Below are 57,424 nucleotides of genomic sequence, written 5' to 3'. Positions count from 1 at the left end.
GCCTCGGAGAAGGACATCCGCGACCACACGGGACGGTTCTCACCGACGAGGAATTCGGCCAGGCCGTAGTAGAAGGCCGCATCGGCGACCATGTCGACCGGGGTCGGTCCGGCCGGCAGCAGCCGGTTCTCGACGCGGATGTGGGCGCCGCCGTCACCGGAGTTGTAGATGGGGCGGTTCCAGCGCCATACGGTGCCGTTGTGCAGATTGAGCTCGAAGAGCTTCGGGGCGTCGGCGGCACGGAATTCGACGAAGTCCTTGATCTCGGGCAGCAGCGGCGGGAAGTAGCGGACGTTCTCCTCGAAGAGGTCGAAGACGCTGGTGATCCACCGTTCGCCGAACCACACGCGGGGACGCACACCCTGGTTGACCAGTTCGGGTGTGCGGGTGTCGATGGACTGCGCGAAGATCGGGATCCGGGATTCGTGCCACAGCTTGCGGCCGACGAACAGCGGTGAGTTCGCTGCCATCGCCACCTGCGCCCCGGCGATCGCCTGCGAGGCGTTCCAGGCGTCGGCGAATCGGTTCGGCGCCACCTGCAGGTGCAGCTGCATCGACGTGCAGGAGGACTCCGGAGCGATATCGGAGAACTCCGCCTTGTACCGCTCTTCACGGCCGAGTTCGATGCGGACGTACTCGCCGCGGGCGTCGATGACCGAGTTGCTCAGCGCCTCGTACCGGTTCTCCTCGGTCATCCACTTCTCGTCGGTGAGGAACTCGGTGGTCAGGGTCGGCAGGGTGCCGATCGACACCGCCTTGAGTCCGTCCTCCTCGGCGGCCTTCTGCGCTTCCTCCAAGCGGTGGGCGACACCGGCCTCGAGGGTCTTCAGCCCGCGCCCGGCCACCTGGAGCACCGGATGATTGAGTTCGAGGTTGAAGGCGCCGATCTCCGATTGGTACTCGTCATCGAGTCGAGCGAGCACCTCCTTGTTGCGCAGGCTCGGCTGGTTGCCCTCGCCGACGAGGTTGAGCTCGAGTTCGAGCCCGATCGTCCCCGCCGATTTGAAATCCGCATGACGAAGGTAGGTATCGAAGAGCTCGAGGTTCTCCGCGAGCTTCTCCCGATACAGTGTGCGTTCCTCTGGCGTGTACCGCTTCGAGCTGACTGCCTCACCCATAGGACTAGCAAACCACAGACGGCTGGGTTTGTGCGCGGCCGTTGTGCGGGCGGGGCGTGCATCGCCTCCGTCCTGCACCATCCGGACACCTGCGGTGTCGGCAACCGCCCTTCCGTAGACTCGCATCATGACTTCGACCACATCACCCGCACCCCAGCCCGCTGACTTCGTCGAACAGGCGAAGCGACGCCTGCCCGGCATGCTCGCCGACATCGAACGCGTCATCTCCCTCGAGACTCCCTCACATGACAAGGCGGCCGTGGCCGCAGGTGCACGGGACTTCGCCGCGCTCCTGAAGGACCGCCTCGGCGTCGAGGCGGAGCTGCTCGATATCGACGGCACGGCCCACCTGCGCCTGCGCTTCGGCACGGGTCCCGCCCGCGTCGTCCTGCTCAACCATCAGGACACGGTGTGGCCGCACGGCACGCTCGAGCGCATCCCCTTCTCCACCGCGGACGGCATCCTCCGTGGTCCCGGCAGCTTCGACATGCTCACCGGGGCGATCATGAGCGTGCACGCCACCGCGATCGTGGCCGACCACCTCGGCGAGGGCGGGCTGGACGGACTGTCGATCCTCGTCACCGGTGATGAAGAGGTCGGGTCGCTGTCCTCGTCGGATCTCATCCGCGCCGAGGCGGCCGAGGCGAAGGCCGTGTTCGTCATGGAGGCGAGCGCCGACGGCGCGCTCAAACTCGAGCGCAAGGGCACGAGCAACTACGTCCTCAAGTTCACCGGCAGGGCCTCGCATGCCGGCCTCGAACCGGAGAAGGGCATCAACGCGGGCATGGCCCTGGCCCTGGCGCTGCCGTTGGTGGCCGACCTGGCCGACGCCGAGGCGGGGACGACGGTGGTGCCGACCGTGATCAGCGCCGGGACGACGTCGAACACCGTGCCGGCCGAAGCGCGGGTGGACATCGATGTGCGCGCCCGCACCGCTGCCGAACTCGAACGCGTGGATGCGCAGATCCGCGAACTCGCGGCGAACCCGCAGGTGGAGGGCTCGGCGACGGAGGTCCTCGGCGGGATCAACCGGCCCCCGTTCGAGAAGAAGCAGTCGGCTGCGCTCTTCGACCGGGCGACGGCTCTTGCGGGCGAACTCGGGCTTCCCGAACCGCAGGGAGTGTCGGTGGGTGGCGCCTCGGACGGGAACTTCACCGCCGGTGACGGCATCGCCACCCTCGATGGGCTGGGAGCCGTCGGCGATGGGGCGCACGCCGAACACGAACACGCCGTCATCGACGAGATCGCTCCGCGCACTGCTCTGCTCGCCGCTCTCATCGCCGATCAGCTGCAGGCCTGAGCCGGCGGGGGCCGCGGCTCCTCCCCTACCGCAGTTAACTGTGCGCAGATTGCCGGTTTCGAGCCGAAAATGTGCAATCTGCGCACACTTACCTGGCGGTAACAGCAGTCGCGCCGGCCGTAACCTCGATCGGCCCGGCAGTTAGTCGACCGGGTAACCGGCGGCGCGCATCTCGTCGGGCGACTTCAGCGTGAACAGCCAGTCGCGCAGGTGCGCATCGGGCCTGATCGTCGTCCGCGCGTGCAGCCGATCTTCGCCGACGAGGTAGTAGTGGTAGCCGTGCTCGCCGAGGTGGCCCATGAGTTCTCGTGGCTTCGCGCGGTCTTCGAGGACTTCGCACAGAATGTCCGGGTGCACTGCGGCGAGGAATTCCTGCCCGTGCGCGAAGACGTCGTTCTCCCCGCCTTCGACGTCGATCTTCACCGTCACGCGCGGCACCTTGCCCTGACTCCGCGCCTCAGTCTGCCCCGGCGCTTCGGCCAGCACCTCGGGCAGGAGAGCGTCGAGGGAGGTGAAGCGCACCTCGGCGTCGGAATCGAAGTGCATATCGGAGGAGTAGAACGACGGCAGCGCCGATCCTCCATCCCCGATGGGCACCTTCATCCAGGTGTCGGGGCTGCCCACCCCGGTCGGGTGGACCGTGGCGCGCCTGTTGAAGCCGTTGCGGTCGATGTTCTTCTCCACGCCCGCGACCACTGCGGGAATGATCTCGAAGACGTGGGCGCCCACGTTCTCATTTGCAGCGAGAACGGCCATGGTGAAGACCCCGGTGTAGGCACCGATGTCGAGGAAGACGTCCGCGTCGGCGCTGAGTGCGACCATGAGGTCGAGGGCGAACGCGTCTTCGGGCTCGGTGCGTCGCCCCCTCCCCCAGTAGAACTCCTTGGCGATTTCGCAGCGGAAAGGCTCGACGAGGATGAAGTCCGCTGCGCCCGCCCTGCCGCGGATCTCGGTGAGTTCGATGGGGGCTGGCAGGCGGCCGATCTTCAGCCCCCTGATCCGCGGCGCGATCGTTCGCAGCAGAGGGTGGAGCGTCGGCTGCGCGAGGGCCTTCTTGACCGGCAGCTTGAGGCCGAACCAGGACTGTCTGCGCGCGGTGAAAGTGCGCAGGTGATCGTTCACAACGGTGGCCCCCTTGCTGACAGGAAGACTTTTCCTCACACTATCAATGCCCGGCCCGTCGCTCCAGGGTTCTTCCGGACCTGATTCGCGATACTCGCCGTCTCTTTGCGGACCGCTGGCATAAGGTGGATGCGAAGTCCCATCCGCCCCGTTGCAAAGCAGGAGCCCGGCATATGAAGCTCAAGTCAGTCACCCTCCACCAAGTCTCGATTCCTCTCGTCACCCCGTTCGAGACCTCGTTCATGCGGGAGACGGAGAAAGACTGCTACCTCGTCGAGGCGGTCTTCGACACCGCGCAGGGTGAGATCACGGGGTGGGGAGAGTCCGTGGCGATGATCTCGCCGCTGTATTCGGCCGAGTATGTGGCCTCCGGCATCGATGTCACTCGCCGCTGGCTGGCTCCGCTGCTCTTCGATGTCGAGGACCTCACTGCAGAGACCGTCGGTTGGCATCTCCGCCATGTCATCGGCCACCCGATGGCGAAGTCGGCGCTGGAGATGGCTGTCATCGAGGCTCAGCTCAAGCTCAACAATCAGTCCTTCAAGGACTACCTGGGCGGAGTCGTCGACTCCGTACCCTCGGGAGTGTCGGTGGGCATCCAGGACTCCGTCGAGGAGACCGTCAGGGTCATCGGCGGCTACCTCGAAGAGGGCTACGCCCGGATCAAGCTGAAGATCAAACCCGGCAAGGACATCGCCCCGGTGGCCGCCGTGCGCAAGGCCTTCGGCGACGATTTCGGCTTCCAGGTCGACGCGAACGCCGCCTACACCCTCGTCGATGCCGCACACCTGCGTCGCCTCGACGACTATGGTCTCCTGCTCATCGAGCAGCCTCTCGGCGAAGCCGATATCCGCCAGCACGCCGAGCTCGCCAAACTCATGGACACCCCGATGTGCCTCGACGAGTCGATCGTCTCCGCCGAGGCGGCCGCTGACGCGATCATGTTGGGAGCTACCTCGGTGATCAACATCAAACCCGGACGCGTCGGCGGGTTCATCGAGGCGAAGAAGATCCATGATCTCGCCGCCGCCCACGGCGTCGCCGTCTGGCACGGCGGAATGGTCGAAACCGGCCTGGGGCGGGCGGCGAATGCGGCGCTGGCGTCACTGCCGGGCTTCACGCTTCCCGGCGATATCTCCGGATCGAATCGGTTCTTCCACGAGGACATCACCGAGGAGATCGTCATGTACGACGGCAAAGTCGATGTGCCCACCGGCGTCGGCTTCGGCGTTTCGATCGACCCGGAGAAGCTGGAGCGCTTCCGCACGGATTCCGTGGAGATCCTGCCGGCGCACTGATCCTCCATCGCCGAGGCAGCCCACCCTTAGCCGGTCACTGACCGGCAGGGGTGGGCCGCTTTCCGTTTCGAATCCGCCGTGGCGGCCTCACTGTCCGAGACCGACGACTCCGATCATCACCGGCACAAGTGCCACGATGAGGATGGCTCCGGCGATGTCGAAGGAGAATCCGGTGCGGATCATCTTCGTGATAGGCACGGCTCCGGTGCCGTAGACGATCGCGTTCTGCGGCGTCGAGACCGGGAGCATGAATCCGAATGACGCGGCGAAGGTCGCGGCCATCGCCGGCACGAACGGATCGATGCCTGCCGCTTGGCACAGTGGGATGACGATCGGCACGATCACCGCAGCAGAGGCGGTGTTCGACGTCGTCTCGGAGATCATGATTGCAAGCACGACGGATACGGCGGTGATGGCGAGCAGACTCGTCACACCCAGCCCGTCAGCGAATCCGGTCCCGATCGTCTCTGCGAGGCCGGTGTCGGCCAGCAGGGCTCCGAAGATGATGCCGCAGCCGAAGAGAATGATCGTGCCCCAGTCGATCTTCGCCGCCTGCGTCCAAGTCAGCGTGGGCTCGCGACGCTTCCAGTCAACGGGGAGGATGAAGAGGAGCGAGGCACCGATGACGGCGACGATCCCCTCGTCGAGGCGCGAGTCGAGGAATTCATAGATCGCCGAATCGGTGCCTGCGAAGAGCGCGGCGAACGCCGGCAGCAGCCACAGCACCACAGTGAGACCGAAAGCGAAGAGAGTGTTCTTCTCGGCGCGGGACACGGGGCCGAGCTCGGCGAGCTCCTTCTTCACGAACTCTTCGACGCCTTCGATCTTGCGGATCTCCGGCTTGTTGAGCAGGAACAGCACGACGGCGAGGATGATGAACATCGCCACGCAGATCGGCAGAGCCACGGCCATCCACTGACCGAAGGAGATCTTCGTGCCCGTCGCCTCTTCGATGAGGCCGCGCCCGATGAGGTTCGGAGGCGAACCGACCGGGGTCAGCAGTCCGCCGACGCTCGCACCATAGGCGAGCATGAGCAGCAGCGCCGCACCGACGCGCAGCCGCAGCGGATCGAAATCCTTCTTCACGATGCCGCGTTCCTGCATGAGTTCCGCGATCACCGCGAAGATTCCCAGCGCCGTGGGCATGAGCATTGCGACCGTCGCCGTGTTCGAGACGAAAGCCGAAAGCACACAGGTGATCAGGCCGAAGGCGAGGATCACGCGATAGACCGACTTGCCGACTCCGGGCAGAGACAGCACCGTCAGCGCCAGCCTTTGCGCGATTCCGTGGTGGAGCATCGCTTGAGCCAGGATGAAGGCGCCGATGAACGTGAAGATCGTCGACGAGCCGAATGGCGCAACAGCATCTTTGGCCGGCACGATCCCGAGAACCACCACGGCACCGACGCCGATGAGGCCCCCGATGGGGATCGGCACGGGCTCGGTGATCCACAGGACGATGACGCCGAGGAGGATCGCGGCCAACATCTGCTGCTGATATTCCAACCCCATCGGGATGAGAGCGAAGACGATCGCCACGAGGGGTGCGAGGACAAAGCCCGAGGTCATACGTGCCCGTTCGAACTTCTCCTCCCGCGGAGAGAGCTTCTGTTCGCTCAGACTTCGGAAGGTCTTGCCGCCCAGCAGGGCCTCTCGCACATCGGTCATCAGCCCTGACGAACCGTTGCTGCCATCTTTCTGCGAAATACTCACCGTCATTGGTCCTTTCATCGCCGTCGTTTCAGCCTGACCGAATGAGCTCGAATAGTCCAAGGCTATTTTTCGATGCAATCGATAGTCTTGGACTATGGATATTCGCCAGATCCGCCATTTCCTCGCTGTCGTCGACACCGGCAGCTTCACGAAGGCTGCAGAGTCGCTCCTCGTCGCGCAGCCGTCCCTGTCGCAGACGATCAAAGGCCTCGAACGGGAACTCGGCGTGACTCTCTTTCACCGAGTCGGTCGTCGCATCACACTCAGCGAAGCCGGACGGGAACTCGAAGGGCCCGCCAGGCTCGTCATCCGCGACCTCGAGACCGCAGAGGCGCACGTTCGAGGTCTGCGTGGACTCCGTTCGGGTCGGATCCAGATCGCAGCTATGCCCACCCCGAGCATCGAGCCGCTCACATCGCTGCTGTCGACCTTCACTCGCGAGCACCCACAGATCTCCTTCGACCTCAACGGCACCTTCACCGTCGACGAGACCGTCGAAGCCGTCCGCTACGGTCGCGCCGAGATCGGATTCCTCGGCGGCCGCGGACCCCTGCTGGTCAGTGACCTTCAGGTCGTCCCGCTGGCGGACCAGCCGCTGATGCTCGCCACCGGCCCTTCCCTCGTCGCATCCTTCGACGCCGAGGCACCCACCCCCGAATCCCTCGCCGGCGCACGCCTCATCGTCTCCCACAAAGGCTCGCTCATGCGCGCGTACGTGGACGAACTCATCGGGCGCGGCATCGACATCGACATCGTCGCCGAGGTCACTCACCGCAATTCGATCCTCCCGCTCGTGAAAGCCGGCATCGGCCAAGCCGTGCTGCCCGCGTCCTGGCAGAGCTTTGCCGACGAGGGCCAGGTGCGTATGGTCCCGATCACCGGCGCTCCGTCTCTGCACGTCTCAGCCGTTGCACGTCAAGAGGGCCTGACCCCAGCAGCGGCTCGCCTGCTGCAGCTGGCCGTCGATCTTCGCTTATAAGCATCACCTATCTGAATCATCACAATCCGATCTTGGACTTATCGATGAATCACGTGCTCAATGGAGACAGAGCGACTCTCCCTGATGCCGGCGACGCTCCGAACCCTCCATTCCCCTCGACCAAGGACGCATGAATCATGACCGAACCACAGACCTTCTCGATCGCCTCGATCCCCGGCGACGGCATCGGCGGCGAAGTCGTCGCAGCCGGACTGCGCGTGCTCGACACCGTTGCCAAGCATTCCGAAGGAGCGATCGAGTTCGACGTCACGGAATTCCCCTGGAGCTCCGAGTACTACCTGAAGAACGGGTACTACATCCCCGAAGGCGGTCTTGAGGAGCTCGCGAAGCACGACGCCATCTACTTCGGTGCGGTCGGTTCCGCTGACGTCCCCGACCACACCAGCCTGTGGGGTCTGCGACTGGCGATCACCCAGCCCTTCGACCAGTGGGCAAACATCCGTCCGGTCACCTTCCTGCCCGGCGTCGAGTCGCCCCTGCGTAAGGCCGCTGACACCGACCTCGACTGGATCGTCGTTCGCGAGAACAGCGAAGGCGAATATGCAGGGATGGGCGGGCGCAACCTCAGCGGGCGCGGCCCCGGCAACGAAGTCGCACTGCAGACGAGCCTGCACACGGAGAAGGGCTGCGAGCGGATCATCCGGTTCGCCTTCGATCTTGCGCGCACTCGGACCGTGAAGAAGGTGTCCAGCGTGACGAAGTCGAACGCCCAGCAGTACGGAATGGTACTGTGGGACGAGGTGTTCGCCCGCGTCGCCCAGGACTACCCCGACGTCGAGACCGAAAGCGTGCTCGTCGATGCCATGAGCGCGAAGTTCGTCCTGCACCCGGAACAGCTGTCCGTTGTGGTCGCATCCAATCTCCACGCAGATATCCTCTCGGACCTGGGTTCGGCGCTGGCAGGCAGCCTCGGCCTGGCTGCGAGCGCGAACCTCAACCCCGAACGGCGCTTCCCGTCGATGTTCGAACCCGTGCACGGCTCTGCCCCAGACATCGCCGGACAGGGCATCTCGAACCCGATCGGCGCGATCTCCTCGGCCGCGCTCATGCTCGACCAGTTCGGACTCACAGCACAGGCCGACCGAGTGCGACAGGCCATCGAGAACGTCACGGGAGCGGGGATCCTTCCGCGAGACCTGGGCGGCGAGTCGAATACCGTCGAAATGACCGAGGCGATCGTCGCTCAGCTCGAAGCCATCCACGCCGAGGAGCTCGCAGCTGTCTAAGGCGGCACCCCGACAACGACACGAAACTCACCGAGGCGGCCCACCCTTAGCCGGTCACTGACCGGCAGGTTGGGCCGCCTCAGTCGTGGGTGTGGGTCTCCTCGGCGGCGTCCTTCGCCCGGTCGAACTGGAACGTCGAGTGTTCGATCGCGATCTTGTGGTGCTCTGTCAGGCATTCCTGCAGAGCCTGGAGGATGCGCGGAGCATGCCCGTCATAGAAGCATTCGTCGGCGAGCACCACATGGGCGGTGAGGACCGGCAGGTTCGAGTCGATGCGAGTGATGTGGAGATCGTGGACTTCCTGCACATGCTCGACCGCCTCAAGATGTTCGCGCACCTTGTCGAGGTCGAGCTCCTTCGGTGCCTCTTCGAGCAGGATCGACCCGGTCTCACGCAGGATGGCGAACGCCCTCGGAACGATGAGTGCCGCAATGATCAGGGCGGCCACGGCGTCGGCACGGTCCCAACCGAAGAGCCAGATCGCCAGGGCAGCGAGAATCACGGCCACCGAGCCGAGCGCGTCGGCGATGACTTCGAGGAACGCCGCTTTGAGATTGAGGGAGTCTTCCTTCGACGAGCTGAGGATGACGATGGAGACGAGGTTTCCGACGAGGCCGATGGCGCCGAAGATCAACAGGCCCGGACCGGGCACCTCCGGCGGGAGGAAGAACCGACGGATCCCTTCGATGAGGCTGTAGACGCCGAGGCCCAACAGCAGAGTCGCCTGCGCTCCGGCCGCGAGCACTTCTGCCCGGCGGAATCCCCAGGTCTTCTGTCCGCCCGTCGGCCTGCTGACCAGGCTCGCCGCGAAGAGTGCGATGCCGATGCCGATGAGATCGACGGCGTTGTGACCGGTGTCGATGAGCAGCGCAAGACTGCCCGTGACGACGGAGCCGATGAGCTGGAAGACGAAGATCGTCGCGACGATGCCGAAGACGATCCTCAGCTGCCGCTTCGAACCCGAGCCATGCGCATGATCGTGTGCCATTAGTACCTCCTCCACTCAACACATTAACATATGCACATTTATTTATGCATCCATTCGACCTCAACGCAAGAAGCGGCCGCCAAGGGAATCCTCGGCGGCCACTGTCTGCGTGATGTGGGCGCTCCAACTCGAGCACCCGGACTGTCAGCCTTGGGAGTCTTTGCCGTCGTCGTCCTGATCGTCGCGCGGCTCGTCGTCCTCAGGGAGGTCGGCAGCATCCGTTCCCCCCGCGTCCGTACCGCGCTCGTCGAGGCGACGCTTCGCTTCATCGATATAGGCCTGCACATCGAAGCCGGTGGCCTTCTTCACCTCGTCGCCGATCCGGTCGAGGTCGACGCCGCTGTCGTCGAGGAATGCCTTCGTGTCGAAGTTAGAACGGTTCGACCGCGGACCGGCAGACCTGCCGTCCGAGACGACCCCGTCTACGACGTCGTCGGAACCTCCCCCCGTAGAAGACTTCTCCCCCGCAGAAGGCTTCTCCCCACCAGAGAAGGAAGCGTCCGCTGCTCCACCGGAGCTCTTCGCCTTGGCCACGAGGTCGGTGAGGTCGACACCGGTCGTTCCGCGCACGACCTCGAGGACCTGCGAGAGGTTGTTGACACGGAGTTCGCGAGCTTCGACTCGCCATCGGTGGACACAATGGAGAGGTCCTTGATGTTCGCGTACGGCGCGACGAGCTCGCCGGCCACGGTCGGCAGAACCTCGAGCACCTTCGACAGCACGGCCGCGTCGTTGAACTGCTTGTACGCCTCGGCCTGAGCCCTCAGCGCCTCGGCTTCGGCTTCACCGCGGGCACGGATCGCATCAGCTTCGGCTTCGCCTTCGAGGCGGATCGCTTCGGCGTCCTTCGAGCGGCGATGCAGTTCTGCGGCCGCCTCGGCCCGACCCTGCGCCTCGATCTCGTACGCACGGGCGTCGGCGGCGGCCTGCTGCCGGTAGCGTTCGGCGTCGGCCGGTCGGCGCACCTCGGCGTCGAGCTGTTCGGCACGCAGCTCCGCAGCTTCCTTCGCCACGATCCGGTCCTTCTCGAGCAGCTTCTGCTTCTCGGCCGCGGCGGCCAGCGGGCCGGCGTTGTCGGCAGTCGCCTGCCGCTGATCGGCCTCTTCCTTGAGCGCAGCGCGGCGCAGAGCCAGCTGCTGCTGTTGTTCGGCGATCGCCTGATCGGTCAGCGCCTGCTGCTTCTGCGTCTCCTCGTTCTGCTGCGCCTGCTCGACGGCCGACGCACGGCCGGCGTTCGCCTCGGCGATGGCGGCGTTCTTCGCCACCTCGGCGGCCTGCGGGCGACCCCAGTCGCGCAGGTAACTGCCTTCGTCCTCGACCGCCGAGATCTGGAACGTGTCGATGATGAGGCCCTGGTTGTTCATCGAGTGCGCGGATTCCTCCTGCACCTGCGCGGCGAAGGAGGCGCGGTCCTGGATGATCTGCTCGACGGTGAGCGTGCCGACCACGGCGCGCAGGGTACCCGAGAGGATCTCCTTCGAGTAGTGGTCGATCTGGTCCTGCTGGTCGAGGAAGCGCTGTGCGGCCTTGCGCACATCATCCTCGGTGCCGCCGACTTTGACCTGGGCGACTCCGCGCAGACGCAGGGCGATGCCGTTGATGGAGATGCCGTCGATCTCGACGGAGATCTGCCGCGAGGACAGCGACAGGATGAACGCCTTCTGCACGATCGGATAGACGACCGAGCGGCCACCGATGACGATGCGGCCGGTCCCCGAGGCGCCCGAGGCGTTCCGGCCGGTGATGATGAGCGCCTCGGACGGTGAGGCGATCTTGTACGAGCGCAAGATCACGAACAGCGCGATCAGGATGATGAGCACGAGGACGCCGATTCCTCCGGCGCCGAAGAGCAGGTCCATCAGTGGGCCTTTCATCGCAGTGGGATGTGCCGACCGACCGATCGCCGGCCAGCCCCTTTCATCCTAGGCCAGCCCACTGCGTCGCAACAGGGCAGAAACTCGCCGAGGCGGCCGGCCCGATCGACTATCGCGCGGCGATCGTCAGCCCTCGCCCCACCGGCGCAGTGATCAAGTTCACTTGCCCCATTCGCCGGGAGGGCCAGCCAGCAGCAGACCCGAGAAGACGAGGATGACGAAGATGATGCCCAGCCCGATGGCCAGCCAGGGGTTACGGATGCACCACGAGGTGAGCTTCTCGAACCAGGTCTGCGGGGTACGACCGTTACGGCCCAGACCCCAGTCGCCTTCAAGGGATCCAGTCTTCTCCACCGACCGCTCGAAGGGAATCGTGGCGTAGGGAATGATCGCCGACCCGAGGCCCGTGGCGATGCGCCGTTTGCTCCACTGCTGCGAGGCGCCGACGCCGATGACGGCGATGACGAAGCAGATGAAGATGAAGCCGTGGATGCCTCCGCCGATCCGCACTCCCAACTCGGTGGTTTGGGTGACGTATTTGAGGAACATGCCGATCAGCAGCAGAGTCCAGGTGACGGTCTCGGAGATGGCGAAGAAGGTGAAGAAACGTTTGGGAGTCACAGAAGACCATTGTCCCTTGACGGGTTGGGCGTCAGCTGAAGACCGCCGCCGACTGAGCGGAATCGTCTCAGTCCGGAGTTCCACCAAGTCGGAGTCCACTCCCCCGGTCCAGTCAGGTCACGGACACAACTGCGCGGGCCGGCTGACCTCCTCGGTCACCGGCCCGCGCAGTTCGTGCCCCTCACCGAGACGGCGCGTCATCGTCGATCAGATCTCGACGAAGCTCCGCCTCGGTGACGGTGTGATTCCTCTGCTCAGCCGCGACGGCGGCGCGAACCCAGCGTCATCGCCAGACCGAGCGCGATGAGCGCTCCGGCCGACAGGATCAGCGGCAGGGCTTCGTTGCCGGTGCGCGGCAGGTCTCCTCCGCCGCCACCGTTGCCGCCGTCACCGGCTCCGGGCCCGTCGCCCTCGGCGACAACTTCGAAGGATCCGGTCAGCGGGTCTCCGCCTTCGCAGTCGACGGTGACATCGTAGGTTCCGATGTAGCTGTCGACCATCGACTCGTCGAGTCCGCGGACTCCGAATCGAGCGGTGCCGTCGTCTCCGACCTCGGCGGTCTGTTCGAACGTCTCGATCTTCCCGTTGTTCGGGGTCACCGTCATCGTCGCCGTGGTGTCAGCAGTGCAGCCGGTGGCCGCGACCTGGACGCCCTTCTCACTGACGAAGTCCGGTGCTTCGATCGTCTTCGGATCGATGCTCAGTGCTCGTTCGTCAGGAGCCTCGGTCGGCGTCTCCGTGGGCGGGTCTGTGGGATCCGTGGGCGGAGTCGTCGGCTCGGTCGGAGGATCCGTCGGCGCGTCGGTGAGGTCATAGGCCAGCGTGTGGACGGCGAAGCCGATGGCGGGAGCGAAGATGTCGATGGACTCCTTGCTCACGTTCTCGACCGTGTCCGTGGCCTGGTGGTAGTTCGTGTCGTGCTTCGCACCGACGGTGCCGCCGAACATCTCGGCTTCCTCGGCGGTCTTCGTGCCGTCGGCGCCGGAGAACAGACCGCTGGCCGGAATGCCGTTGTCGATGAACGCCTGGTAGTCCGAGCGCCCGGAGAAGTCGGTGCCGACATTGGGCTGGTCGATATCAGCGAAGTAGTCGGTGAAGACCTTCTCGAGTTCGGCCGAGCCTTCGGGGACGTTGACGCCGTCGGGGATCGGCACATCGGAGCCGTCCGAGTCGAGCGTGCCGACGATGTAGTTGTCGGAGCCGATCATGTCGAAGTTCATGTACGACTTGATCTTGCCCAGCTCGGCATCGTCGAGGCTCGCGACATACTCCGTCGAACCGACGAGTCCGACCTCTTCTGCGCCCCACCAGCCGAAGCGGATGGCGTTGTCGACCTCGGTCGGCTGCTCGGCGAGCGCTTCGGCCGAAGCGAGGAGTGCTGCAGATCCCGAGCCGTTGTCGTTGACGCCGGGACCTTCTTCGACGCCGTCGAGGTGGGCACCGAACATCTGGACGTTGTCGTGGTCGCCGGCCTTGGTCTCGGCAATGACGTTCCAGGTCGTCTCGGTGACGAACTCGGTCTCGAGCGTGAAGTCGGCAGTCAGGGCCGCGGCGTCCTGTGCCTCTGCCTGACCTCCTTCGGCCTCATCGGCTTCGTCGGCACCTTGCCCGAGTCCTGCCTCGGCGTCCGTCTGACTGCCGGTCTCTGCGCCGGCCTCCGCGCCTGCGTCTTCGACCTTCTTCAGGAGGTCGGAGCCGACGTTGTAGGTGACCGTCACGGTCGGCGCACTGCCCTCCATGCGTTCGCCGAGAGTGGCGTTGAGCTCCTCGTCGGGGTTCTCTTTGTCATTGTTGTAGATGATGACGGCGGCGGCACCGGCTTCGGTGGCGGCCTTGGTCTTGTCGCCGAAGGCGCATTCGCCGCGGGACACGAGCACGAGGGCGCCCTCGGCGCTGTCATCGAAGTCGCTCGCCTGGCAGCCGAGCTGTCCGCCGGCAAGGTCGCTGTTGTCGTCATCGACCGGCAGCACCACCGGCAAGTCGGTCAGCGGCTCGGTCGTTCCCTCTGTATATGAGGCGGTCGCCACCTCGACCGTTTCTCCGTCGACTTTGACGTCGACGGTGCCGAAGTCCTGGCTCTCGACGTCGAATGCATGACGCTTCACATCGAATGCGCCAGTCGCCTCGAGGGTGGATTCGACGTATTCCACGGCTTCTTCGTAGCCGGGCGTGCCCAGCGCACGGAATCCTTCATCCGCGTGCGAGGTGGAGATATCGGAGATCTTCTGCAGATGCTCCATCACGGCGTCCCCGTTGACGCCCATATCGGTGTGTTCAGTCGGTCCCGCGGTGCCCGCCGCCAGTGTCGGGCTCACCCCGCCGAGGACCAGTCCGGCCGTGGCGGTGACCGCCAGCCAGCTCTTCGTGCGCAACTTCATGGAGTTCCTTTCGCTCCTTTGTCTGTGTCCAGAGGAATCGCACATGACGGCGCACCGGAAGCGACCGCCACGGCATGACTGCTCGTCCATACCGGTGTCGGCCTCTTTACAGCTGCGCTTGCGGGGAAGCTCGATTCTGACGCTTCGCTATGACTCGTCATTGGTAACGAATCACATGCTTCTATAACGAAACGGTGACACAACTCACATTGGTTATTAATCTAACGCACCACAGCCGGCTTTAAGGTTACGAATTGATAACAACCGGTCACTGATTGGTTTCGCATGCGCGGACTGCCTGCGGTCCGCATGCGGATTCTCTGCGGTCGCCGCGTCCGCACCGACGGTCCCTCCCACCGCTCTCCCCCACCCCACCCCGTGCCGAAACCACACCACCGGATTAGACTTGGACCAGTGACGACCCATGACTCCGCAGGAGGGACTCCGCCCGCCTCCCCCGACAGACGGACCATTCGCCGCTGGCAGCGCTACCTCGCCAACGAAAGGCTCGAGGAGCGCGTGTATCGCAACCTCGCAGAACGCCGCAAGGGCGAGGACCGTGAGATCCTGCTCAGCCTCGCCGCCGCGGAATCCCGACACCAGGAGCACTGGATCACTCTGCTCGGCGAACACGCGGAGAAGCGCCGTTCCGCCGATCTCGTCACCCGCTGCCTGGCTTTCCTCGGAGGCATGTTCGGCTCCGTGTTCGTCCTCGCCCTTGCTCAGCAGTCCGAGACGAGCTCGCCGTACGACGAAGAGGAAGCCGCCTCCGCCGAGATGGCCGCCGATGAGCGCATCCACGCCGAGGTGGTCCGTGCCCTCGCCGCCCGTTCTCGCGCCCGCCTGTCGGGGAACTTCCGCGCCGCCGTCTTCGGTGCCAACGACGGCTTGGTCTCGAACCTCGCACTTGTCCTCGGTGTCGGCGCGGCTGGAGTCTCGAACACCGTCATCCTGCTCACCGGCGTGTCCGGACTGCTCGCCGGAGCCCTGTCGATGGGAGCCGGCGAATACATCTCAGTGCGCTCCCAGCGCGAACTCCTCGACGCCTCCACCCCCGACCCCGAATCCCGGCACGCTCTGGCCGATCTCAACATCGACGCCAACGAGCTCGCCCTCGTCTTCCGCGCCCGCGGAATGGAAGCCCGCGAGGCCGAGGCCCGCGCCAACCGCACGATCGCGGCGGCGAAGAACAAACAGACACCGAGGCTGCCGAACCTCGACTCCGAAGTCGACCGCGACGAACTGGGCACCGGCCTCGGCGCCGCGCTGTCGAGCTTCTGCTTCTTCTCCTCCGGCGCGCTCATCCCGATCCTGCCGTATATCTTCGGCATGTCCGGGCTGCCCGCCGTGTTCCTGTCCGCCGGCCTCGTCGGCATCGCGCTGCTGTTCACCGGCGGCATCGTCGGCCTGCTCTCCGGCAAATCGCCCGGCCCCCGCGCCCTGCGCCAACTCGGCATCGGCTTCGGTGCCGCCGCTGTGACCTACGCCCTCGGCCTGCTCTTCGGAGGCACCGCATGACCGATCTGCTCATCCTCGTCGACCCGGAATCCGGCACGTTCGAGCTCACCGATCTGCGTGCCGCCCAGCTACCCGTCACTGATCTCTCCGCTCATCGCGGGGACGGCATCTTCGAAACCGTGCTGGTGAGCATGGGTGCGCACGGTGCCACCGTGGTGTCGCGGGAACGGCACTTCACCCGGTTCCGCGCGTCCGCCTCGGCGCTGGATCTGCCCGATCCCGACCAAGGGCTGTGGGATCGGGTCATCGATTCCCTCATCGCCGAGGTGGCCGCCGCCGATCCGGAGAATGTCGAGTTCGGGATCCGCTACGCGCTCTCCCGCGGGGAGCAGGACGCGAACGGAGAGTACCGAGGCCGCGGGTGGGCCTTTCCCGTGCCCGTGGACGACCACATCCGTACAGCTCGGGAGCAAGGTGTCACCGCCGTCAGCCTCGATCGCGGCTTCGACGCCTATATCGGCAGCAAGGCTCCGTGGCTGCTCATCGGCGCGAAGACTCTGTCGTATGCGGTCAATCAGGCCGCCGGCCGCTATGCCGCGTCCAATGACGCCGATGAGGCGCTGTTCGTCTCCCATGACGGAATCGTGCTCGAAGGACCGACCGCGAATCTCATCATCCGCCGAGGCGACCGCCTCCTCACGCCGAATCCGGAGGCGGGTCTGCTGTCGGGAACGACTCAGCGCCTGATCTTCGATCATGCGGAGGACCTGGGCCTGCGTGCCGAATATGCCGACCTGAGCCTCGACGACGTCAAGGCGGCGGATGGGGCTTGGTACGTCTCGTCGATGCGCACGGCGGTTGCGCTGCGCGAACTCGACGGCAACGCGATCTCTGTCGATGAGGATCTGACCGACCGGTTCCAGGAGATCATCCGCGGACGGTGACGCACCGAGGAGTTTGTGGGGATGACCTGCCCTCGACCGTCCAGTCTCCGGGTGCTGTCGGGGATGCACTGCCCCGAGCTCTTCAGGCTCGGGGCAGAGCGTCGGCGGGTTTCGCCGAGGGGAGAGTGAAGGCGAGAACGAGCCCGAGGATGCAGGCGGCGCAGCTGATCAGCCACACCGGCCAGAAGACGCCGGACAGTCCCGGCAGCAGCGCAAGCAGGAATCCGAGGGCGCCACAGACGAACAGTCCGGTGACGACGCGCGTCTTCCACTTCCTCAGCATCGTGTGCCTTTCTCTTCACGTTTCGGCCCAGACCTTCCCTTGCCCGACCGAAGCGTGCTCTCACGCTATCTCCCCCGGTCTGCCCCGCACATCCCCCAAAAGTATGAAATGAGCGAACTTTCTCGACCTCGTTCAATCGCTGATGACCTCGCACGCATCGTCCTGCGTTAGTGTTGTCTTCGACGGAATACTTTCCCGCGGCTCGTCGGAGTCGAGGGACCTGAGGTTCAAAGGAAAGGACACGAGCATGGGAAAGCTCGCTTGGCAGATCATCGGCGTGGGAGCGCCCATCGCAGCCGCATTCGTCGCTCGCAAGACCCTGACCTTCGCGTGGGAGAAGTCGACGAAGCGCCCGGCGCCGTCGAACCCCGTCGATGACGAGATCTCGATGTCCGAGGCTCTGGCCTGGACGATCGTCTCCGGCGTCGGTGTGGCCGTGGCTCAGCTCGTCGTTCAGCGCATCGCCGCGAACACCGTGCGCAACAACTTCGGCGAGGAAGCCCTGCCGAAGAAGTTCCGCAAGCAGATCGAAGAGATGACCGACTGATCCTCCGCTGATCTCCAGCATCGAGACGGCCCGCGAAGCACTTGCTTCGCGGGCCGTCAGTCTGTCAGCTGCCTGTCGGCGGGGTCAGCCGGTGACGCGGTCGAGGATCTCGGCGAGGACCACGGCGTCGATCTGCCCCGGTGCCGAGGCCTGACCGATCTGCGCGAATGTTGCGCAGCTGCCGAAGTCGGCACCCATGATCCGGCTCGTCCGCCCCAGAGGTCCCATCGAGATCCCGAGCACGGGATGCGCCGCGGAGACATCCGCCGCAGCGGTCGCCTCGAGGAGACGCAGCACGTCGGCCGGCTCCTGCGGCATCATCGCCACCTTGGCCACATCCGCACCGGCCTCGCTCATCGCGGCGAACGTCCTCAGCAGGCGGTCGGCGGAGTCCGTGGCCTCGAAATTGTGGTGCGAGGCGACGACGGGTACGCCCGATTCCCGCGCCGAGGCGATGAGGGAGTCCGAATCCGCCCGGTCGATCTCGACGTCGACGGCGACGGGAACGCCCGATGTCCCGCTGCCCGGAATACCCGACGCTGCGGCGACGGCCACGGCATCAGCGTCGGCAGCAGTGCCGTCCCCCACCCCGACTTCGGCAATGCCCGCGATCAGCGCCCGCACCGCCTCGGCGTAGTCGTCTTCCGTGATCTCCACCTGCCCGCCTTCGAATCCGGTGCGCACGGTCACGAGGATCGGCAGCCCCGCTGTGAGTGCACGGGGAAGCAGTCGAAGGGCTGCCTCCGCGCGGGTGAGCGCAGAACCGGAACCGGCGGCGAGCAGCGGATCGATGCGCCATTCGACGGCATCGACGATCCCGGTCGCGGTGGCCGCGGCACAATCGGCGGCGAGCCTCTCGGCATCGATCGCCTGGGTGGGCACGATGACGGCCGGTCGGCCGGGATTGCGCGCGGCAGGCGAACCTGCGGCAGGATTGAGGAACGGCAATGATTTCATTTCTCAAGCGTAGGCGGTGACGCGGAGCGCGCGGGCAGGAGGACACGGGTGGAGACGATGCAGGTGGACAGGATCAGCGCACGCGACGGCTTCCCTCTCGAGGTCCAGGTCAGCGGGCCGAAGAACGCGACCGCGCTGCTCCTTCTGCAGGGTCAGTCGAACTCGCACGAGTGGTGGGACGATCTGCGCGGGGACTTCGAAGCGGACTTCCGCACGATCACCTTCGACTATCGCGGAACGGGCGGCAGCCGGGGTGAGCTCGGCGAACTCTCGACGGCGAGCTTCGCCGATGATGCCGCGGACGTCCTCGACCACCTCGGCGTGGATCGAACCGCGGTCTACGGCACGTCCATGGGCGGGCGCATCACGCAGATGCTGGCGCTCAACCACCCTGAGCGGGTGAGCGCGATCGTCCTCGGGTGCACATCTCCCGGCGGGCCGCATGCGGTCAAGCGCCCTCGTGAGGTCGGCCAGAATCTGGCACGGCTGCGCGGTGATGAGCACACCCAGTACCTCTTCGACCTCTTCTACACCCCTGAGTGGACGGTGTCGGCGCAGTACAGCAAGATGCTCGGCGACGACACGATGACGGCGGCCGAGTCATCCGCCCATCTGCGCGTGAGCGCCAATCACAATGCCTGGGATCGGCTGCCCGAGATCTCCGCCCCGACGCTGATCATGCACGGCGATGCCGATCGGATGAACCCGATCGGGAACGCACTCATCCTCCACGAGCGCATCCCCGGATCTCAGTTGCGAATTCTGCCGGAGGGCCGACACGGATTCTTCGAAGAATTCGCCGAGGTGGTCACCCCGGCCGTGATCCGCTTCCTCACGGAATCGCCGCGGAAGCCTTGAAGGAATCACTGTGGAAGCCGTGACGGATTCGCCGCAGGTGCCTTGAGAGCAAGGCCGCCTACTGCATCAAAATCCCATATCCGGTAGCAAATCCATTAACGGCATATCTACATGCTCCAACCGATGATTATAACAATCAAGTAACGCACGGCCATCTGTTTGCCCAGGTCAGAGCGCCAGTCAAGGGTGACGCGCCGCATAATCCCAATAAGATCTCTACCGAACATCCTGAACAAAACTACAATGGTGGATCAGATATCCGTGTGCGGTGAGGCGCGTGCGCAATTGAGCTATTCGGATCTGATCTGCGAGCACCGAACCGTGCAAACGGGGGTGAAGCCTCTCGTTCTTGCGGACTGCCAAGAATGCAAGGAGGAAGCACGTGAGCGTTGTCAAAGCGTCACACGTCTACAAAGTTTTCGGAAAGCGTGAGAACGAAGTCGTCAAACGACTCGAAGAAGGCGCGGACCGTGATGACCTGACCAAGCTCGGGACGGCCGCCGTCATCGATGCGAGCTTCGAAGTCGAGGCCGGCGAGATCTTCGTCGTCATGGGCCTGTCCGGTTCGGGCAAGTCGACCCTGATCCGCACTCTCAACGGACTCTGGGCACCCACTGCCGGATCCGTGGAGGTGCTGGGCACCGATATTGCGAAGATCGATTCGGCCGCACTGCGCAAGGTCCGCAGCGAGCACATCTCGATGGTGTTCCAGCACTTCGCACTGCTCCCGCACCGCACCGTCCGCGACAACGCTGCCTATGCGCTCGAGATCCGTGGAGTCGCGAAGGCGGAGCGGGATAGGACCGCCGACCGCTGGCTCAAGGCCGTCGGCCTCGAAGGCTGGGGCGACAAGTTCCCCGAACAGCTCTCCGGCGGTATGCAGCAGCGCGTCGGCCTGGCCCGCGCGCTTGCGGCTGAGACCGACATCCTCCTCATGGACGAAGCATTCTCCGCCCTCGACCCGCTGATCCGCCGCGAGATGCAGGAACAGCTCGTCGAACTGCAGCGAGAGCTGAAGAAGACGATCATCTTCATCACCCACGACCTCAATGAGGCGATGTTCCTCGGCGACCGGATCGCGGTGATGCGCAACGGACGCATCGTCCAGGTCGGCACCCCGGAGGACATCCTCACCGACCCGGCCAACGACTACGTCGCGCAGTTCGTCCACGACGTCGACCGGGCACGCGTCCTCACCGCCAACAACGTCATGGAGAAGGCGCGTCAGACCGTGACCAACCAGAACGGTCCCCGAGTCGCCCTGCGCACCATGCGTGAGAACAGCACATCGGGCGTCTACGTCACGGACAGGGACCGCAAGTTCCTCGGCCTCGTCAGCGACCGCGACTGCATCGAGCACATCCGGACGGGCGCCACGACTCTCGACGAGATCATCAAGCCGGTCGCCAATCCCGCGTCTCCGGACGACCTGCTCATCGACCTGTTCCTCCCGACCGCGGAGATGCCTCTGCCGGTGCCCGTCACCGATGCCGACGGCGAACTCGTCGGCGTCGTGCCCCGGGCCACCCTTCTCGCCGCGCTCGGCAACCAGAACGGCAATGAAGGGCACGCCGGGGACGCCGCTGTCGAAGACTGGCCCGAGCCGGTCGATACCGGGATCATCGACCAGGTACTGGCCGAAGGCGATGATGCCGTCGCACCGCAGGCCGCCGGCGAAAGGGGTGAGCGCTGATGGAGAACATCAGAATTCCGATCGGAGCCTGGGTCGACACGGTATTCGACTGGCTCAAGGAGAACGTCGCGTGGTTCTTCGATGCCGTCACCTGGCTGTTCAACTTCCTCATCGAGGTCCTCACCGATGTGCTCGTCGACCTCCACCCGCTCGTCATCATCATCCTGCTGGCGCTCATCGGCTGGGTCTTCCGCTCATGGCAGATGGCCGTGGGCACACTCATCACCCTGTTCTTCATCATGACGATGGACCAATGGGTGGCCGCGATGCAGACCCTGGCGCTGATCATCATCGCCGCCGTCATCGCCATCATCATCGCCATCCCCGTCGGCATTCTGGCCGCACGCAGCAACAGAGCCTCAGCGGTCATCAAACCGATCCTCGACTTCATGCAGACGATGCCGGCATTCGTCTACCTCATCCCTGCCGTCACCTTCTTCGGCATCGGCGTCGTTCCCGGTCTCGTGGCAACGGTGATCTTCGCTCTGCCTCCGGGTGTGCGGTTCACTGAGCTCGGCATCCGCGGGGTCGATTCGGAGACCGTCGAAGCCGGACAGTCCTTCGGTGCGACTCCCGGCCAGATCCTCCGCGGAGTCCAGCTGCCGTTGGCCACGCCGACGATCATGGCCGGCATCAACCAAGTCATCATGCTCGCCCTGGCCATGGCCGTCATCGCCGGCATGGTCGGCGCCGACGGACTCGGAAAGAACGTCGTCGAAGCGATCGCCACCCAGAACCTGCCGCTCGGTGTCGAAGCCGGACTCGGTGTCGTGATCATCGCGGTCTACCTCGACCGCGTCACCGCGGCCCTGGGCAATGCGAAGGACTACCCGCACTCGCTCGTGGCGGGGATGCGTCGTCGCAGCGCGAAGAACAAGGCAACTGCGACAGCGGCCTGAGTCGATTAACCACACAGTCCTAATAGTCGATCACTAGAGAAAAGGAACACACAATGAAGAGAAGATACCTCACCCCGTTCGTCGCTGCAGTCGCAGCCCTCGGCCTTGCTCTGACCGGTTGCTCGCAGGAAGCGTCGAAGGACGACGGCGGAGGCGGCGACAAGGGCGACATCAAGCTCGGCTACGTCACTGGCTGGACCGACGGCCAGAGCATCTCGCTCCTGCTCGAGGATCAGCTGGGCAAGATGGGCTACAACGTCGAGACTGAGACCTTCAACGACGCTGCCGTCCTGTACGCCGGTGTCGCCAACGGCGATATCGACATGTACCCCTCGTCGTGGCCCGAGGTCACACACAAGCAGTACATCGACGAGTACGGTGACAACCTCGAAGATCTCGGCGCCTACTACGACAACGCCGTCCTCACGATCGCCGTCCCGAAGTACATGAAGGACATCAACTCGATCGAAGACCTCAAGGGCAAGGGCAAGGACTTCGGCGGAGAGATCATCGGAATCGAGCCCGGTGCCGGTCTGACGAAGGCCACCAAGGAGATGATTCCCGAGTACGGTCTCGACGGCGAATACGAACTCGTCACCTCCTCGACCGCCGCCATGCTCACCGAGCTCGGCAATGCGACCGAAGCTGAGAAGGACATCGTCGTCACCCTGTGGCGTCCGTTCTGGGCGAACAACGAGTACCCGGTCAAGGACCTCGAGGACCCGAAGGGTGCGATGGGTGATCCCGAGAAGCTCCACTTCACCGCCACCAAGGGCTTCAGTGAGGAGTTCTCGGATGCCGCCGACTACATCGGCAACATCAAGCTCGATGACAAGCAGTACGGAGAGCTCGAGGACCTGGTCGTCAACAAGCACAAGGACGATGGCGAGAAGGCCATCGCCGAGTGGCTGAAGGCCAACCCTGATGCCTACGAAGGCGAGCTGCCTGACGAGGAGTGATCTCGTCGCCGCGGCAGCAGCTGCCCTGAGGTCGACGTCCTCTGCTCAGCTGCTGACTTCCCCGCAGTGCGGCGTGCGGTCATGAATATGCTGTGCCCTCCCGACTCTTCCGAGTCGGGAGGGCACAGCTGTGTGAGTAGACTCGATGGGGCAGCGCCGCTGACACCGCGTTCGGTGCGCGGAACCCGAACGGAGGGCACCCCATGGCGACTCATTCGGCAGCCGTCGACACCTTCGTCGGCCCCCTGGCAGTCTTCAGCGACGGCCGGTCGATCATCCGGCTCGAATGGCGCACATCCGCCGAGGCGGCCGCCGACGCTTCGATCCCCGCCGAGGCGGCCGGACAGTCGGACCCCATCCTCACTGAAGCGGTCGCCCAGGTGCGCGCGTATTTCGACGGCCGCCTCGGCGATTTCGATCTGCCCGTGGACTTCGGTCAGGTCTCGGACATCGCGAGGGCCGTGCTGACGACTTTGGCCGAAGAGGTCCCGGCGGGGACCACGTTCACTTATGGTCAGCTCGCCGAAGCCAGCGGCACCGGGATTCCGGCTCGTGCCGTCGGCGGGATCATGGGGCTCAATCCGATCCCCATCATCGTCCCCTGCCACCGGGTTGTCGCAGGTAGCGGACTCGGCGGGTACTCGGGCGGACTGCCCGGGCACGAACTCGAGACCAAGAGGCGCCTCCTCGAGTTCGAAGACGCCCTGCCGCGGCCGCTGTTCTGACAGCCTCGGGGCGCGAGCGTCTGCCGCAGGTCTCACTGGCCTGCCATCGGCGTCGTCCGGCTCCGGAATCACTGACCTCGGGCCGCGCCTGTGCCCGTATTCAGACGGCTGAAACTGGAAGTTGAGTACGCACTGTGATTACATAGCGATAGCAGATTTTGTGATCACAAACTATCCTAGGTCCACATGAACCTGCTCGAGCATCACGAAGTTGCGACGTCGGCGATTTCCACGCACTCGAGCAGCCACCACGAAGAGGAAACTGATGAAATCACGCACGATCACCACCGTCATCGCCGCCTGTGCGGCTCTGGGCCTCGCCCTGACCGGGTGCTCCCAGGAAGCCAGCAAGGACTCCGGCTCCGATGGCGACAAGGGCACGATCAAGGTCGGCTACATCTCTTCGTGGTCCGACAGCCGCAGCACCGCGTTCCTGCTCGAGGATCAGCTCGAGAAGCTCGGATACAAGCCCGAACTGGAGACGATCTCCGAGGCAGCCATCCTCTATGCGGGAGTCGCGAACGGCGACATCGACGTCTACCCTTCGGCTTGGCCGGAGAAGACCCACAAGCAGTACATGGATGAGTACGGCGACAAGATCGAGGACATCAGCACCTATTACGACAAGGCGCAGAACACGATCGTCGTGCCCGACTACGTCGATATCGATTCGATGGATGAGCTCAAAGACAATGCCGAAAAGTTCGACGGCAAGATCGTCGGCATCGAGCCCGGAGCCGGTCTCACTAAGGTGACGAAGGATTCGATGATGCCGGCGTACGACCTGGAGAAGGACTTCGAACTCGTCACTTCCTCGACCCCGGCCATGCTCACCGAACTGGGCAATGCCATCGATGCGAAGGAAGACATCGTCGTCACTCTGTGGCGACCGTTCTGGGCGAACAACGCCTTCGACGTCAAGGAACTCAAGGACCCGAAGAACGCCATGGGCGATCCGGAGAAGATGCACTTCCTCGGCACCGAAGGCTTCAGCGACGACAACCCCGAGGCCGCCGAGCTCATCAAGGGGATCAAGCTCGACGACAAGACGTACGGAGAGCTCGAGAATCTCATCGTCAACGAGTACGAAGAGGGCCAGGAAGGCGACGCCGTCGACCAGTGGATCAAGGACAACCCGAAGGCCTTCGAATCCGAGCTCACTGACTGAGCCTTGGGCTCGCCGACCGAACTCCCGTCTCGGTCGGCGCCCTGAGGCAGGGCCTCCCAGGTCGGCGGACCCTGCCTCGGTATTGGCTCAGTCCCACCGCGGCCGCCGTGCCCGCTGCCGCGGGCCCGGCGGCCGCAACGTTCTCTCACCCCTCGAAAAGCTCCTGCCCGACGTACCCGCCTTCGGTCGCTCCGGGCGGGATCGCCCACACGGTCGACCGATCGGGGTCGTCCATTCGTTGAGCAGGTCCACTTCGGCGAGGCGGCGTTGGATCGGCAGGAACTGCCGCTCGATATCGGCTTGGAAGGACGCGAACAGCAGCCCCGAATCCCCACCAGCGCCGGTCTCGTAGTTGAACGTGCGCCGGTGGATCTGCACCTCCGGGCCCAGTCCGTCTCGGGCCCGAGCGATATGCGCGACCTGCGAGATCTGCGTCAATCCGCGCTCATCGACGGCGGTGAAGTCCGGAACGTCGAACTCGTCCTTTCCCGACAGCGGTGCCCCGGTGTCCATGGTCCGCCCCACCGAGAATTCCCGGGCCGGACGGTCCGCCTGGTCCCAGGTATCGAGGTTCATGGCGATATCGCGCAGCACCAGCGTCGTTCCCCCGCGCATCCACGCCGGCAGATGCGCACCGAGATCGGCAGGCGGTTCCCCGCGAGCGGAGAACACCGGGTCGACCACCTCGGTGCCCTGGCCCCAGATGATCCGCGCGAAGTCCTCGGACCCGGGCCCCGGATTCGCCGTGCCGTCGAGCTGACCGAAGAGGTTCCGCTGGGTCTTTCCCTCCCCCGAGCTGCCGTAGGCACGTCGGAATCCGTCCCGCTGCCAGGCCACCTCGGCGAACGAACGCGAGTCCTTGAACAGCATGCGCCGGGCATGGGCCAAGGTCAGCGGGTCGTCGCCGCAGATCTGCAGGAGCAGGTCGCCCTGGCATCGGTCCGCATCGAGGCGATCGATCGAGAACGACTCCAAGGGCTTGAGCCAGTCCGGGACATGGTTCTTTCCGGCCAACGAGACGAGCTTGGACCCGAACCCGAAGGTCACCGTCAGGCGGGCGGGATCGACGGCGAGCTCGGATTCGGAATCGGCCAAGGGCGCCTTCCCCTGCGTCAGCGCGGCTGCGTCCGCGGTGAGCAGCCGCAGCCAGCGCACCGCCTCGGCGGCCTTGATCCCGGGCCCCAGCGTGAACGCGATGAAATGCGCGTACGCCTGTGCCGGGGTCTCAACCCCGGATTGATGAGTCCCGTAGAACGGCTCGGTCTGCGGCCCGTTCGCCCCGTCCAGATCTCGCCGAGGCGGCCCGCCGTCACCGGCGCCCGTGCCCAGCGGTCCGGTGCCACGACCGAGCGCGAACCCAGTCGTGGCACCGACGATTCCCGCACTGCCGGCGGCGGCCGCCGAGGTCAGGAGACCTCGGCGGCTGAAGCCGGTGCGACCGGACTCAGTGGTCACCGTGGTCTCCGTGGTCGGAGTCCTCGTGATCCTCGCTGTCGCCGACGTCATGGTTTCCACCCTCACTGCTGTCGCTGTGTTCACCGTGTTCGCTGTGATCGTCGCCCGACCCTTCGGCTTCGCCGGGTGCATAGTCTTCCTGTGCTCCGGAGTATTCCTTCGCCACAGCCGTGACTTCGACGGTCTCGCCGTCGGCGGTGACGAGGTCGAGGCGGATCTGCTCACCCGGCTTGATCGCCTTCTCCAGGCCCATGATCATGATGTGATCGCCTCCGGGCTCGAAGTGGAGGCTTTCGCCGGCGGGGATGGTGAAGCCGCCCTCTTTCTCCTGCATGGACATTCCGCCCGAACCGTCGCCTTCGGTCTCGTGGAGTTCAACCATCTTCGCGTCCGCGTACTTCGCTTCAACGAGGTTGATGTCCTCGTCGGTGTTGTTGCGCAGTTCCCCGAAGACTGCGGTCATACCGTCGTCGGCGGCCTTCACCCAGGCGCCGTCGAAACTGAGAGCCTCGGCGTCGACTTGACTGTCTGAGGGATGCGTCGAGGCGGAGCTGCCGCCTTCGGTCTGCTCCGAGCCGGCGGCCTTGCTGTCGTTTTGGCCGCAGCCTGCCAGGCCGATGGCGACGGCGATGGGCAGGGCGAGGGCCAGAGTGATGTTCTTTCGCATGATGTCTGCACTTTCGTTGTCCAGGTGCAGTCGAGCACGTACCAGCGCGCCGCAGGTCCACGATGGCGTGGGCAGGCAACCGCAGGCCACCTACTGCCAGACGCCTAGGGCCGTTGGCCGCAGATTCACAGTGGCCGGAAGACCTGGACACTGGGCACCAGCACATTCATATGCGCGTGCCCAGTGACTGCGACTGATCGGCGGCATCGCTTAGGCATTCCTATTCGCGAGTCAGGCGTTGACCTGCAGGCGGGTACGCGCCTAGTCGTGCGTAGCGGTCTGCGCGGACGTGTTCGACTGTCACCGATGGGCGAGTCGTCGCCGTGGATGCGGCGGTCGCCCGAAGACGGATGGTCACCCGGATATCGGGTGTAAGTCGGCGGTCTGACCGCCGAGTAGAAGGTCAGACGAGCGCGGGTGGACCGCGACGGTAGTTCGGGCCGACCACCGCCGAGGTGACCGGCTGCGGTAGCCGGAACTGAGCGCAGAGCTTGCGGAACGGTTCGTCGGCCAGGACTCCGGCCGCCTCGGCGAGGGCACGCAGTGCACCGACGACCGGGCCCAGGGCGAGCTGAAGAATGCTGAGGACGATGTCCTCACCGCGCTTGAGGATCACGGCGGTGACGAGGACGGCGACGAGGTGGGCGATGATCATCCCCACCGAGGTGGCACCGTGATTCGCATGCCCGAGCACGGATGCGGCCGGACCGAGATCAAGGGAGCCAGGAGCCGGGACAATGTGTCCGGCGTGGGCGTTGAGAGTCGCCTCGGCGGAGGTGGACCCTGTACTTGCGACCCCTGCCTGCCCGGTTTCAGCTGTGGTGGTTCCCGCGTGGGCACCCGCATGGGTGAGGGTATGTGCGGACCAGCTCATCGTCAGGTGCATGAGCACCTGCCCGAGGCCGAGCAGCCCGGCCAGAGTGAGGTGACCCAGGCGTCTGCCGGCGGCTATCATCGCCGCCCACAGGACGAGGACGAAGACGACCACGGAGCCCGGAATCGAGACCGAGCCACCGGCGCCGAGGTGCATGAGCAGGGCGAGGAGAGTCGTGATGAGTGCGGCGAAGAGCGCGCGCACGGACTTCGTCCATCCGGCCATGTGCCCTCCTCTCAGCTCGCTCCCACATTCTACTCAATGTAGAAACATTTCGGGAGGGCGGCTGAACCTACATCCGCAGCCAGGTATCGGCGGTCTTCTTGACCATGGCGCCTGCGTTCGCGGCGGCGTCGGACCAGGTGACAAGCTTGCCGTCGGGGTCGGTGGTGGAGTCGGAGAGGACGACGACGTCGAAGTTGCACACAAGGGCCGCCATCGCCGAGGCGTAGACGGCTCCGGGGACGTTTGCCGAGGAGGCGCTGCTGCCTGTGTCGTCCCCATCCTGGTCAGCGGGGCCAGCGACGACTCCGTCGGCAGTGGTGGCAGTGGCGGGCGTGCTGGTACCGCCGGGTCCAGTGCCGGGCACCCCTGCGGTGGCGTCGGCACCGGCGATGATGATGCGGTCGACGGACAGGTCATGCAGACCCGCAGCCAGATCGTCGACTCCCTCGAAGACATCGGGACTCCCGGAGCGGAGCACGAGGTCCTCTTCGTCGGGGACGAAGATGCTCAACCTCTCGTCGGGAGTGTCGACGAGCTCGTCCTTCGTCGAAGCGAAGATGAGCACACCGCCCACAGCGCGCGTGCGGGTGACGATATCGCCGAGGGTCTCCATGGCTTCATCGCTGGGGTAGCTGGCGTCGTCGGTGTCGATGAGGAGCAGGGCATCCATACTCCCATCGTGCCACGACAGACTGACACATTCGAAGCCGGCGGGCGACGGCTGAGGTCACGGCTCCCCGGACCAGCAGCGGGCGGTGGCCGCTGGGAAGCACGGACACGACAGCAGGCGCTCCCATATCATTAGAACAATTCGGCATGTGTTCATCATCGAACATCTGCGAACAGATGACTATTGTTCGAAATCTTTTTCGATTATCTATGGTGTTCTAGCCCATTGGAGAGTAAACTGGACATCAACAACAACGATGTTGGCGAACGGAAATCATCCCCATGACCGTCACTCCCGAACGCAGCTCCGATCAATCCGATCGGAATGCCGACAACTCCTCGTCGACCAGCGCCCACCCGCTGCTGGCCGACGAGGAGTGGGCAGATCTCAGTCGCTTCGCGCCCGAGGTCACTTCTTCGATCACTCAGCTGATGAGTCTCAAAGACGAGCTGCGCACGTTCGATCGGCCCATGGGACCGGATCAGGCCATCATGCTCGCCGATGGGGTCGAGGCGATTACGCGCATCAACGATGCCTTGTCGACGCTTGCGCTCTCCGTCTGCGAACGGGTCGGGACTCCCAGCGATTTCGGCGCCAAGTCGACGAAGTCGCTCATCGAGAACCGATTCAATCTCACCGGCGCGGAGGCGAATCGTCGGACCGATATGGCCAAGAACCTCGGCGGACGTGTCGACATGGCCGGACAGGCTCTGCCGCCTCTCTATCCGGTTGTCGCGGATGCGCTCCATGCCGGAACCATCTCTGCCGCCCAGGCGTCGGTCATCGAAGACTGCATGCGAAAGCTGCCCACCTGGGTCAGCCAGGCCGTCCGCACCGATGTCGAGTCGCGCTTGGTCAGCAACGCGCCCAAGGTCCGCCTCAAGGACCTGCGTGAGATCTTCGGCAAGCTCATGGGGTACATCGACCCGGACGGTGCTGAACCGAAGGACTCAGCCGACCGCTCCGCGTACAACATGTCCATGCGCGCCAAGGCCAACGGCGACTGGGAACTGCGTGGACTGCTCGACCCCGTCACCGGCGGCACTCTCAACGGACTGCTGACCTCACGCATCCAGTCGGCAAAAGAAGCCGAGCAGGACGGTGCCGGATCAACATCTGTGGACGGGACCGGTTCGGTGGCCGACGGTTCCGATGGTGCGGCCGCCTGGAACACTGCCCACGGCAATTATGCCGCCGACTCCTCAACTGCTGCCTCCGAGGCGAAAGGCTCGCCGCTTCCCGACAAAGAGCTGCTTGAGATCGTCGATGCGGTGCTCTCCGGCGACCGGTATGACGCAAAACGAGTTCCGGCCCCCGATCTTCACGCGCCCGCACGACCGGGAATCCGGCTGACGTCCCCGGCGTCGGCGTTCGTGAGGACGGCGGTTTCGTCGACGTCAGCGCTGAACAGCCCTCGGCGCGCGAATGGATCTACGAACGATTCGCCGGCCTCGTCACGACGATCGACAAGCAGCGGACGGCTGCAGGAGCGCCTTATGCTCTCGTCATCAACGCCACCGCCGAAGATCTGGCCAAAGGAACAGGACACGGAACCACGGGCGCCGACAATCCCATTCCCATCAAGGAACTGATGAGAAACGGCCTCAACGGCTCGCTGTTCTTCCACCTCATGAGCGACAGGGCCAAGACGATGCAGGTGGCCACAGAACAGCGCTTCGCCAATCGCAAACAGCTGGCTGTGATCACCGCCCGTGACCGAGGTTGCACCTTCCCCGGCTGTGACGCCCCTCCCGGTTGGTGCGATGCCAACCATGTGTTTCCATGGTCGCTCGGCGGCAAGACGGAGATCAACAATCTCGCGCTGCTGTGCAGCTATCATCACCACCTGCTCGACCGCACCGATTGGGACACGGTGATGCTCTTCGACGGCCGACCGGCCTACATCCCGCCTGCCGCAAAGGATCCAGCTCGTACGCCGATCCTCCACGCCCGCTTCATCGCGGACGACATCGTCGACTCACTGTTCGACAAATAGCCGCCCCAGCTTCCAGGGGACAACTGTGCCCACTTTCCAGGCTCAACCGGACTCAGCTGATTCATGGGCACGGCCGCATACTCCAACCCCGTCAGAATCGACCAAGCACAGCCAGGTTCGACCTGACTCAGGCGTGTTCGGTGGAATCAGCCCTCGACCCGCGATCGTCGGATGCTCATGTCCTCATCAAGAATCAAGAGATCAGCCGACATTCCGACCGCCAACAGGCTGCCGGCACCGGCGGCACTGCCCGCCGCATGCAGAGAATCACCCGACTCCGGCAGTCCACCCACGGCCCGCAGAGGCACGAAGCTCGCGGACTGCACAGCGTCGAACGGGCTGAGTCCCACCTCGGTGACGGCCCGCTTCACGGCATCGTCCATCGTCAATGTAGACCCCGCGATGGCGCCCTGAGAACCGTCCGAGGTGACCAGACGCGCCACCGAATCCTTCACCTCGACCGGGAGCGAACCGAGACGGTAGCTGCCATCGTGCAAACCGGTTGCGGCCATGGCATCGGTGATGAGCGCGAGGCGTCCGGGCACGAACTCGTGAAGCATACGTGCGACCGGCGCAACGACGTGAACCCCGTCATTGATGAGTTCGACGGTGACATGCTCGGCCTCGGCCGCGGCGAGGACCGGCCCCGGAGCACGGTGATGGATTCCGGGCATCGCATTGAACGCGTGGGTGAGGATGCTCGCCCCCGCCTCGAAGGCCTGCGCGGCCAGCGCATAATCGGCGGCCGTGTGACCGACGGCCACACGCACCCCTGCCGCAGAGAACCGACCGATCGCATCGAGAGCACCGGGAAGTTCGGGCGCGATGGTGATCTGCGCGAGAGTTCCATCGGCCGCCCCGAGAATCGCTTCGACCGCCTCCGGGGTCGGCGATGTGAGCACTTCGGGCGCATGCGCACCTTTGAATTCCGGGGACAGGAACGGGCCTTCGGCGTGCAGGCCCATGACCATGGCCCGTTCACGGACTAGTCCGGCGCCCGCGCGCAAGGACTCACACAGTCCCTCGATCGTGTCGGAGACGTAGGACAGAGCGAGCCTGCCGGTGCCACGAGCCCGATGCGCATCGAGGATCGCATCGACCGCCACGGCCCCGTCCTCGGCACTCGCACCGCCCGCGCCGTGACAGTGGATATCGACGAATGCCGGAGCCACGAATCCGCCGGCCGCGTCGATGACCTCGCCCCTCGCCGAGGCGGCCCTGTCCTTCCAGCCGTCCCCGCGGCCCCGTGCAGCGACCGTTCCGTCGGCGATCGCGATCCATGTGTCAGCGGTCTCCTCGGCGAACGTCGTCCGATCACCGTCGAGGATGCACGCATTGTGGATGACCGCCTCGGTGGGGATCTGTTCGGTCTGTGTCATCGGGGTCCTTCCATCGCTCTGCGCACGCCTCATCCAGGGTACGGAATAGCTTCACGGTCTCCCCACTGCAGGGTGCGGGCAATCCTGCCGACTCACCCCAGGGTGCCGACGAACCGGCCGCCGACCCGTCCCAAAGTGCGGACGTACCGTCTGCCGACTCACCCCAGAGTGCGGACTCGGTTCGCGTCGATGCCGAGCACATGCGTATCGAGGAACGCGAGGACGGTGCGATACCAGACCTCGGCATTCCCGCGGCCGAGGATCCAATGCCCCTCATCAGGGAAGTAGAGGAAGCGATGCTGAGTGTCGCCATCGGCGTCGAGCGGAGTCTTCGCCTGAGTGAGCAGATCCAGCCACAGTTCCTGACCCTGCCCGATCGGCACCCGGTAGTCCTTGTCGCCGTGGATGACGAGCATCGGCACCTCGATGTCTCCGGCGAAGAGGTGCGGCGAATATTGCGCCGACTGCTCCCGCATCGCCTGGTCCCAGGACGAATTGTCCGTCGTCCGCCCCATCGACGTGGTGTTCCACAGAGAGGCGTGGGTGACGATGCACTTGAACGCGCTGCCCGTGTGCCCGGCCACCCAGTTGGCCATATACCCGCCGTAGGACCCGCCGGCCAGGGCGATGCGTTCGGAGTCGATGTCCGTCCGCTTCCCTGCGGCCTCGGTCAGCGCCATGATGTCGGTGAAAGGTGTGCCGCCGAGCTGCTGCTGACCGCGGTCGATCATGGCCTGCCCGTAACCGGTGGAGATCGCCGGATCCGGCAACAGCACCGCATAACCGGCAGCCGCGAACGGACCCGGGTTCCACCGGTAGGTCCACGCATTCCACGACCCCCACGGTCCGCCGTGGGCGAAGACGACGAGCGGATGCGGCCCCTCCCGCTCCGGCAGCACCAGCCACGCACGGATCGGAGTGCCGTCATCGGCAGTGACCTCCACCTCGGTGAGGGTGCCTTCCTCGTCGAGCACCGTCGCCGGATTCGCGAGCTCGCTGATCACGCCGGTGCCGAGGTCGACGGAGATCGGCAGAGGTGCGACATCGATCGCCGAGGCGGTCGCCACGACCGTGTCCTCGCGCACGGCCAGCCCCGAGAACGAATACTTCTGATCGACTCCCCCGACGAGCCGCCGAGGCTGCGCATCGTCGAGACCGCCGATGAAGATGCTGCCGCGGCCGTGATCATCGGCAGTGGCCACGATGGTCGAATCGTCCACCCAGATCGGGGAGAACCAGAAGTCGGCATCAGGCCACACGGGATTCAGTTCCGCGGTTTCGAGGTCGAGGACCATGAGTTCGGCCGCGAGGTTGGTCTGCGGAGTCCAGGATTGCACACGAGTGACCAGTGCTTTCGACCCGTCCGGGCTGATGGCCTCGATGTCGAAGCTGTGATCGGTCGCCGGCTTCGTCAGACGGTGCAGCTCGGGCTCACCGTTGAGGTCCACGCGCCAGATCTCACTGGCTTCGAGCTGGCCGGGGATCGGCTTCTCCAGCTGGACGAGGACGAATCGGGCCTCGTCGTCGACAGCCCAATCGACCAGTCGACCGGACGGCAGCGACAGGTAGCGGAAGTCGATGCCCGCCGGCGCACTCAGTTCGTCAGTGACTTCGGGAAAATCGGCACCCGCCTCATCGAGGGTGGCCACGGCCAGGGTCTGCCGGCCCGGCCCCAGATCATGATCCCAGCGGCGGACGGGGAATCCGGTGTGGAGTATTCCGCTGACCTTCGCATCGCTGCGTTCGGCGCTGAATTCCTGGTGGTCGTTCTCGTCAGCGGCCCAGGTATGGACGGGGAACTCGACGATGATGGTCTCCCCTTTGACCTCGATACGGGAGAAACCACCCTCGTGATCGGCGAGTTTGCGGGCCTCTCCGTTGTCCGGCAGCGCCCACAGGCTCGGGGACTCGGCATCTTTGCCGTCCTCGCCCTTGCGCTTGGAGGCGAAGAGGATCGTGCCGTTCTCGCTCAGCGCGGCCTGCCCGACGGACTGGTCGCCGCGGGTGATGCGCCGGGGTGTCTCCCCGCTGATATCGGCGAGGTGGCTGAGGGAAGAATTGCCCTCGGAGTTGAGGAACGAGTATTGGGCGATGACGCGGCCGCTCTGATTCGTCAAGAGGCCTTGCAGGCGGCGGGCGTCGAGGAGTCGGGTCACTGCGTCGTGGGTCGTCATCTTCCCATCCTAGGTCCCAACGTCGATTCCGGGGTGGTATCCCGAGGACCCCAACTCGCCGAGGCGCCGAGGCGGCCGACCGAGTCGAGGGCCCGAGGCTGCTTACCGAATATCCCGCGCCGCCGAGGTAGCCCGTTGGATCGCGTGCGTGTGACCTTCGCCGCGCAGATGACCGACTGCAAAGGCGACTGGCCGAATCGCTGGCGCCCAACCGCCGCGTCGTTCGATGCCCACGGAAGAGTCAGCGGAAGCTCGGTGCCGGAACCTTCTCGCCGTCGATCGTCACCGTCGGGAGCATCTTCTTGAAGTCCTCCGCCACTTCGGTGTTCGTCTTCAGCGTGCGCATCTCGATCGAGATATTCACCAGACGTCCGTTGATCTTGTACCCCGTCTGTACCCCGAAGACATACGTCGGTTTCTTATTGAGAGCCATGATCTCGGTAGGACCGAGTTCGCCCTGATAGCTCCAGAACTCTCCCGCTGCCAGAGAGCCCGTCTGCTCGGCAATCACCTGCGAGTCCTGTTTGGAGAAGTTGTAGCGTCGTTTCTGGTCGACGACTTCCTGCGCACTGTCGCCGTATTCGTCGGTGCAGTTGACGAGAATGATGTCGGCTTCGGCGCTGTTCTCTCCGTGAGTGAAGACATGGAACTGTTCGGTGCTCCCGGTGCTGTCCCTCCACTCATCGCCGATCGCGAAGCTCAGCTCGACCGGGCAGCTGCTGCCGAATGACACCGAAGTCCTCGTCATCCCTTTGGGGATTCCGGCCTCGGTGGGTTTGCCTGTGGGTTCGGGTCCGGCGGTTTCCTGCACACCGATCCGCATCGGACCGGCAGACTTGTCCTCGGTGCGGATCTGGAAGACCGAACACCCGCTGAGCAGGACGGTCAGTGCGAGTGTGCCTGCGGCCGCGGCTCGCCGCACCGAGGCTGGTCTCGCCGCGACCATTCTCACCGCGGCAGGACCCGGTGAAGCCGTTCGTCTGGTCACCCGTCTCACTGCTGGTCACCCTGTTGGTGACGGTCCGGGTACCCCGCTTCCGGGCCGTTCTGGTTCGGCTGTGCCTGCCCGTACCCGTGCTGAGGAGCCGGCGGTCGGGAATTCCGCTGGCCGCCGACAGGAGGCTGGCCTGTGGGCTGGGGTCCGGTGGCAGGCTGACTGCCGACGGGTGGCTGACTGCCAATGGGGGGCTGTCCGAAATTCTGCTGACCTGAGACGGGCTGGCTGCCGATGGGCTGATTGCCGAAGTTCTGCGGTCCGGAATTCGGCTGATTGCCGACTGATGGCTGGCTGGTCGGCTGGGGTCCGCTGGCAGGCTGACTGCCGACGGGTGGCTGACCGAAATTCTGCGGGCCCGAGTGCGCCTGGCCTGACTGCGGCTGGCCTGATCGCGGCGGGCCGGAATGCTGCGGACCGGAGTTCGGCTGGCTTCCGACTGGCGGCTGCCCGTAACCCGGGTTCTGTCCTCCGCCGTTCGGTGCCTGCCGCGGCGGTTTGAACTGCGAATGCTGCCCGGAATCCGGCGGGAATCCACCGGAGACTGACTCGCCCGTCCGACGATTGACCAGATTTCCATCGACCCGCTCGAGGCGACGCTTCGACGTCCGCCGCGGCGTACCGAGGATCCGCCCCTGCAGTTCGGCCTCATTGGGCTGACGGGGCGGCAGGAATCCGGGCGCCTGTCGCGAATCCGCCTGCTGCATAGGCTGCACCGCATGCGAGCCTGCGGCGACCCGATCCATATGATCGGACATCTGCGGCACGGTCACGGGTGCGGCATCGGCGAGCACAGGGAGGACCATACGCACCGAGGTGCCCACACCCTCCTGACTGAAGAGCTGCACGGATCCGCCGTGGCGGGTGACGATCGCACGCACGAGCGAGAGGCCCATTCCCGAACCGGCGACGGCCCGGACCCGAGAACCGCGAGAGAGCTCGTCCCAGACGTTCTCCTGTTCGGCCAACGGAATGCCGCTGCCGGTATCGGCGACCTCGACGACGACCCAGCGGTGTCCGTCGATGATCTGCTCATTGGCGCGCAGCTCGACGACTTCGGCCTGCGACGAGTATTTGAGAGCATTGCCCAGCAGATTGAGGATCGCGGTGAGCAGCAGATCCTCCTCTCCTGCGACATCGGGCAGCCGCCACGGAGCCCGGGCGACGGTCGCCACGATCATCCGATCCTCGGCGCCCGGCGCGGTCGAGGCATCCTCGACGGCCTGGTGGATGAGTGCATCGAGATCGACGCGAGCGTATTCGATGATCCGGGTCTCGACATCGGCGAGCTTGCGCAGATCGGCCAGCAGTCGGGCGACCCGGCGCGAGGACACATCGACCTGCTTGGCCGCCGGCTCCACCTCGCTCAGTGTGCCGCCGTCACGGACGACCTCGCGGATGCTCGCCGCCGAGGTGCGCAGCGCCGTCAGTGGATTCTTCAGCTCGTGGTCGAGTCGGATGAGCATCCGATTGCGCTTCGTCATCGAGTCCTCGGCCGCTGCCGTCTCGATGGATTCCCGCAGCGCCGCCTCACGCCTCTTCAGGTACCGCCAGCCGAACCAGGCACCGACGGCCAGACCGCCGAGCACGATGACGAGCAGCAGCAGGAACAGCCAGACCTGGATCTCGAAGACAAGGAAGTTCGTCATAGACGGCTCTGTCCGTCCTCACCGCGGACCTCACCGACGAATCGGTAGCCGCGGCCCTGCACGGTGGCGATCCACCGTGGTTCCGCGGCGTCTTCGCCGAGCACGCGGCGCAGTTCGGCGACACGGGAGTCCACGGCACGGGTGCCCACGGCCTCTTCGAATCCCCACAGCACCTCGAGCAGGCGGGAGCGTTCGATGAGTTCGTCCTTGTGCACCATGAGGTACTCGAGCAGGGTGAAGCCCTTCGGGGTGATGACGAGCTCACGCTGGCCCAACCAGGCGCGTCGTCCGACCCGGTCGACGCGCAGGCCGAAGCTGGACACGAGTACCGGAGCCGTGGCCAGAGGCGGTCCGTCGTTGCGGGTGCGACGCAGCACGGCACGGATGCGAGCGACGAGCTCGTGCGGGTCGAAGGGTTTGTTGAGATAGTCGTCGGCGCCCTCTTCGAGTGCCATCGCACGCTCGACACCTTCGCCGACCTGGGTCAGCAGCAGCACCGGAACCCAGTTCTCCTCCTGCCGCAGACGGCGCAGCACCTGCCGGCCGTCGGCTCCGGGCATGAGCACGTCGAGGACGCACACATCGGGATTGTGACGATGGATCTCGTCGAGGGCGAGCAGTCCGTCGCTGGCGGGCAGCACCCGGAATCCGGAGCGTTCGAGGAACGGCACGACCGCTCCGAGGACGTCGGGCTCATCATCGGCGACTAAGACGAGTGGTTGGGGCTCGGTGTGATTGTCAGCCGTCATGGTGGTCTGTTCCGGTTCCTCTCTGGCGTTCCCAGGCGATCTCTCTGGCCTCGGCACGGTCGACGCCTCGGCGAGTTCATCTCGATACAGCATAGATCGACGCAGGTGCTTGGTGCGATAACCGGCGCGGCCGACCATGTGCGTGGCGACGGGGATCGTCACGAGCTGGAAGGAGATGATGATCGCCAGCGTCGTCACCGTCGCCCAGGTCGGGAACTGGATCGCGATCGCCACGGCGACGAGAATCAGGCCCAATACCTGGGGCTTCGCACTCGCATGCATGCGGGAGAGAAGGTCGCCGAAGCGGACGAGTCCGATTGCGGCAGCCAGGGACAGAACCGCGCCGAGGAAGATGAGCACGGCCGAGATGATGTCAAGAACCACGGCTGTTCTCCTCTCCGTCGCCATCCGATCCGTCGCCACTCGACATGTGCTCGGCGTCCTCGGGGCCCGGGTCCGGCCCGGTGCCCTCGCCCTCTCCGTCGCTGTCGGCGTGGGCGTCGTAGGTGGGATCCGCGATCTCGGTGACCTCGACGTCAGCCGGTTCAGGGCTCTGCTCCTGCGCATCATGGGGCATATGCCAGTCGGAGGAGCTGAACTCGGACAGGGCACCAGCCTCGGCGCCGGGAGTCATCGAATCGGACTTCGACACGTACCTCGACACACTGACCGAACCGACGAAACCGAGCATCGCGAGCACGATGAGCACGGGCAGCAGATCCGTGCGGTCGGACAGGGCCATATACCCGCCGAGGCCGCACATGATCGAGGCGAGCACGACGTCGGTGCCGATCATGCGATCGAGGATCGACGGACCCCGGACGATTCGGAAGAGCGCAATGACCACCGAGGCGGCCAACAGCACCGAACCGGCGATGACGAGTGTGTGAAGGACGATCTCACTCATGAGCGGCCTCCTTCGGTCTCGTTCAGCGGATCCGGCCGGGCACGCAGTGCGGCGAGGTCACGGTGCGATCCGAGGGTGCGGATGAGCAGCTCTTCGATGTAGTAGACCTGCGCCTTGGCCTTGCGCAGCTTCTCCTCGGAATCGCAGTCGAGGAAGTGCAGGTAGAGCATGCCCATGGCCCGGTCGCTGTCGATGATGATCGACCCGGGGATGAGGCTGGCGGTATCGGCGATGAGGGTGAGCACGAGGTCCGAACTCGTCCGCAGGTCGCAGGCGACGACGGACCCGGCCCCGACAGCTTTGCGGCGGAACGCATACCAGGCGACCTCGATGGAGGCGTGGAGGACCGAGTAGAGGAACCACAGACCGAACACCGCCGCATGCCAGACGTTGAACCGTCCGGAGAGCACGATGGGCGGGAGGTAGAACACGCGCGTGACGATGAAGGCCAGCACGATTCCGGTGACCACTGTGACCACCGTGATCGAATCCCACAGCATCAGCCACAGCAGAACCAGCGAGATCAGCAGCACGAGCTGCTGGATGATTCCGCGGCCCCGGCTCATCCGCGCCCGGTTGGGAGCCGGCGCTCGGTTCTGTCCCGGTGCGCGGTCCTGCCCCGGGTCTCGGATCTGACCCTGGTCGCGGTTCTGCCCTCTGTCTCGGTTGGGGCTCATGACTCTTCACCTCCGAGCACGTTCGTGACGTAGTCGATCGGTGTCGAGAGATTCTCGGCCGCCCGGTTCGACATGTCCCACAGGGGTTCGGCGGCGACCGTGAGAACTACGGAGGCGATCACCACCACCGAGGTGGCCACCACCATGGCAGGAGGAACGCCGATCTGAGACGTCCACTTCTTCCCCGCCAGCAGAGTCTTCTTCCGATCCGTGAACTCCTCCACGAGGTCCTCGTTCGGCTCTTCCACATCGGCCGGGTCACGCCAGAACGCGAGGTTGAAGGTACGTCCGATGACGTAGAGGGTGAGCAGGCTCGTGACGGTGCCGGCGACGATGAGGACGGTCGGCAGCCACGCATGATCGTCGAAGCCGGCGAGGAAGAGCGCGACCTTGCCGATGAACCCGGAGAACGGCGGAATGCCGGAGAGGTTGAGCGCCGGGATGAAGAAGATGATCGTGATCACCGGCGAGAGCACCATGAGACCGCCCAGCGACCTCGTCGAGGTGGACCCGCCGCGCATTTCGACGAGTCCGATGGCCAGGAACAGCGCGGTCTGGACGATGATGTGGTGAACCGTGTAGTAGATCGCCGCGGACAGTCCGAAGCTCGTGCCCAGGGCCACGCCGAAGAGCATGTAACCGATGTGCGAGACCAGGGTGAAGGACACGATCCTCTTGATCTCCGACTGCGCGATGGCGCCGAAGATGCCCACGAGCATCGTCAGTCCCGCCGCGATGAGCAGCGGCACCCGCAGAGAGGACTCGGCGAACAGCAGGGTCTCTGTGCGGATGATCGCGTAGATGCCGACCTTCGTCAGCAGTCCCGCGAAGACCGCCGTCACCGGTGCCGGAGCCGTCGGATACGAGTCAGGCAGCCAGAAGGACAGCGGGAAGATCGCGGCCTTGATGCCGAAGCCCAGCAGCAGGAGGACATGGAGGATCATCTGCACATCGGCCGGCAGATCCGAGATCCGCTCGGACAGCTGCGCCATGTTCACGGTGCCGCATGCTGCGTAGATGATGCCGATCGCAGCGAGGAAGATCACCGAGGACACCAGCGAAATGATCACATAGGTGACTCCCGCACGGATCCGCTCCGCCGTGGCGCCGAGGGTGAGCAGCACATAGGAGGCGACGAGGAACATCTCGAAGCCGACGTAGAGATTGAACAGGTCTCCGGCGAGGAACGAGTTGGCAATGCCCGCGCACAGCACCAGATAGCTGGGGTTGAACACGGAGATCGGGGTTTCGTTCGAGTCGTCGTTGGCGTCCTGACTCAGTGCGTACACGAGCACGCACAGTGTGACCAGCGAGGACACGATGAGCATGAGCGAGGACAGCCGGTCGGCGACGAGCACGATGCCGGCCGGGGGCTGCCACCCGCCGATCGCCACGACCTGCGGTCCATGGGTATCGACGCCGAAGAGGATCACCGTGGCGATGATCATGACGGCGACGAGGATCGCGATCGACACGATGTTCTGCGTCCGTGTGTGCTTGGACAGGATGAGGGCGATTCCGGCGCCGATGAGCGGCAGCAGAACAGGCAGGGGAACGAGGACGGGCAGAAGATCGATCATTCGTCGTCTCCCTGTTTCGCGTCCTTGGCCTCTTCGGTGACCTCGGCCTCCTCGGCGCTGTGCGCCTCCGTCTGCGAGTCCGCAGCCGCCTCGGAGATGGCATCGGCCTCGGCCGGAGTCGACGCGTCCTCGATGTCGTCGGCGAGATCCTCCCGCTCTGCGGGGGTGCCGTCGTCGTCGAGGTCGATGGCGCCGGTGATCGGGGACTCCGCTTCGTCACCGAACTCGGTGTCGTCGTAGTCGGTGCTCGCCTCCGCCTCGGAGTCGATGAGCTTCGTGATCGCCACCTGGAGGTCGGTGTCGTCATCCTGCAGCGAATCGGCGCGCATGAGCCTCCAAGAGCGGTAGATCATCGCCAGCAGGAACGCCGTCACGGCGAAGGTGATGACGATGGCTGTGAGGACGAGGGCGTGCGGCAGCGGATCGGACATGCCTTCGGTCGACAGGTTCTTTCCGTCGGTCAGGGGCGGAGAGCCGCGGCCGGCGGTGAGGATGATGAGCAGGTTCGCTCCGTTGCCGAGCAGGATGAAGCCGAGCAGAACGCGGGTCAGGGAGCGTTCGAGCATGAGGTAGATGCCGCCGGCGAAGAGGACGCCCATGGCCAGGACCATGACGAAGGAGACGCTCATAGGCGGCCTCCTTCCGCGCCGTTGTCGACGTCGAGTTCGTTGACCCGGTCGATGATCTCGGACACGGCCCGGTGTTCGGCAGTGGCGCCCATGTCCTCGGAGAAGTTCACATTGTCGTGGATGCGGTTGGTCAGCATCGCCTCGTCGCGCTCCTGGTGCAGGTCGACCTCGGCTCCCAGCGAGCGGAGGATGTCGAGCATGAGGCCGACGACGATGAGATAGACGCCGATGTCGAAGAACGTCGACGTCCCGAAGGACAGGTGCCCCAGCAGCGGCAGATCACCCTCGAGGTAGACGGACTCGAAGACCGTGCCACCCCAGATCCACCCGCCGATGACGGTGAGGATCGCGGTGACCAGACCGGTGCCCAGCATTCCCGAGGGAGTGAAGGGCGCCGCCTCGGCGAGTTCGTACTTGCCTCCGGCGAGGTAGCGGACGACGAGCGCGAGCCCGGCGACGAGGCCGCCGGCGAAACCGCCGCCCGGATCGTTGTGGCCGGCGAAGAGGAGGTAGACGGAGAAGACGATGACGGCGTGGAAGATCAGGCGGGCGGTGACTTCGAGGATGATCGACCGGTTGCGCGGAGCCAGGGTGCGTCCGGCGATGAGCCAGGACGCCCGCTTCTGCGACAGGCCCTCCCCCTGGCCGGTGTAGTGGAGGTCGACGACGTCCTCGGCCACGGGTTGGAAGCGGATGCGACCGGCCGCCTCGGTGCCGTCCTTCTTCCTTTCGAACCGATGCAGGTGGCCTTCGCGTCCGCGCACGAAGATGAGGCCGGCGATACCGGTTCCGGCGGCCACGAGCACCGAGATCTCGCCCATCGTGTCCCAGGCGCGGATGTCGACGAGGGTGACGTTGACGATGTTCTTGCCGTGGCCGAGCTCGTAGGCGAGCTGACCGAAGTCGACGGAGATCGGATCGGCCACGCGCACTCCAGCGGCGATGAGGACAACGAGCATCATGGTGATGCCCACGGCGCCGCCGATGATCGCCCGCCAGGCGGGGGTGAGGCGCCCGGTGGACTCACCGATGCGCGCCGGCAGCCGGCGGAGGACGAGGACGAAGACGACGATCGTGATGGTCTCGACGAGCACCTGGGTCAGGGCCAGGTCGGGAGCGCCGACGAAGGCGAAGTAGGCGACCATGGCATAGCCGGAGATGCCGGTGACGACGACGGCGGTGAAGCGCTTCTTGGCCCGGGTGGCACCGATCGCGACGATGACGAGCACGGCCGCGACGATGAGATCGAGCGGGGTGTCCCAGAGCCGGAAGGTGATGTTCCACGTGTCGTTGGAGATGATCGCCAGGCCCAGTCCGGCGACGAGGACGATGTAGACCACGCCCTGGTAGAACGGCAGCGAACCACGCTGGGTGCGGGCGGTGACCCACAGCGCCAGGGCTTCCATCCAGCCGATGAGCATCCGGTAGAGCTCGTGGAAGTCCAGTCCCGACGGCAGCGTCGCCTGGACCTTCGCGAAGGGGCGGCGGAAGATGAACAGGGCGACACCTGCGGCGACGGTCACGGCGGTGAAGGCGAGCGCCGGTTCGAATCCGTGCCACAGAGCGAGGTGGTAGTGCCCGTCACCCTCGGCCACGGCCGGCAGGCCGGCGGTCCACGCGGAGAAGTAGCCGTCGAGCAGTCCGACTCCGGGGCCGAGCGCCAGTGTCAGTGCGGTGAGGATGAGCGGGGAGACGACGAGGGTGAGCTTCTCGTCGCGGCGGGCGATATCGTCGACTCCCGGCTTCGTGGAGAACGCGCCCCAGACGAAGCGGGCCGAATAGGCGACGGTGAGGATCGAGCCGATCATGATGCCGATGAAGGCGATGACCGAGGTCTTGTCCGGTGAGGACAGGAGGGTCGAGTACGCGGCTTCTTTCGCGGCGAAGCCGAGCAGCGGAGGCAGTCCGGCCATCGAGGCGGCCGCGATCGTCGCGCACACGGCGACGACCGGGAAGGCCTTCCAACCGCCGGAGAGCTTCGTCAGATCACGGGTGCCGGCACGGTGGTCGATGATGCCGACGCACAGGAACAGGCAGGACTTGAACAGGGCATGGGCGATGAGCAGACCCAGGGCCGCCTTCGTGATGTCCGGAGTGCCGAACGAGGCCATGGTGGTGAGGAATCCGAGCTGGGAGACCGTGCCGAAGGCCAGAAGCAGTTTGAGGTCGGTCTGCTTGAGCGCCTGCCAACCGCCGATGAACATCGTCAGCAGACCCAGGGTGAGCAGCACCTCGGACCAGCCGGGGATGTTGTGGTAGCCCGGTGCCAGGCGCAGGACGAGGTAGATTCCCGCCTTGACCATAGCCGCGGCATGCAGATAGGCGCTCACCGGAGTGGGTGCTGCCATGGCGCCCGGCAGCCAGAAGTGGAACGGCATGAGCGCGGACTTCGAGACCGCTCCGACGAGGATGAGGATGACGGCGGAGACGATGACGCCGCCTGTGTCCAAACCCGACTGAGCCCGGTCGACCAGGGTCGAGATCTGCCCCGTGCCGGTGGCGGTGATGAGCAGGATCATGCCCACAAGCATGGCCAGCCCGCCGGCGGTGGTGACGATGAGTGCCTGCAGGGCTGCCTGCCTCGAGCGGCGGCGGGACTGGCTGTGCCCGATGAGCAGGTAGGAGAAGACGGTGGTGCCTTCCCAGAACAGGTAGAGCATGAGCAGTTCGTCGGCGACGACGAGCCCGTACATCATTCCGGCGAAGGCCATGAAGATTCCCGCGAATCGAGCCAGTCCCGGCTCGTCGGGCGGGAAGTAGCGTGCGCAGTAGACGAAGACGAGGGCGCCGACCCCGGTGACCAGCAGCGTCATGATCCAGGAGAGGACGTCGAGGCGGAAGACTCCGCCGAGGCCGAGTTCGGGCAGCCAGTTGAGGTTCTCGACGAGCGGCTGAGCGGCGGGGCCGAACAGATCGGAAATCGTCGACAGGCTCCACAGGAGTCCCGCGAACGGGACGAGAGCGAGGAGGAAGAAGGCGTTGCGGCCGAGCAGGCGAACCAGAGGGTAGGCGATGACAGATGCCCCGAAGAAGGCCCCTGTCATGACTATCACCGGCGGCCACCTCCGTCATATGCCTGTTTGTGAGAAAGGTTCGTCAGCTTATTTTCGCACGGACAGGTGTCGTTTCCACAATCACGAAGTGTGAGGTGAGACCGGTCCTGGCCCGGGACGGCACCGATCACGCACGCAGCTGCCGGCTGGTCACGAGGAAGCCGTTCTCGTCGAGTCCGATGCCGGCCGAGCCGACGAGCAGCTCGGCTCCGATGGAATCGGTCAGCTCTGCCACCTTGCTGCGCATCCGCCGGAACCGACGTCCCTGATTCGGCCGATACCGATTCGACTCGGTGTCCATCCAATGCACGTGGTACTCGATCTGCGGGGCATCGGTGTGGGCGGCGACGATCGGCGGAACCCACTCGGCCTCCATCACGCGGATTTCGAGGCTGCCGGCGGATTCGTCCATCTCACCGAGCGGGACGAGCAGGGCATAGCCGTCGAGGATGACCGGGGCGGACGGATCGAAGAGCGGGTCGTCGATGCTCGCCTGGGCCAGCACATCCTCGTCGGGGGTGGGCAGGGCCTGCTGGAAAGCGTGCGGGGCATGCCGGTGCACGAAGTCGAGGGCCACCGGCGGTTCCATCCAGTACGAGGAGTAGATGTAGAGGTCGACCTTCGCCTCGGGGTCGGGGATGATCACCCGCGTCGGCAGCCCCGGCTCATCGGCCAGGCGCACGCCCGTGTGGAGGCGGGATGCGACGGAGAGCATGAGGCTGAGCATCCGCTCCTCCTCCCGGTCCGGCATCCCGTTGGGAAAGGCCTCGTGGAGGCCATCGGCATCGGCGAACCAGCTCGGCGGCGGAGTCGGCTGCCGGTCCCGGGGGCAGTCGATGACAATGGCGTGCTGGGCCCAGTCGGGAACCTCGAGCGCGGCGGCGTCGGCGGAGTCGAGGGTCGCCCCCGAGCTCAGTCGGGAGTGCCGGCTCAGTCGCATCTGCCCGTGCTCGTCGAGCGTGGGGCGCAGATCGGGCAGTTTGTTGTGGATGAGCGCGAGGACGTCGGAGACCTCGACGGCGTCATCGAGGAGGATGAGATGGAAACCGCGCAGATCCGCCGAGGTGGCCGTGTCCTTGGGCGAGGAGGTGTCACCGCCGTACCCCGGCCGTCCCGTCGACGGCATCCCGGTCTTCCGCCGGCTCGCGGCCTGAGAGTCCGGAGTCTGAGTCTCGGAGACTGAGGCGGGCGCACCTGTCGTGGTGGGCGCCGGAGACACAGTGGTGCCGGTGCCTTGGGCGGCCGGGTCTCCGCTCGCATTCGAAACACCCGTCGTCTGGGCGCCCGTCGCCTGGGCACCCGTCGCTTCAGCGTCGGGGACCTGGTAGCGCTCGGCGTCGGCCTGTTCCCGGGCGGCGCGTTCAGCGGCTTCGCGTTGCAGCCGCAGTTCGCGGCGGGTGATCACATGTCCCTCCGGTAGAAGTTGAGGTGCGAACGGGAGGCCGTCGGACCGCGCTGGCCCTGGTAGCGGTTGCCCGTGGCTTGGGAACCATAGGGATTCTCCGCCTCCGAGCTGAGTCGGAAGAAGCAGAGCTGACCGATCTTCATTCCCGGCCACAGGGTGATCGGCAGCGTCGCGACGTTCGACAGCTCCAGGGTGACGTGGCCGCTGAAACCGGGGTCGATGAATCCGGCCGTCGAGTGGGTCAGGAGGCCGAGACGCCCGAGCGAGGACTTGCCTTCGAGGCGAGCGGCGACGTCGACGGGCAGAGTCACGAGCTCATGAGTGGAGGCGAGGACGAACTCGCCCGGATGGAGGACGAAGGGCTCGCCCGGAGCGGCTTCGACGAAGCGCGTGAGTTCGGGCTGTTCGAGGCTCGGATCGATGACCGCGTACTTGTGGTTGTCGAAGAGCCGGAAGTAACGATCGAGACACACGTCGACGCTGGCCGGCTGGATCAGCGACGGATCGTAGGGGTCGAGGGCGATGCGTCCGGAGTCGAGCTCGGCGCGGATGTCGCGGTCGGAAAGGAGAGTCACGTTTCCGATGGTAGTCGTTCCGGGCCTCACATGCTCGCGAGCGCACGACCTGGGCACGCCGAATCCGCGCAAGATTCCGACCGACACGCCCAATCTATGTCACAAAACAATAACGATTATCGGGAATTCTCCTGATTTTTACCCGTGTGTCTCCCCATAGCGGCGGATGAATGCTCTAGGGTAATGAGCTGTACGGACCCGCGCACGATGGTGCCTTCCCCTTCTTAAGCCAAGGAATGCCGGGAGTCCATCGTCTTTCGTGGGTAGACAACAATCGAAAGGCATTACTGTGAAGACCTCGCGTCTTGTGCTTGCCCCCGCAGTAGCCGTTGCATTGACAGGTCTTGCTGGCGCCCCGGCGTTCGCAGCGACAGAGTCCACCGCTACGGTCCCTCAGCAACCGCTGTGCGCCCAGGGTGATCAGCAGTCATCGAACAGCTCCGAATCGGATTCCTCGGTTCCCGACGAGTCGGACCCGCAGGCGACCCTTGCGCAGGCGCAGGTGACCCGCGCCGACATCGCTGACGACAAGAAGGGAATCGGCTTCTCCGGCACCGGATTCACTCCGGACGAGAAAGCCACGGTGACCGTCGTCGGCACCGATGGCACCGAATACTCGCCGGACAAGAAGCTCACGGTCGACGAGGACGGAAAGGTCTCCGGCACCTACTTCTTCACCGTCACCGACGGTGCTCAGGTCCCCGTCGGCGAATACTCGCTCTACCTCACCGACCTCAAGTCCGAGAAGAAGTCCTCGAAGGTGACCTTCGAGGTTGTCTCCAAGGCGTCCGAGGTCGACGACCCGGGTAAGGGCGACAATAAGGACGACGACAAGTGCGACTCCGCCACCGGTCCGATCAAGACTCCGGACGAGACTCCCAGCGAGACGGAGTCCCCGAAGCCCTCGGAGACGAAGACCGAGGAGCCCACCACAGAGGCACCCAAGCCTTCGGAGACGAAGACCGAAGAGCCGACCACGGAAGCTCCCAAGCCGTCGGAGACCAAGACCGAAGAGCCCACGACCGAGGCACCGAAGCCGAGCCCGTCAGAGACCGACGAGGCCGATGACAAGGACAAGGCTCCTGCCGACGACGTGAAGCCGGGACCCGCCGAGGCTCCGGACAAGGAGCCCACCACCGAGGCTCCCAAGCCGACCGAGACCGAAACCGAAGCTCCGAAGGACGAAGAGCCGAAGGTTGACGAGTCCGAAGGCGCAGACGATGCCGCCGAAGACGACGAGAAGGCTGAGGACGAGGCTCCCGAGTCCACCGGTCCGGCCAGCCCCAGCACCGAGGACAAGAAGCCTGCCGCAGCCGCGCAGGCCTCGATGTTCATCGACCCGACCGAGGTCAGCTCCGAGGACTTCCTCAACGACGGCATCAAGATCGGCGTCAGCGGGGCTCAGCCCGGCGAGAAGGTCTCGATCACGGTCGAGCATGCGCAGGGCAAGGTCGACCGCTACACGATGACCAAGGAAGCCGATTCCGAAGGCAAGGTCACCTTCGGCGTCCAGGCCAAGGTCAAGGCCGTGCTCGGCACCTACAACGTGCGAGCCCAGGCCGAGAGCTTCGATGAGCCCCAGGGCGGAAGCTTCACCGTGCTCACCAACGGCACCGCCGTCGACGAAGGCGGAAACGGCAACGGCAGCGGCTCGAACGATTCGGGCAGCGACCTGCCTCGGACCGGTGCCGAGATGACCGGACTGGCACTCGGTGTCGGCCTCCTCGCCGTCGGTGCAGCAGCCGTGATCATCACCCGTCGGCGGATGAACGCCTCCGACGATCCCGCGGAGTTCTAAACCGCATTGAACGATGAATTGTCCCTCGCGGGGCTGCAGCTCGACGGACGCGAGATCGACCTCGGACGTCTGCGAGCAGGGACAATGCTGGGACTCATGGGCAGCCCGGACAGCACCACTTCGGTGGTGCTGTCCGCGGCGGCCCTGCCCCACGTCGCACCACCACCACGCTTCCCGACCGGACGCCGGTCGGGTCGTTCGCGTGTGCGCAACTGGATGAAGAGCTATCTTCGCGAAGCCGATGCCGGATCTGGGGAGGCGGCATCGGCAGCGGATCCATCAGCTGCGCTGACGACATTCGGACTGCGGCCCGACGTTCTGCGCCGCCGCATCGACGACCTCGACGCGACCGATCGTGCCCGCCTCGCCCTGGCCGCGGCTTGGGCGAGCGGCGCGACATGGCTGACGCTCATCGATCCTTTCGGTTCGGTCCCCGGCCATCTGCGCACCGGACTGCGGAGTCGCTTCGCCGAACTCGTCGCCCAGGAGCGCCGCGGAGTCGTGTTCAGCTCGAATTCGCTGACCGACCACACCATCGCCGAGGCGGGGGTGGCGAACATCGAAAAGGACCAGCTCGTCGCGCTCGGTTCCCTGGAGCAGATCGTCACCGAACCGCGCGGTTCGCTGCCGGCCGAGCTCAGCGGGGTCAACGTCTATTCCGGGCTGGCCCGGAAGGGCTGGCTGTCCATCGGCCATTCGGCCGTGCGGCCGCACGGAACTCGACGGGAAGGTGTTCGTGACTCTCGGGTGGCGTGCCGCCCTTCTGTCACTGGACGAACACGACCCGGCGTTCACCTCGGCGACGGTGTTCGAAGCCATCGTCACCGGGCTCCGTGATCGCGGTTCCTGCCTGCAGGCGAAGCTCTCACCGGTCGACACGGAGATGGGCCTCGCCCTCGACGTCGACCTGGCCGACCTCGCCGGCGTGCCCGGCAGGCAGACGAAGCCGGAGGACTCGGCGCCATCTGACGCAACCGCCGAATCGGTTGAGGATTCAGCCTCAGCCGCCGACGCGGATTCAGCAGCCGCCGATGCGGACGAGAAGCCGACCATCGGATTCGGTGTCCTGCATCCGGGACTCGGCGCGACGATCGCCGAACTGCGTGCCAACGTCAAGGTCGGCACACATGTCTTCGTCGAGGTCGACACCTCCGCACTGCACGCCTACCCGGTTGAGTGACGGGCTGCAGATAGACTGAGAACTGCCCAGTCCCCTCAGTCCCAACCCCATCAGGAGCGCCATGCGAACGTCGCGCAGACTTCTGATCTCAGCGCTGACGGTCGTCGTCCTCACGGTTGCAGCCGTCCCCCTCCTCAACTTCACCATCTACACCCCCGCACGTGCTGCCGAGTCCTACATCTCGGCGATCGAAAACGGCGATGCGCAGAGTGCCTTCTCCTACCTGTCGACACCGACTCCGTCGTCGACCTTGGCGCTCAGCGACGAGGTCCTCTCGGCGGCTCCCGACCTGCCGCGCGACCCAAAGGCCGAGACCGTCTCCGTCGACGCGACCATGCGAATGTCCGCCTCAGCTATAACCTCTCCTCCAAGGAGCAGACCGTCGATCTCAACATGGTCCGGCTGCCTGCCAGCGCGGGACTCTTCAACCGGTGGGCCATCGAACAGCAGGAATGGCCGACCCTCAGCCTCGACGTCTCCGGTTCGTCGACGGCGACTGTCAACGGCTACGGGGTCAGTACGGGAGAAGTGCCCGTGCTGTTCCCGGCGAGCTACCTCGTCGGGTTCGATGCGACGTACCTCAAGTCCGACTCCCAACGCACCGAGGTGACCGCCCCCGGCGACTCCCCCACCGTGAAGCTCTCGCCCGAACCCACGGCCAAGCTCGAGCAGACCGTGGAGGAGCAGGTCACCGACCATCTGCAGGACTGCATGAAGTCGAAGACGCTCATGCCCGCCGGCTGCGTCTTCGGCTACGACACGGACAACGAGATCATCGGTGATGTGTCCTGGTCGCTCGAGCGCAGTCCGCAGATCGGGCTGACCTCGTCCGGCAGCGATCTCGAACTCACTCCCTCGACTGTCGAGGTACGGGTCAAGGGACGTTACCGGGACATCGTCACCGCTGCCGAACACGACTTCGACGAGAAGCTCTCGTTCGTCCTCGGCGGCTCGGTGGTCGTCAAGTCCTCACAGGTGAGCTTCGAACCGCGCCGCCTCGGCGACGTCACCATCGCCTGAGCGACGGCTGCCCGGACGCGGCGGGCGGCCTCGCTCCTCCCTCGATTCACCCCGCCACGGTGATTGTTGGGTCGATCCACGGCGTTCAGGGAGCCGAAACCCCGTGGATCGACCCAACAATTGCACTGCGAGGGGCTTCAAGCGTGAGCCAAGGAGCCCCACCCGACCATTCTTTCCTGTGGATAAACTCCTCGCTCTGTCGTTGCAGACTGCGACCAGACCGCATATTTGCCAGCGTTGACGTGGGACGCGGCCATTTCTGCACACTCACGCAGATTCCTGAAGACCGACGAGGAGTTTCCACAGACGCATTCTGTCGCATTCACTGTTCACTGTGTGTGAACGATCCTGTTTTTCATGCACAGGACAATTCGATCGCCTGCCGATTTCCAGACGGCTCCTATCCCTTTTATGCACCGCGATCTCACAGCGCGCGGGCTCACAGAATTCGCGCTCAAAGACGAGTCTCGCTTCCGGCAGGTCTTCCGCGGCGTGTGGGTTGAAGCCGATCCCAGCTCACGAGTTCTCTGCCCACCGTGGGCAGATCAACAGTGGTTGCAGCAACAAATAAGGCTTTCAGCTCTTCTGCTCCTGCACCCGAATGTCATCGGCTGTTCGCTGACAGCCGCTGTACTCTACGGGCTGCCGCTGCCCAACCAGCCCAAGAACTTCGACACCCACGTCATCAGCGGCGATCGAGGTCTGCGAATTCGGCGAAAAGCCGTGAAGCTCCACCGAGGATCCGGTTTCGACATCACCGAGTTCTACAACCTGCCGCTGATCTCAGCCACCGATCTGTTCTTCGAACTTGCCCCACTGCTCAGCGAGAACGACCTGATCGCACTAGGTGATGCAGCGATCAGCCGACAGAACAGCGGGCCGCTCACCAGTCTCGATCAGCTTCGAGCCAGGGCCAGCGCAAGCCACTACCTCAAAGCTCGAAAGTCAGTGCGGCGGGCCCTGTCACTGATCCGCGAGACGCGCGAGACATGGTTGAGACTGTGGATCATTGAGAACGGTTTTCCTGAGCCGGTAGTTCACCCGGAAGTGGAGTGTTCGACAGTCTCGGCGATTCTCCGCCCTGACCTCGGATACCCCGACATCAAGCTCGCCATCGAATACGAAGGTGACCATCACAGGACCTCGGCCTACCAGTTCGGTGTGGACATCGAGCGGCGGCAGCTGCTGGAGGCCGAAGGCTGGGTCGTTCTTCGAGTCTCGAAGCGAACAGACATGGACACGTTCAAGCAGATTCTGGCGACTCACCTCGACTGAGCCGCCCATGTACCCCCGCCCCACGCGAGACACAGCCCGTGAAGAGGCAAATCACCCGATTGTTGGGTCGATCCACGGCATTCAGAGCACTGAAACCACCGTGGATCGACCCAACAATCGCCAAGCATCGGCGCCCCCGAAGTTTCCGGCCCCTGATCGGCAGAGACCGGCGAGCTGCGTCGCGCGCTTCTCCGACTACTCAGAACCTGCGCAACTGCTCCGGTCAACCCCGGCCTCGGACCCCACTGAGGTCCCGCAGCAGGTCCGAGCCCTGGTGCCCGAGCGCTCAGGCACCGCGGAGGTCGAGGGTGAGTTCGTTCGGCGCCGAGTCCACGAGCTCGACGGGGATTCCCCAGTCCTGCTGGTAGAGGTGGCAGGCCGCGTGCAGCGGGATCTCTCCCCCGGGCTCACCATCGCAGGCAGCGGCCCGCGCGGTCACGTGCAGCACTCCCTCGGTGAACTCGGGATCGATGACGATATCGCGGTTGAGCCCTTCAGCTCCGCCGGCCCCGGAGACGATGAGCTCCGGCGGCGTCGCAGACACCTGCAGGAACGTGGGGTCACCCCATCGGTCGTCGAGCTTCTGACCAGCCGGGACGGTGAAGCTCACGGTCAGCGACACCGGACCGGAGGCGATCTCCGTCGAGGGGCGCTTCGTCGTCAGCGCGCCTTCGTCGACCTTCTGAGCGTCCTTGGGCAGTTTCACACGAGTGAGCGCGTGCGCCGCGGACTCGACGACGATGAGTTCGGCATCATCGGGGGTGCCCTCATTGTCGATGAGGACGATGTCCGAGGGTTCGCGCAGGCCGCGCGCCAGGGTCGTGACCTCCTCGGTCTTCGGGTCGAAGCGGCGGATCGCGCCGTTGTAGGTGTCGGCGATCGCGACCGATCCGTCGGGCAGGCTGCGCACGCCCAGCGGGTGCTGCAGGCGCGCCTCGGCGGCCGGTCCGTCACGGAAGCCGAAGTCGAAGAGTCCGACGCCCACCAGCGAGGACACCTCGCCGGTGGCGGGGTCGAGGCGGCGGATCGCCGAGGTCTCGGAGTCGGCGACGAACACTTCGCCCTCGGGGCCGAGGTCGAGACCGGATGACTGGGCGAACCAGGCTGACTCCTCGTCGCCGTCGACCAGTCCTTCGTTCATCGTGCCCGAGAGGATGCGGATCGTGCCGTCCTTCGGGTCGAACGACCAGATGGTGTGGTTGCCCGCCATCGCCACGACCACCTCGGCGGTGGAGGGGACGAAGAGGACGTCCCACGGCGAGGACAGCTTCACATCTCGTGCGGGTCCGTCGTATCGTCCCAGTTCACCGGGCTTGCCGCGGACATTGTCGATGGCGCCGACCATGTGCTGCTCGCCTGTGCCGGCGATGGTCGTGACCGTCTCGTTCTCGAGGTCGATGCCGCGCAGGGTGTGGTTGACGGTGTCGGCGACGACGATCTGGTAACCGACTTCGGCGGCCAGCTCGGCAGGCAGCACGGTGATGCCGCCCGGTTCGCTGAAGCTCGCCGAGGCGAAGTCGCCGTCCTCGGATCCGCGGACTCCGGTGCCGATGCGGCGGATGATCGTGGCCGCATCGTCGTCGTACTCGACGAGGCTGTGGTGCCCGGAATCGGCGACGAGGAGGTGGCCCGACGGCAGGCGCGTGGCCTTTCCGGGGTAGAACAGATCCGTCTCCGGGGCCGGCGGCGGAACGTAGGGACCGTCGCCCGAATGGAGGGTGCCCTTGGCCGAGTGTTCCTCGATGAGGCCTTCGATGATCTCGGTGAGACCGGCGGCATGGCCTTCACCGGACATGGTCGCCACGAGGTAGCCCTCGGGGTCGATGACGGCCAGGGTCGGCCAGGCGCGGGCGGTGTAGGCCTGCCAAGTGACGAGGTCGGGATCGTCGAGGACGAGGTGCTCGACCTGGTAGCGCTCGACGGCCTGATCGACGGCTTCGACGGTGCGTTCGAACTCAAACTTCGGCGAGTGCACGCCGATGATGACGAGCTCCCCCGCGTACTTCTCCTCCAGGGGGCGCAGTTCGTCGAGGACGTGGAGGCAGTTGATGCAACAGAACGTCCAGAAGTCGAGGAGGACGACCTTTCCGCGCAGGTCGGCCAGGGTCAGGTCCTTGCCGCCGGAGTTCATCCACCGGCGACCGACGAGTTCGGGCGCACGGACCTTGACGTCCCGTGCCGACGAGGTGGCTGACGCGGAGCTTTCTGGACTGCTGTTGTTCATGGCTCTATGATCGCAGATCCCCGCCGAGGCGGCCTCCCCGGTGTCATCAAATGACGGCCCTGTCTCGCCCGATCAGGAGTAGTCGCGGGCGCCGAAGATGCTTGAGCCGACCCGCACGATCGTCGCCCCTTCGGCGATGGCGAGTTCGAAGTCGCCGCTCATGCCCATCGACAGTCCGGTCGCCTCGGCGGGCATGGCCCCGGTTCCGCGCAGCTTCTCGCTGATTTCACGCAGATCGGAGTAGCTGGGGCGGATCTCTTCGGGGCTGCTGCCGGGCAGGCCGATCGTCATGAGTCCGCGCAGCCGCATCCGGCCGAGTTCCCGGGTCGCGGTGATGAGTTCCTCGGCGTCTTCGGGTGCGATGCCGAACTTCGAGTCCTCGCGGGAGGTGTTGACCTGTATGAAGTAGTCGACGGTCTCATCGAGGACGTCGAGGCGGTTGTTGATCTTCTCAGCCAACGGGAGGTTGTCGACGGACTGGATGCACTGAGCGTGGCGCAGAGTGTGACTGACCTTGTTCTTCTGCAGCGGCCCGATGAGGTGGGTCTCGGGGTTGAGGTCGGCGAGCGCCTCGGCCTTGCCGGTGATCTCCTGAACCTTGTTCTCCCCGATGAGGGTGAACCCGTGCTCGAGGGCGACGCGGATCTTCTCGGCCGGCTGCGTCTTCGTGGCCAGCAGCACGCGCACATCGTCACCGCTGCGGCCGCTCGCCTCGGCGGCGGCACGGGCACGGTCGCCACCTCGTCGAGGTTGCCGATGATGGCTGCGATTTCGTCCGCGGACAGTGGGGAGGGGGAATCAGGCGTACTCATGTCTCCAGTCTGGCATGAGCCGCACGAAGTTTCAGGTCGCCGAGGCGGCCCGAACGGCGGCGTCTCGCGCCAGGTGTGGGGACAGGGTCAAGCCAGCCGCTGGGACGGGAAACGAAATGCGGACGATCCGGGTCGAGATCATCATGATTCTTCGACCCGGATCGTCCGCACCTCGGTGCTGCCGTGGTGGGCGAGCTGTGCTTGTTTCAACCGGCTCGGCGCCGGTGCAGTAGCGGTTCAGCGCCGGTACAGTGCCTACTTCGGCAGACCCTCGGCGTTCGGGTCGATGTTCTTGATCAGCGCGGAGGTGTCGAGACCGCCGAGGTCTTCGTCGATGAGCTTCTGCAGCTGTGCATGGACGAGGGCAGCGGCCGGGAGGTCGACACCCTGGGTTTCGGCACCGGCAAGGGCCAGGCCGACGTCCTTGTGCATGAGTGCGGTGGCGAAGCCGGGCTTGAACTCGTTGTTCGCCGCGGCCGTCGTCGTCACGCCGGGCACCGGGTACCACGTGCGCAGGGGCCAGGAGTCGCCGGAGGACACCTTCGCAATATCGTGGAAGACCTTGGGGTCGAGGCCGAAGCGATCGGCCAGCACAGCGCCTTCGACGACGCCCTGGAGGCTGATCGAGAGCATCATGTTGTTCACGATCTTCGCGGCCTGACCTGCGGCGTCACCGCCGGCGTGGAAGATGTTACCGGCCATCGCCTCGATGACGGGACGGGCCTCTTCGACATCGGCATCGGCGCCGCCGAGCATGAAGGTCAGGGTGCCGGCTTCGGCGCCGGTGACTCCGCCGGAGACGGGACCGTCGATGAGGCGGAATCCTGCCTTGGCCGCCTCGGCGTGGAGGAGACGAGCCGAATCGAAGTCGATCGTCGAGGAATCGATGAGCAGGGTCTTCTGGTCCGCATTGGCCAGGACGCCGTCGGGCTCGAGATAAGCGGTGCGGGCGTGCTCACCCTTGGGCAGCATTGTGAAGACGATATCGGCACCGGCGACCGCCTCGGCGATGGAATTCACGGGGTTCACCCCGTTCTTCGCGGCTGCCTCCACGGCTTCCGGGACGAGATCGAAACCCTTGACGGTGTGACCGGCCTTGACCAGGTTCGCAGTCATCGGGCGGCCCATATTTCCCAGGCCCACCCATCCAATCGTCGACATAATATGCCTCCTCGCATCATGTTCAGCTACTCTGCAGTGTTCTCTCTCACAGTACGCCAGTCGAGGTGCGGACGCCCGGCTGGGAGCCTCACCTATTCCGCACCGGTTATGTGCACGTACGCAGATAGAATGGGAACACTATGGCTTCCTATGCACCCGGCAGTTCCGGTCCGCAGATCGCGCCCGAGGATCTGCTGACTCTGCTCGCCGTCGCTCGTCTGGGGAAGTTCACGGCCGCTGCGCACAGCCTCGGCCTCAACCACACGACCGTGTCCAGGCGCATCGCTGCGCTTGAGAAGGCATACGGCGATCGGGTGCTCGTGGCCTCCCCCGACGGATGGGAGCTCAGCGCCGCCGGGCGTCAGCTGCTGCCGATCGCCGAGGACATCGAGTCCGCGCTGGGGCGCATCGATGCGCATTCGAATTCGGCCCTGTCCGGGACGATTCGGCTGGCCTGCCCGCAGGCCTTCGCTCTCGAATACGCGGTTCCGGCGCTCACCGAGCTGCAGGCGCAGCACCCGGGGCTGCAGATCGAGCTGATCACCGCCACGCAGCGGGCCAGACAGTACCGGTCGGGTGTCGATATCGAGATTGTCGTCGGGCGGCCGGATGCCCCGCGCTCGATCGCCAAGCACATCCGCGACTACCGGCTGCAGCTCTATGCTTCGCAGGAATACATCGCTTCGCATCCGCTGCCGCAGACGCTCGATGATCTGGCCGACCACAGGATGGTCTACTACATCGAGAATTCGCTGCGGGTCGATGATCTCGACGAGGCGGCCGATGCCCTTCCCCGCGGTAAGGGCTTCTTCCGGTCCACCTCGGTGCATGCGCATGTGTTGGCGACTTCGCACGGGGCCGGGATCGGGATCCTGCCGGACTTCCTCGCCCACGGCAATTCCCGCCTGGTGCAGGTGCTGCCGGAGCTGTTCTCCAAACAGGTGTCCTATTGGGCCTCGGTCCGCCACGAGTCCCTGCGCAACGCCGGAGTCCGCAAAGTCCTAGAATCCCTCTAATTGCTACCTGACGGCGGCCCAGATACCTCGTGTGGAAACTCGCGACCTTGCTGACAACCTCACTCAATACGTTGCTGACAACCTCGCTCACTAGGTTGTGAACGACCTGACTCACTAGGTTGCTTACACCAAATGAGTGGGGTTGTCAGCG

Annotated in this window: 50 protein-coding genes and 1 pseudogene (1 of these 51 cut by a window edge); 21 read left to right on the top strand and 30 right to left on the bottom strand. The window is 65.1% G+C overall.

The annotated features are described in order from the left end of the window. A protein-coding gene (locus AC2W7L_RS06640) for a glutamate-cysteine ligase family protein (protein ID WP_486003803.1) crosses the window boundary here: on the bottom strand, positions 1-1,118 show its 5' portion. The gene continues 364 nt to the left of window position 1, outside the view; the window shows 1,118 of its 1,482 coding nt (coding positions 1-1,118); its start codon is at positions 1,116-1,118; its stop codon lies off the left edge, out of view. A 127-nt stretch (positions 1,119-1,245) separates the two neighbouring features. Between AC2W7L_RS06640 and AC2W7L_RS06635 the strand changes: the two genes are divergently transcribed. Continuing rightward, positions 1,246-2,418, top strand: a complete 1,173-nt coding sequence (locus AC2W7L_RS06635; RefSeq protein WP_486003802.1) for a M20 family metallopeptidase — start codon at positions 1,246-1,248, stop codon at positions 2,416-2,418. Between the two features lie 141 nt (positions 2,419-2,559). Here the strand turns inward: AC2W7L_RS06635 and AC2W7L_RS06630 are convergent, their stop codons facing one another. Then, complete coding sequence (locus tag AC2W7L_RS06630) at positions 2,560-3,540, bottom strand: FkbM family methyltransferase (protein WP_486003801.1); 981 nt, start codon at positions 3,538-3,540, stop codon at positions 2,560-2,562. 173 nt (positions 3,541-3,713) lie between these two features. Between AC2W7L_RS06630 and menC the strand changes: the two genes are divergently transcribed. After that, the gene (gene menC, locus AC2W7L_RS06625; RefSeq protein ID WP_486003800.1) at positions 3,714-4,838 is read left to right on the top strand and encodes an o-succinylbenzoate synthase; all 1,125 of its coding nucleotides are present in this window, start codon (positions 3,714-3,716) and stop codon (positions 4,836-4,838) included. 87 nt (positions 4,839-4,925) lie between these two features. Here menC and AC2W7L_RS06620 read toward each other — a convergent pair whose 3' ends face one another. Then, on the bottom strand, positions 4,926-6,557 hold the full coding sequence (locus tag AC2W7L_RS06620; protein ID WP_486003799.1) for an SLC13 family permease: 1,632 nt from the start codon (positions 6,555-6,557) through the stop codon (positions 4,926-4,928). 88 nt (positions 6,558-6,645) lie between these two features. On the opposite strand from AC2W7L_RS06620, the gene AC2W7L_RS06615 reads away from it, so the two are divergent. Beyond that, positions 6,646-7,530: a LysR family transcriptional regulator gene (locus AC2W7L_RS06615; RefSeq protein WP_486003798.1), complete on the top strand. Its 885-nt coding sequence runs from the start codon at positions 6,646-6,648 to the stop codon at positions 7,528-7,530. 137 nt (positions 7,531-7,667) lie between these two features. Beyond that, a complete protein-coding gene (locus AC2W7L_RS06610) occupies positions 7,668-8,777 on the top strand; it encodes a tartrate dehydrogenase (protein ID WP_486003797.1) in 1,110 nt (369 codons plus the stop codon). A 79-nt stretch (positions 8,778-8,856) separates the two neighbouring features. Here the strand turns inward: AC2W7L_RS06610 and AC2W7L_RS06605 are convergent, their stop codons facing one another. The 5 genes from AC2W7L_RS06605 to AC2W7L_RS06585 form a co-directional block, all read right to left on the bottom strand. Beyond that, positions 8,857-9,765, bottom strand: coding sequence for a cation diffusion facilitator family transporter (locus tag AC2W7L_RS06605; RefSeq protein WP_098731894.1), 909 nt, complete (start codon positions 9,763-9,765; stop codon positions 8,857-8,859). A 144-nt stretch (positions 9,766-9,909) separates the two neighbouring features. Next, positions 9,910-10,074, bottom strand: coding sequence for a hypothetical protein (locus AC2W7L_RS06600; protein WP_486003796.1), 165 nt, complete (start codon positions 10,072-10,074; stop codon positions 9,910-9,912). A 113-nt stretch (positions 10,075-10,187) separates the two neighbouring features. After that, positions 10,188-11,624, bottom strand: a complete 1,437-nt coding sequence (locus AC2W7L_RS06595; protein ID WP_486003795.1) for a flotillin family protein — start codon at positions 11,622-11,624, stop codon at positions 10,188-10,190. Positions 11,625-11,798: 174 nt separating this feature from the next. Next, positions 11,799-12,260: a DUF3817 domain-containing protein gene (locus AC2W7L_RS06590; protein WP_486003794.1), complete on the bottom strand. Its 462-nt coding sequence runs from the start codon at positions 12,258-12,260 to the stop codon at positions 11,799-11,801. A gap of 254 nt (positions 12,261-12,514) precedes the next feature. Further along, positions 12,515-14,638 carry a M28 family peptidase gene (locus AC2W7L_RS06585; protein WP_486003793.1) on the bottom strand — a complete coding sequence of 708 codons (2,124 nt, stop codon included), beginning with the start codon at positions 14,636-14,638 and terminating at the stop codon, positions 12,515-12,517. A gap of 414 nt (positions 14,639-15,052) precedes the next feature. Here AC2W7L_RS06585 and AC2W7L_RS06580 point away from each other — a divergent pair, with 414 nt between their 5' ends. Together AC2W7L_RS06580 and AC2W7L_RS06575 are read left to right on the top strand one after the other, a co-directional pair. After that, positions 15,053-16,156 (top strand): VIT1/CCC1 transporter family protein, encoded by a 1,104-nt coding sequence (locus tag AC2W7L_RS06580; RefSeq protein ID WP_486003792.1) that lies wholly within the window; start codon positions 15,053-15,055, stop codon positions 16,154-16,156. Continuing rightward, complete coding sequence (locus AC2W7L_RS06575; protein ID WP_486003791.1) at positions 16,153-17,040, top strand: aminotransferase class IV; 888 nt, start codon at positions 16,153-16,155, stop codon at positions 17,038-17,040. Before AC2W7L_RS06580 ends, AC2W7L_RS06575 begins: the two co-directional genes overlap by 4 nt. A gap of 82 nt (positions 17,041-17,122) precedes the next feature. Here the strand turns inward: AC2W7L_RS06575 and AC2W7L_RS06570 are convergent, their stop codons facing one another. Continuing rightward, entirely contained in the window at positions 17,123-17,323 is a 201-nt protein-coding gene (locus AC2W7L_RS06570; protein WP_025777086.1) for a hypothetical protein, read from the bottom strand. A gap of 247 nt (positions 17,324-17,570) precedes the next feature. Here AC2W7L_RS06570 and AC2W7L_RS06565 point away from each other — a divergent pair, with 247 nt between their 5' ends. Then, positions 17,571-17,870 carry a DUF4235 domain-containing protein gene (locus AC2W7L_RS06565; RefSeq protein WP_169253526.1) on the top strand — a complete coding sequence of 100 codons (300 nt, stop codon included), beginning with the start codon at positions 17,571-17,573 and terminating at the stop codon, positions 17,868-17,870. An 84-nt stretch (positions 17,871-17,954) separates the two neighbouring features. Here the strand turns inward: AC2W7L_RS06565 and AC2W7L_RS06560 are convergent, their stop codons facing one another. Then, positions 17,955-18,827 carry a type I 3-dehydroquinate dehydratase gene (locus AC2W7L_RS06560; RefSeq protein ID WP_486003790.1) on the bottom strand — a complete coding sequence of 291 codons (873 nt, stop codon included), beginning with the start codon at positions 18,825-18,827 and terminating at the stop codon, positions 17,955-17,957. Between the two features lie 57 nt (positions 18,828-18,884). Between AC2W7L_RS06560 and AC2W7L_RS06555 the strand changes: the two genes are divergently transcribed. From AC2W7L_RS06555 to AC2W7L_RS06530, 6 genes are all read left to right on the top strand, one after another. Further along, positions 18,885-19,685, top strand: a complete 801-nt coding sequence (locus AC2W7L_RS06555) for an alpha/beta fold hydrolase (RefSeq protein ID WP_486003877.1) — start codon at positions 18,885-18,887, stop codon at positions 19,683-19,685. Between the two features lie 382 nt (positions 19,686-20,067). Further along, positions 20,068-21,378: a quaternary amine ABC transporter ATP-binding protein gene (locus AC2W7L_RS06550; protein ID WP_486003789.1), complete on the top strand. Its 1,311-nt coding sequence runs from the start codon at positions 20,068-20,070 to the stop codon at positions 21,376-21,378. Beyond that, entirely contained in the window at positions 21,378-22,277 is a 900-nt protein-coding gene (locus AC2W7L_RS06545; RefSeq protein WP_486003788.1) for an ABC transporter permease, read from the top strand. Before AC2W7L_RS06550 ends, AC2W7L_RS06545 begins: the two co-directional genes overlap by 1 nt. Before the next feature lie 53 nt (positions 22,278-22,330). Then, positions 22,331-23,236, top strand: coding sequence for a glycine betaine ABC transporter substrate-binding protein (locus AC2W7L_RS06540; protein WP_486003787.1), 906 nt, complete (start codon positions 22,331-22,333; stop codon positions 23,234-23,236). Between the two features lie 203 nt (positions 23,237-23,439). Continuing rightward, positions 23,440-23,961, top strand: a complete 522-nt coding sequence (locus AC2W7L_RS06535) for a methylated-DNA--[protein]-cysteine S-methyltransferase (protein ID WP_486003786.1) — start codon at positions 23,440-23,442, stop codon at positions 23,959-23,961. Between the two features lie 265 nt (positions 23,962-24,226). Then, entirely contained in the window at positions 24,227-25,129 is a 903-nt protein-coding gene (locus AC2W7L_RS06530) for a glycine betaine ABC transporter substrate-binding protein (RefSeq protein ID WP_486003785.1), read from the top strand. 87 nt (positions 25,130-25,216) lie between these two features. Here AC2W7L_RS06530 and AC2W7L_RS06525 read toward each other — a convergent pair whose 3' ends face one another. The 4 genes from AC2W7L_RS06525 to AC2W7L_RS06510 form a co-directional block, all read right to left on the bottom strand. Continuing rightward, complete coding sequence (locus tag AC2W7L_RS06525) at positions 25,217-26,584, bottom strand: Dyp-type peroxidase (RefSeq protein ID WP_486003784.1); 1,368 nt, start codon at positions 26,582-26,584, stop codon at positions 25,217-25,219. Further along, positions 26,574-27,251, bottom strand: coding sequence for a copper chaperone PCu(A)C (locus AC2W7L_RS06520; protein WP_486003783.1), 678 nt, complete (start codon positions 27,249-27,251; stop codon positions 26,574-26,576). Before AC2W7L_RS06520 ends, AC2W7L_RS06525 begins: the two co-directional genes overlap by 11 nt. A gap of 403 nt (positions 27,252-27,654) precedes the next feature. Then, positions 27,655-28,350 (bottom strand): hypothetical protein, encoded by a 696-nt coding sequence (locus tag AC2W7L_RS06515; protein WP_486003782.1) that lies wholly within the window; start codon positions 28,348-28,350, stop codon positions 27,655-27,657. Positions 28,351-28,417: 67 nt separating this feature from the next. Beyond that, on the bottom strand, positions 28,418-29,020 hold the full coding sequence (locus tag AC2W7L_RS06510) for a hypothetical protein (protein WP_486003781.1): 603 nt from the start codon (positions 29,018-29,020) through the stop codon (positions 28,418-28,420). A gap of 281 nt (positions 29,021-29,301) precedes the next feature. Between AC2W7L_RS06510 and AC2W7L_RS06505 the strand changes: the two genes are divergently transcribed. Next, positions 29,302-30,612, top strand: a complete 1,311-nt coding sequence (locus AC2W7L_RS06505) for a DUF222 domain-containing protein (RefSeq protein WP_486003780.1) — start codon at positions 29,302-29,304, stop codon at positions 30,610-30,612. Then, entirely contained in the window at positions 30,612-31,016 is a 405-nt protein-coding gene (locus AC2W7L_RS06500; protein ID WP_486003779.1) for an HNH endonuclease signature motif containing protein, read from the top strand. The genes AC2W7L_RS06505 and AC2W7L_RS06500 overlap by 1 nt, the downstream gene beginning before the upstream one ends. Positions 31,017-31,162: 146 nt before the next feature. Here the strand turns inward: AC2W7L_RS06500 and AC2W7L_RS06495 are convergent, their stop codons facing one another. From AC2W7L_RS06495 to dcd, 13 genes and pseudogenes are all read right to left on the bottom strand, one after another. Continuing rightward, positions 31,163-32,395, bottom strand: a complete 1,233-nt coding sequence (locus tag AC2W7L_RS06495) for an N-acetylglucosamine-6-phosphate deacetylase (protein WP_486003778.1) — start codon at positions 32,393-32,395, stop codon at positions 31,163-31,165. A gap of 158 nt (positions 32,396-32,553) precedes the next feature. After that, positions 32,554-34,569: a S9 family peptidase gene (locus AC2W7L_RS06490; protein ID WP_486003777.1), complete on the bottom strand. Its 2,016-nt coding sequence runs from the start codon at positions 34,567-34,569 to the stop codon at positions 32,554-32,556. Between the two features lie 241 nt (positions 34,570-34,810). After that, positions 34,811-35,557, bottom strand: coding sequence for a DcrB/PsbP domain-containing protein (locus AC2W7L_RS06485; protein WP_486003776.1), 747 nt, complete (start codon positions 35,555-35,557; stop codon positions 34,811-34,813). Between the two features lie 5 nt (positions 35,558-35,562). Beyond that, positions 35,563-37,212 carry a sensor histidine kinase gene (locus tag AC2W7L_RS06480; RefSeq protein WP_486003775.1) on the bottom strand — a complete coding sequence of 550 codons (1,650 nt, stop codon included), beginning with the start codon at positions 37,210-37,212 and terminating at the stop codon, positions 35,563-35,565. Next, positions 37,209-37,961 carry a response regulator transcription factor gene (locus AC2W7L_RS06475; RefSeq protein WP_486003876.1) on the bottom strand — a complete coding sequence of 251 codons (753 nt, stop codon included), beginning with the start codon at positions 37,959-37,961 and terminating at the stop codon, positions 37,209-37,211. The genes AC2W7L_RS06480 and AC2W7L_RS06475 overlap by 4 nt, the downstream gene beginning before the upstream one ends. Before the next feature lie 120 nt (positions 37,962-38,081). Then, positions 38,082-38,369 (bottom strand): annotated as a pseudogene (locus AC2W7L_RS06470) (cation:proton antiporter); the annotation flags it as partial. Beyond that, on the bottom strand, positions 38,335-38,868 hold the full coding sequence (locus AC2W7L_RS06465; RefSeq protein WP_486003774.1) for an MrpF/PhaF family protein: 534 nt from the start codon (positions 38,866-38,868) through the stop codon (positions 38,335-38,337). The pseudogene AC2W7L_RS06470 and the gene AC2W7L_RS06465, both read right to left, overlap by 35 nt. Beyond that, positions 38,865-39,545: a Na+/H+ antiporter subunit E gene (locus AC2W7L_RS06460; RefSeq protein ID WP_486003773.1), complete on the bottom strand. Its 681-nt coding sequence runs from the start codon at positions 39,543-39,545 to the stop codon at positions 38,865-38,867. Before AC2W7L_RS06460 ends, AC2W7L_RS06465 begins: the two co-directional genes overlap by 4 nt. Further along, positions 39,542-41,125, bottom strand: a complete 1,584-nt coding sequence (locus tag AC2W7L_RS06455) for a Na+/H+ antiporter subunit D (protein ID WP_486003772.1) — start codon at positions 41,123-41,125, stop codon at positions 39,542-39,544. The genes AC2W7L_RS06460 and AC2W7L_RS06455 overlap by 4 nt, the downstream gene beginning before the upstream one ends. Beyond that, positions 41,122-41,754 (bottom strand): Na(+)/H(+) antiporter subunit C, encoded by a 633-nt coding sequence (locus tag AC2W7L_RS06450; protein ID WP_486003771.1) that lies wholly within the window; start codon positions 41,752-41,754, stop codon positions 41,122-41,124. The genes AC2W7L_RS06455 and AC2W7L_RS06450 overlap by 4 nt, the downstream gene beginning before the upstream one ends. Beyond that, entirely contained in the window at positions 41,751-44,798 is a 3,048-nt protein-coding gene (locus AC2W7L_RS06445) for a Na+/H+ antiporter subunit A (RefSeq protein ID WP_486003770.1), read from the bottom strand. The genes AC2W7L_RS06450 and AC2W7L_RS06445 overlap by 4 nt, the downstream gene beginning before the upstream one ends. A 136-nt stretch (positions 44,799-44,934) precedes the next feature. Further along, a complete protein-coding gene (locus AC2W7L_RS06440) occupies positions 44,935-46,212 on the bottom strand; it encodes a hypothetical protein (protein ID WP_486003769.1) in 1,278 nt (425 codons plus the stop codon). Then, positions 46,209-46,787, bottom strand: coding sequence for a dCTP deaminase (gene dcd, locus AC2W7L_RS06435; protein ID WP_127365097.1), 579 nt, complete (start codon positions 46,785-46,787; stop codon positions 46,209-46,211). Before dcd ends, AC2W7L_RS06440 begins: the two co-directional genes overlap by 4 nt. A gap of 289 nt (positions 46,788-47,076) precedes the next feature. On the opposite strand from dcd, the gene AC2W7L_RS06430 reads away from it, so the two are divergent. From AC2W7L_RS06430 to AC2W7L_RS06410, 5 genes are all read left to right on the top strand, one after another. Then, positions 47,077-48,585, top strand: coding sequence for an LPXTG cell wall anchor domain-containing protein (locus tag AC2W7L_RS06430; RefSeq protein WP_486003768.1), 1,509 nt, complete (start codon positions 47,077-47,079; stop codon positions 48,583-48,585). Between the two features lie 6 nt (positions 48,586-48,591). Beyond that, positions 48,592-49,422, top strand: coding sequence for a hypothetical protein (locus AC2W7L_RS06425; RefSeq protein WP_486003767.1), 831 nt, complete (start codon positions 48,592-48,594; stop codon positions 49,420-49,422). Next, complete coding sequence (locus AC2W7L_RS06420) at positions 49,391-49,765, top strand: hypothetical protein (protein WP_486003766.1); 375 nt, start codon at positions 49,391-49,393, stop codon at positions 49,763-49,765. Before AC2W7L_RS06425 ends, AC2W7L_RS06420 begins: the two co-directional genes overlap by 32 nt. Positions 49,766-50,158: 393 nt before the next feature. Next, positions 50,159-50,785: a hypothetical protein gene (locus tag AC2W7L_RS06415; protein WP_486003765.1), complete on the top strand. Its 627-nt coding sequence runs from the start codon at positions 50,159-50,161 to the stop codon at positions 50,783-50,785. Between the two features lie 411 nt (positions 50,786-51,196). Next, on the top strand, positions 51,197-52,060 hold the full coding sequence (locus tag AC2W7L_RS06410; RefSeq protein WP_486003764.1) for a hypothetical protein: 864 nt from the start codon (positions 51,197-51,199) through the stop codon (positions 52,058-52,060). A 286-nt stretch (positions 52,061-52,346) separates the two neighbouring features. Here AC2W7L_RS06410 and AC2W7L_RS06405 read toward each other — a convergent pair whose 3' ends face one another. The 3 genes from AC2W7L_RS06405 to mmsB form a co-directional block, all read right to left on the bottom strand. Then, a complete protein-coding gene (locus tag AC2W7L_RS06405; protein ID WP_486003763.1) occupies positions 52,347-54,284 on the bottom strand; it encodes an NHL domain-containing thioredoxin family protein in 1,938 nt (645 codons plus the stop codon). 72 nt (positions 54,285-54,356) lie between these two features. Beyond that, a complete protein-coding gene (locus AC2W7L_RS06400; protein ID WP_486003762.1) occupies positions 54,357-54,965 on the bottom strand; it encodes a YggS family pyridoxal phosphate-dependent enzyme in 609 nt (202 codons plus the stop codon). 386 nt (positions 54,966-55,351) lie between these two features. Beyond that, positions 55,352-56,257 (bottom strand): 3-hydroxyisobutyrate dehydrogenase, encoded by a 906-nt coding sequence (gene mmsB, locus AC2W7L_RS06395; protein WP_486003761.1) that lies wholly within the window; start codon positions 56,255-56,257, stop codon positions 55,352-55,354. A gap of 140 nt (positions 56,258-56,397) precedes the next feature. Between mmsB and AC2W7L_RS06390 the strand changes: the two genes are divergently transcribed. Further along, the gene (locus tag AC2W7L_RS06390; RefSeq protein WP_486003760.1) at positions 56,398-57,273 is read left to right on the top strand and encodes a LysR family transcriptional regulator; all 876 of its coding nucleotides are present in this window, start codon (positions 56,398-56,400) and stop codon (positions 57,271-57,273) included. Positions 57,274-57,424: the final 151 nt, after the last annotated feature.

The sequence above is a fragment of the Brevibacterium sp. LAARM3_SD1 genome, from assembly GCF_057364765.1.
This window is presented reverse-complemented; position numbering and strand designations above follow the sequence as displayed.

What these genes read in the sequence shown, in the direction of transcription:
- AC2W7L_RS06505 (WP_486003780.1), top strand. Translation starts at nt 29,302, where the DNA reads ATGACCGTCACTCCCGAACGCAGCTCCGATCAATCCGATCGGAATGCC.
- AC2W7L_RS06415 (WP_486003765.1), top strand. Translation starts at nt 50,159, where the DNA reads ATGGTCCGGCTGCCTGCCAGCGCGGGACTCTTCAACCGGTGGGCCATC.
- mmsB (WP_486003761.1), bottom strand. Translation starts at nt 56,257, where the DNA reads ATGTCGACGATTGGATGGGTGGGCCTGGGAAATATGGGCCGCCCGATG.
- AC2W7L_RS06615 (WP_486003798.1), top strand. Translation starts at nt 6,646, where the DNA reads ATGGATATTCGCCAGATCCGCCATTTCCTCGCTGTCGTCGACACCGGC.
- AC2W7L_RS06460 (WP_486003773.1), bottom strand. Translation starts at nt 39,545, where the DNA reads ATGAGCCCCAACCGAGACAGAGGGCAGAACCGCGACCAGGGTCAGATC.
- AC2W7L_RS06620 (WP_486003799.1), bottom strand. Translation starts at nt 6,557, where the DNA reads ATGACGGTGAGTATTTCGCAGAAAGATGGCAGCAACGGTTCGTCAGGG.
- AC2W7L_RS06490 (WP_486003777.1), bottom strand. Translation starts at nt 34,569, where the DNA reads ATGACGACCCACGACGCAGTGACCCGACTCCTCGACGCCCGCCGCCTG.
- AC2W7L_RS06540 (WP_486003787.1), top strand. Translation starts at nt 22,331, where the DNA reads ATGAAGAGAAGATACCTCACCCCGTTCGTCGCTGCAGTCGCAGCCCTC.
- AC2W7L_RS06405 (WP_486003763.1), bottom strand. Translation starts at nt 54,284, where the DNA reads ATGAACAACAGCAGTCCAGAAAGCTCCGCGTCAGCCACCTCGTCGGCA.
- AC2W7L_RS06480 (WP_486003775.1), bottom strand. Translation starts at nt 37,212, where the DNA reads ATGACGAACTTCCTTGTCTTCGAGATCCAGGTCTGGCTGTTCCTGCTG.
- AC2W7L_RS06560 (WP_486003790.1), bottom strand. Translation starts at nt 18,827, where the DNA reads ATGAAATCATTGCCGTTCCTCAATCCTGCCGCAGGTTCGCCTGCCGCG.
- AC2W7L_RS06520 (WP_486003783.1), bottom strand. Translation starts at nt 27,251, where the DNA reads ATGCGAAAGAACATCACTCTGGCCCTCGCCCTGCCCATCGCCGTCGCC.
- AC2W7L_RS06445 (WP_486003770.1), bottom strand. Translation starts at nt 44,798, where the DNA reads ATGACAGGGGCCTTCTTCGGGGCATCTGTCATCGCCTACCCTCTGGTT.
- AC2W7L_RS06635 (WP_486003802.1), top strand. Translation starts at nt 1,246, where the DNA reads ATGACTTCGACCACATCACCCGCACCCCAGCCCGCTGACTTCGTCGAA.
- AC2W7L_RS06585 (WP_486003793.1), bottom strand. Translation starts at nt 14,638, where the DNA reads ATGAAGTTGCGCACGAAGAGCTGGCTGGCGGTCACCGCCACGGCCGGA.
- AC2W7L_RS06575 (WP_486003791.1), top strand. Translation starts at nt 16,153, where the DNA reads ATGACCGATCTGCTCATCCTCGTCGACCCGGAATCCGGCACGTTCGAG.
- AC2W7L_RS06390 (WP_486003760.1), top strand. Translation starts at nt 56,398, where the DNA reads ATGGCTTCCTATGCACCCGGCAGTTCCGGTCCGCAGATCGCGCCCGAG.
- menC (WP_486003800.1), top strand. Translation starts at nt 3,714, where the DNA reads ATGAAGCTCAAGTCAGTCACCCTCCACCAAGTCTCGATTCCTCTCGTC.
- AC2W7L_RS06545 (WP_486003788.1), top strand. Translation starts at nt 21,378, where the DNA reads ATGGAGAACATCAGAATTCCGATCGGAGCCTGGGTCGACACGGTATTC.
- AC2W7L_RS06465 (WP_486003774.1), bottom strand. Translation starts at nt 38,868, where the DNA reads ATGAGTGAGATCGTCCTTCACACACTCGTCATCGCCGGTTCGGTGCTG.
- AC2W7L_RS06605 (WP_098731894.1), bottom strand. Translation starts at nt 9,765, where the DNA reads ATGGCACACGATCATGCGCATGGCTCGGGTTCGAAGCGGCAGCTGAGG.
- AC2W7L_RS06530 (WP_486003785.1), top strand. Translation starts at nt 24,227, where the DNA reads ATGAAATCACGCACGATCACCACCGTCATCGCCGCCTGTGCGGCTCTG.
- AC2W7L_RS06510 (WP_486003781.1), bottom strand. Translation starts at nt 29,020, where the DNA reads ATGGATGCCCTGCTCCTCATCGACACCGACGACGCCAGCTACCCCAGC.
- AC2W7L_RS06515 (WP_486003782.1), bottom strand. Translation starts at nt 28,350, where the DNA reads ATGGCCGGATGGACGAAGTCCGTGCGCGCGCTCTTCGCCGCACTCATC.
- AC2W7L_RS06535 (WP_486003786.1), top strand. Translation starts at nt 23,440, where the DNA reads ATGGCGACTCATTCGGCAGCCGTCGACACCTTCGTCGGCCCCCTGGCA.
- AC2W7L_RS06610 (WP_486003797.1), top strand. Translation starts at nt 7,668, where the DNA reads ATGACCGAACCACAGACCTTCTCGATCGCCTCGATCCCCGGCGACGGC.
- AC2W7L_RS06595 (WP_486003795.1), bottom strand. Translation starts at nt 11,624, where the DNA reads ATGGACCTGCTCTTCGGCGCCGGAGGAATCGGCGTCCTCGTGCTCATC.
- AC2W7L_RS06475 (WP_486003876.1), bottom strand. Translation starts at nt 37,961, where the DNA reads ATGACGGCTGACAATCACACCGAGCCCCAACCACTCGTCTTAGTCGCC.
- AC2W7L_RS06495 (WP_486003778.1), bottom strand. Translation starts at nt 32,395, where the DNA reads ATGACACAGACCGAACAGATCCCCACCGAGGCGGTCATCCACAATGCG.
- AC2W7L_RS06570 (WP_025777086.1), bottom strand. Translation starts at nt 17,323, where the DNA reads ATGCTGAGGAAGTGGAAGACGCGCGTCGTCACCGGACTGTTCGTCTGT.
- AC2W7L_RS06565 (WP_169253526.1), top strand. Translation starts at nt 17,571, where the DNA reads ATGGGAAAGCTCGCTTGGCAGATCATCGGCGTGGGAGCGCCCATCGCA.
- AC2W7L_RS06555 (WP_486003877.1), top strand. Translation starts at nt 18,885, where the DNA reads ATGCAGGTGGACAGGATCAGCGCACGCGACGGCTTCCCTCTCGAGGTC.
- AC2W7L_RS06455 (WP_486003772.1), bottom strand. Translation starts at nt 41,125, where the DNA reads ATGATCGATCTTCTGCCCGTCCTCGTTCCCCTGCCTGTTCTGCTGCCG.
- AC2W7L_RS06500 (WP_486003779.1), top strand. Translation starts at nt 30,612, where the DNA reads ATGAGAAACGGCCTCAACGGCTCGCTGTTCTTCCACCTCATGAGCGAC.
- AC2W7L_RS06450 (WP_486003771.1), bottom strand. Translation starts at nt 41,754, where the DNA reads ATGAGCGTCTCCTTCGTCATGGTCCTGGCCATGGGCGTCCTCTTCGCC.
- AC2W7L_RS06410 (WP_486003764.1), top strand. Translation starts at nt 51,197, where the DNA reads ATGCACCGCGATCTCACAGCGCGCGGGCTCACAGAATTCGCGCTCAAA.